A 56445-nucleotide genomic window follows, 5' to 3' on the forward strand; every position below is an offset into this window, starting at 1 on the left:
GCTGTTTTCGCAGATGCTGCCGGAAAACGGTCTGTCATCCACCGACATCCAGTATATCGGCCTCACCCGCTGGGACAAACCGCCCCAGACGCTGGACCTGCCCGGCGTGCAGGGTGGTTGGTTCGCGATGCCCGATCCGCAGAAATCGCAACGATTCGAAACCCGCTTCCACACTGCCAACGGCAAGTTTCCGCATGCCGTCGCAGGCCTGGCCTATGACGGAATCGCGGCCATCGGCGCGCTGGCCAAACGCGGCAACCGCGATGCGCTTTCGCGTAGCAGCCTGACCCAGAGCGCCGGTTTTCAGGGCACCGGCGGCGTCTTTCGCCTGCTGCCTGATGGCACCAACCAGCGCGGTCTGGCCGTCGCCACGATCCGGGACAAGAAACTCGTTATCCTGGATCCGGCACCCCAGAGCTTTGGTGGAGCCGGATTCTGACTGACGCCGCTGCCAATGAGGCCACCGCCGCTACAGACGATGGTGCGGCCAGCGCGGGCGTGCCTGATACGCCGCAGTTGATCTGCCCTGCGTCGGACATTTTCGACGAGGCCCGCGTTGCCGCGGCGCTGGCAGAGGGGCCCGACGGCGACGGCCCGGCGTTGCGCAAACACACCGTCATGGTTCTGGCCGAAGAGAAAGAGCGCGGGCGCGCGGCCATTGCCGCCGCCCTGACCGCTGAACCCTTTGCGGCCCGGCCCGCCATCCACAGCTACACCTGGCTGACCGATTGCATCGTCAAATCGGCCTTTGCACTTGCCACCGGGCGGCTGCACCCCAACCCGACCCCGACCAACGCCGAGCGGCTGTCGGTGGTCGCCGTCGGCGGCTACGGGCGCGGCGAAATGGCGCCGCGGTCAGATGTCGATCTGCTGTTTCTCACCCCCTACAAGACCACCGCATGGGCCGAGAGCGTCATCGAATCGATGCTCTACATCCTGTGGGATCTGCGCTTGGACGTGGGCCACGCCAGCCGGACGATCCCCGATTGCCTGCGCCGCGCCGAGGAAGATTTCACCATCCGCACCGGCCTGCTCGAAAACCGCTGGCTGACCGGCGACGCGCAGCTTGCAGAGGATCTGAACCAGCGGCTGTGGAACGAGGTGTTCAAGGATACCGAACGCGCCTTTACCGAGGCCAAGCTGGAAGAGCGCGACCTGCGCCACGAGAAACAGGGCGGCCAGCGTTACATGGTCGAACCCAACGTCAAGGAAGGCAAAGGCGGGCTGCGCGACCTGCAATCGCTCTTCTGGATCGCCAAATATCTCTACCATGTCTCCGACGCCGCCGATCTGGTGGCCAACGGCATGTTCACCGAAGAAGAATTCAAGACATTCAGTGAGGCCGAGAATTTCCTCTGGGCGGTGCGCTGCCAGCTGCACCTGATCACCAAGCGGCCGAATGATCAGCTCACCTTTGATCTGCAGGTCGAGGTGGCCGAGCGGATGGGCTATTCCGACCGCGCCGGGCGGCGCGGGGTCGAGCATTTCATGCAACATTATTTCCGCCACGCCACCGCGGTGGGCGATCTCACCCGCATCTTCCTGACCAAGCTGGAGGCGGCGCATGTCAAGTCAGAGCCGCTGCTGCAACGCCTGTTCCGGCGCAAACGCGCGCTGAAGGACGGCTATATCGAGGTCCACGGGCGTCTGGCGATCAAGGACGAGGCGGCGTTTCTCTCTGATCCGCTGAACCTTCTGCACGTGTTCGAAGAGGGGCTGCGCACCGGCCTGCTGATCCACCCCGACGCGATGCGCCTTGTCACCGCCAATCTGGACCGGATCGACGACAGCGTGCGGGCCGACCCGGCAGCGCAAAAGCTGTTCCTGGGCCTGCTGCTGAAACACGGCAACCCCGAACGCGCGCTGCGGCGCATGAACGAACTGGGCGTGCTCAGCGCCTTCATCCCCGAATTCGAGCCGATCGTCGCGATGATGCAGTTCAACATGTATCACAGCTATACGGTGGACGAGCATACCATCCAGTGCATCAGCCATCTCAGCCGGATCGAGCGCGGCAAGCTGATCGAGGAATTGCCGGTTGTCTCCTCTATCCTGAAAGAGGGCGTCAATCGCCGGGTGCTCTACGTGGCGCTGCTGCTGCATGACATCGGCAAGGGACGGGACGAGGACCATTCGATCCTGGGTGCGCAGATCGTGCGCCGCGTCGCCCCCCGGCTGGGCCTGAAACCCAAGGAAGTCGACACCGTCGAGTGGCTGGTGCGCTACCACCTGCTGATGTCCGACATGGCGCAGAAACGCGACATCGCCGACCCCCGCACCGTGCGCGATTTCGCAAAGGCGGTGCAGACCAAGCAGCGGCTCGACCTGCTCTGCGCCTTGACGGTCTGCGACATCCGCGGCGTGGGCCCGGGCACCTGGAACAACTGGAAGGCATCGCTGATCCGCGCGCTCTACCGCCAGACCCTGCGCGCCATGGAAGGCGGGCTGGAGGATCTCAACCGCGAACAGCGCGGCTCGGACGCCAAGCGCAACCTGCGCGCCGCGCTCAAGGGCTGGGACGCCAAGGCGCTCAAGGCCGAAACCTCGCGGCACTACCCGCCCTACTGGCAGGGCCTGCACGTCACCGCGCATGTGGTCTTTGCCACCCTGCTGCGCGATCTCGACGCCGACCAGATCGGCATCGACCTGCACCCCGACGACGACCGCGACGCCACCCGCGCCTGCTTTGCCATGGCCGACCACCCCGGCATGTTCTCGCGGCTGGCGGGGGCGCTGGCGCTGGTGGGGGCCAACGTAGTGGACGCGCGCACCTATACGTCAAAGGACGGCTTTGCCACCGCCGCCTTCTGGATACAGGACGCCGACGGCCACCCGTTCGAAACCGCCCGCCTGCCGCGCCTGCGCCAGACCATCCTCAAGACCCTCAAGGGCGAGGTCGTGGCCCGCGACGCGATCAAGTCGCGCGACAAGATCAAGAAACGCGAACGCGCCTTCCGGGTACCCACCCATATCACCTTCGACAACGAAGGGTCCGAGATCTACACGATCATCGAGGTCGATACCCGCGACCGCCCCGCGCTGCTGTTCGACCTGACGCGCACCCTGGCGGCGGCCAATGTCTATATCGCCAGCGCCGTGATCGCGACCTATGGCGAGCAGGTGGTGGACACCTTCTATGTCAAGGACATGTTCGGCCTGAAATTCTACTCCGAGGCCAAACGCGCCGCCCTCGACCGCAAACTGCGCGCCGCGATCGCCGAAGGCGCTGAACGCGCGATTACCTGAGGGGGCGGATCGCCACCACCGCCCATGCCGGGCAGCGCCCGCCCGCGGGTGGGCGCCGCCCCGCTTGAATGGGCCACTTTATCGCCCGGCCACATCCCACGACGATTGAAGGAGCCAACGCTGCCAAAGCGCCCGTCCGTCGTGCTGTAAGCACGCCTCCGGCGTGGGGGCGGTCGGGCGCTGCCCGGCGGCGCGCAAAGCGCGCCTTGATTCCGGGCTGGGGGGCTGTTGCCGGGTTTCAAATTATTTGCCAGCCACGACTGCTGTTGTGTTGTTATGAGTGAACTGAAACTTCCATGTTCACGTAGACGATCCATTCAATTTATCAGTTTTCGCGTTACTTGTAACGGTCATTGGATGGAGTTATTTATGGAAGTGGTTAGCGCTAGTGGGATATGGCATGTATAATTTTCAGTTATCAGAGGGTTATATTGGTGGGGCAATTGTTGAGATTGACACAGTGCGTTATGAGGAATTGCTGCACGCGAATGCGGTCATAAAGCCTATTTGGGATTTAGAGGATACCTTCTCGCTTCTCGCTAATTCATTTATAGAACTTGAAGAGTACTTTCTTAGCCTCGGTATATCCTATTTCTACCAGAAAGATATGCAGCGTGACATGAATCATTTCTTTGATGACGTCCGCCAAGGTGCGAACCTTAAGCTAATTTCGGCGCTTACGGCTTCAAGAGTGTACGAAGAGCAGCTACATCGGAAAACCTCTTTGTTGTCAAAATTGACAGAAACAAAAATCGACCTTTGTCCCAGCTTCTCGTCTGCATTTGATGAAAGTATTGAGTATCGCGTTATGTACGCACTTCGAAACCATGCACAACATCGTCAGTTGCCGTTAACCAATATCATCTTTAGCAGCTCAAACCTTTCTGAAACAGGTGACATGCGCGATGGGGCTGCATCCCGCCACCGTATCACGATAGATCCCAAAATTTCAGTCACTGAATTTTGTAATTCGGACAAAATAAAATCCTCGACTCGAGAGGAAGTTCGGGATTTAGGTTATCAATACCTTGACCTAAAATTTTTCATGCGAGGCTTTCTTTCATGCCTTGCTGTTTGTCATGAGGATTTTCGAAAAGCGACTGAACCTTTCGTGGAAATCTATTTAACCGCATTGAAGGAAGCGCGCGATGAACTCTGGAAATTAAAGGGTGACGAACCGAAGCACATCTGTATTTTTAAGCGATACGAAGGTAGAGTGGTTGAAAAACACTACATTGACTATACAGAAAGATCGCGTCTCCGAGACCTCCGTGGGTTCTGGACTGGGCTTCAGTCGGTTCAGCGAGGCTACGTTTCATCTGAAGTCAAGCTATCAAAAGATACATATCCCGAACAGCACGAGAAAGTCTGGATCGCAAAATGAAAATAATTATCTAATCGTGAATTCGGAACGTTTTTTTCTAAAGGCGTAGCCCTAGCAGTGATTGCCAAAAGCTGTAGAGTAACGAAGCGAGATTTGAGCCACCTAAAAGAATGTTTATCTTCCCCCCCATCACCGCCCCGCCGCAAACTCCGCGCGCCTCCTGGCTTCGGCCTCTTCCAGCAACGCCATGCGCAGGCGGCGGTCCTCGTTCAGGCGTTGCAGCATCTTCCACTCGGCATAGTCCTCTCGGGTATTGGCCACGCGCCATAGCGCGCGGGCCTCGTGGGCGGGGACCAGCCCGGCCATGGGGCGGCCCCGGCGGGTCACGATCAGCCGCGAGCCCTGCATCCGCACCTGGTCGAGGTAGTCGCGCAGGTAGCTGCGGAAATGGTCGGTGCTCACCTCGGGCACCGGGGTGGTGTCGATCTGGCTCATGGCGCGGCTCTCTGCTCTGGCCCGGTTTGCGTCTGCGCCATCCTGCGCCGCAAATCTTGTCAGCCGCTTAACCCGCCGCGCGTTGCCCCATGCGGTCTGTGCGGCGCTCTCGTACGGTTTCCCCGTCCGAACCGGACAGATCCGCGCGCCGCCCCGTCCCGATGCGGCGAAAACCTGCAAACCGCTATGCTTTTGTGGCCTCTCGTGCGGCCCACCCGTGCGGTTCGGACGGGGTTTTCGTACCGATGGGCCTTTTCGCCGGGGCTTGTGTCCTCTAATCGGGGGGGGATCGATCCCTTGGCCAGAGGTCCGCCCATGAAACCCCCACGCCTTCTTGCCGGTGTGTTGACCGTCGGCGTCTGGACCCTGCTCAGCCGCGTGCTGGGCTTTGTCCGCGACGTTCTGATCGCGGGGTTTCTTGGCCCCGGCCCATTGATGGATGCCTTTGTCGCGGCGTTCCGCCTGCCCAACCTGTTCCGCCGCTTCTTTGCCGAGGGCGCGTTCAACGCGGCCTTCGTGCCGATGTTCTCCAAACGGCTCGAAGCGGAAGAGAACGCAGACGGGTTCGCCAGCCTCGCGATGAGCGGTCTGGCCCTTGTTTTGCTGGCTCTGACGGGCTTGGCGATGGTGTTCATGCCGGCGCTGGTCTGGGCCACCGCCGAGGGGTTTTCCGGCGACGCACGCTTTGATCTGACGGTCGAGTTTGGCCGCGTCGTGTTTCCCTACATTCTGTTCATTTCGCTGGCCGCGCTGCTGTCCGGCGTGCTGAACGCGACCGGGCGTTTCACCGCCGCCGCCGCCGCTCCGGTGATGCTGAACGTGATGCTCTGCACCGCGATGGGCTACGCGGTGATGACCGGCGGGCAGGTGGTGCAGGCGCTGGTCTGGACGATCCCTTTTGCCGGAGTTGTACAACTCGCGCTGGTCTGGGTCGCCGCCCACCGCGCCGGTCGCAACATCCGCCTCGTCCGCCCGCGCTGGACGCCCGAGATGCGCCAGCTCGTGCGCATCGCCGTTCCGGCGGCTTTGGCAGGGGGCGTCATGCAGATAAATCTGCTTGTTGGTCAACAGGTTGCCAGTAATTTCGAGAACGCGGTCAGCTGGCTTTACGCCGCCGACCGGCTCTATCAACTGCCGCTGGGCGTGGTCGGAATCGCCGTCGGCATCGTCCTGCTCCCGGACCTGTCCCGCCGCCTGCGCGCCCGCGACGACCTCGGCGCCCGCGAAGCCCTGAGCCGCGCCGGAGAAATTTCACTGGCCCTGACCATCCCCGCCGCCGTGGCGTTGGTGGTCATTCCCATTCCGCTGATCACCGTCCTGTTCGAGCGCGGCGCATTCGGCACCGACGACACTGCCGCCACGGCGCTGGCGGTGGCAATATACGGGCTGGGCCTGCCCGCCTTCGTGTTGCAGAAAGTGCTGCAACCGCTTTATTTTGCACGCGAAGATACCCGGCGTCCGTTTCACTACGCGGTGGTCGCGATGGTGGTGAACGTCGTCATTGCCATCGGGCTTGCGCCGTTCATCGGCTGGATCGCCGCGGCCATCGCCACCACCGTCGCGGGCTGGGCGATGGTCTGGCTGCTGTTGCGTGGAACCAGACCTTTTGGCGATGTCGCACGGTTCGACGCGCGGTTTCGCCGCCGTCTCTGGCGGATCACCCTCGCGGCGCTGCTGATGGGGGCGGTGCTCTGGGCAGGTGTGCTGCTGATCGGGCCGTTTCTTGGCCTGAGCGGCTGGCGCTGGCTGGCGCTGTTGGTGCTGATCCTTCTCGGCGCGCTCACCTACGGGCTGTTCGGGCGGCTCTTTGGGGCCTTTGACAAACGGGCGCTGCGCAGCGCATTCCGGCGGGGCTGATCTGCGGCTCTCGGGACCTTCGCGGGCCGTCTTTCGCCTCAGCGTCCGCGCAGCCGCTGATGGATTTTGCGCCAGCCGCCGGGGCTGACGAAAAACGACAGGACAAAGCCGGCGCCAAACCCGGCCACATCGGCCAGCCACCGCATGTTCGCACCGAAGAGCAGGCTGAAGAGCAACTGCGCGCCCATCAGTAGCCCGATGAGCGCAAAGGCCCGCGTCTGCCTTGCCCCCAGTTCTCCGAGCTTGAGCCAGAGCAGATAGGTGAAGGCGCCAATCAGGCCGTAAACCCCCGGAAACGCGCCGTAAACCCAAGGCGGGTCGACCACAAACGCGGCGTAGAACGCAGCGCCCAGAATGGAAGAACTGACAAAGACCGCAAGAACCGCCCAACCGCTGAATATCTCGCCGACGAACTTGCCCATCGCCAGCAACATTACCCCGGCAAACAACGCATGAGTGAAATCACCGTGCACGAACGGATAGGTCACGAACCGCACCAGATGCTCGGGCGGATAGCGGCCATTGGTCCACATCCACTGCATCACTTGCGAATTGAACGCGTAATCCTGTATCGCCGCCTGCCGCCAACCGATGGCCCCGGGGCCGCCGATGATACCCCGTGCGCCCAGCGAAATGGCGATCTCTATTCCGATGATTGCTAGAAACAACGCCATCACCACGGGAGGCAACGGGTTGAGGGGGCTTTCGGTTTCCGGACTGCGCATGATCGGGCCTCTGCTTGACGGGGCTTTGGTGCATGGGTAAGCGAGGCAGGCATAGAAATCCAGACAGGAGAACGGCCATGTCCGGCCCGACCCACGCAACGTCCCACACCCCACGTGTTTTTTCGGGCATCCAGCCTTCCGGAAATTTGCACCTTGGCAACTATCTTGGCGCACTGAAACGCTTTGCTGACAGTCAGGGCAAGGGGACGCCGACGATTTATTGTATGGTTGATATGCATGCGATCACGGTCTGGCAAAACCCTGCTGATCTGCGCCACGCCACGCGCGAACTCTGTGCGGGCTTCATCGCGGCAGGGCTTGATCCGGAGCAATCGATTCTTTTCAACCAGAGCCAGGTCGCCGAACACGCGCAATTGGCCTGGATTTTCAACTGTGTCGCGCGCATGGGTTGGATGGGTCGCATGACCCAGTGGAAAGACAAGGCCGGCAAGAATGCCGAAAATGCCTCGCTCGGTCTTCTGGCATACCCGGCACTGATGGCTGCGGATATCCTCGTGTATCACGCAACGCATGTTCCTGTGGGCGAGGACCAGAAACAGCACCTGGAGCTGACGCGCGATGTGGCGGCCAAGTTTAACCATGACTACGGCGTTGACTTCTTCCCGATCCCCGAACCCGTGATCGAAGGTGCCGCAACGCGGGTGATGAGCTTGCGTGACGGGTCCAAGAAGATGTCGAAATCCGACGCTTCCGACATGAGCCGCATCAACATGACAGATGACGCCGACGCGATCGCCAAGAAAATTCGGAAGGCCAAGACCGATCCCGAGCCGCTGCCCTCTGATCTGGAGGGGCTGGCCGACCGCCCCGAGGCGCGCAATCTGGTAAATATCTACGCGGGCCTTGCAGACACGAACGCCGAGGCCGTCATAGCGGAGATGGGTGGCAAGGCATTTTCCGAGTTCAAACCGGCTTTGGCCGATCTGGCCGTCGCGAAACTGGCCCCGATATCCAGTGAGATGGAGCGTCTGATGCAAGACCCGGCAGAGATTGACCGGATCCTCGGCAAAGGCGCCGCAGCGGCGCGGGAAATCGCGGCACCAATCTTGCAGAAAACCTACGACATCGTCGGGATGGTTGGCGCCAAGGTCGATTGAGGCGCTCTAAGCGACTAAGGACTTTTCATCTTTCCCCAAATACCTGTTTCCGACCGGTCGCGACGCGGGTTCAGATGCGAGCCCGGAGCCGCAGGCGCCGATTACTGGGCCGCGCGCCGCAAGGCGCTCATCCGGATCAGACGTCAGCCACGGGTGGCGCGGGTCAGCGCCTGTTCAAGATCGGCGATCAGATCATCCACGTCCTCGATCCCGATGCTCAGCCGTAGCAAGTTCGGATGCACCTTGAAACCTTCACCCGAGACAGTCTTGCGGTGCTCTATCAGGCTCTCCACGCCGCCGAGCGACGTGGCGGGGTAAAACACCTCGCAGAACCGGGCGGTGTCGATAGCGGTCTGTTCGGTGCCCTTGGTCACGATCGAGAGCATGCCGCCATAAAGGCCGCCAGTCTGGCGCGTGGCAATTTCGTGCCCCGGATGCGATGGCAGGCCGGGGAAGAGCACGCGCTCGATCAGGGGATGGCCCTCGAAATGTGCGGCAAAGGCAAGGGCATTCTGCGTTGCCCTCTCGACCCGCAGCATCAGCGTCCGCATCCCGCGAATGAGCAGAAACGCGTCGAACGATTGCAGCACGGTGCCCTGCAATTTCCGGATGTGAAACACCTCGTCCCACCATGTCCCCGTTTCGCGGACCGAAAGTGCCCCGGCGGTGACGTCGGAATGACCGTTGAGGTACTTGGTTGCCGAATGAAACGAGATATCGGCGCCGAGATCCAGCGCGCGGGTGCAACAGGGCGGCGTGCCGGTGCAATCGGTGAATAGCTTGGCACCTGCGTCATGGGCAATCCGGGCGGCGGCGGCGATGTCGGTCACGTCCCAGTCGGGGTTGTTGGGGGTCTCAACCCAAACAAGTGCCGTTTCGCCGGGGCGGATCGCGGCCTGCATCGCGGCCAGATCACCGGTGCTGTAGAAACTTACATCGAGGCGGCCCAATGCGTGGTGCTTTTGGAGCTGCTGTAAGACGCCGTGATACATTACATCGGGCGCAACGACATGAGCGCGGGCGGGCAGAGCCTCCATTACCGCGCTGGCGGCCGACATGCCGGAGGCGAACAGCATCGTGTCGGCGGCATTTTCCAGATCCGCGATGACTGCCTCGGCGTGATCGGTGGTCTGGTTGCTGTCGCGGCGGTAGATATAGGATTTGCGCTCGGAATAGTCGGCAGCGCGGGCATAGGTAGCCGAAGGCTGGATCGGCGGGACAATCGCGCCGGTCTCGTTGTCGAGATAGCGCAGCGCTTGTGCGAGGCGGGTGGCGGGCGAGAGCTGGCGGTTTTTCATATGTTGATGCCTTTTCGCAAGATGCTCATCCGGCCTTGCGGATGTATTCGCGGTTTTGGCCTTCGGCGAGGGTATTTGTCGCGAGAAGAAACGGGGCGGCGCATGGAGCCGCCCCGTTTGATATCATGACAATGCCGCGTCGCAACGCGCACAGGTGCCCGGATGTTGGTGGGTGCCGACATCGGGCAGGAATTTCCAGCAACGCTGGCATTTATCGCCATCTGCCTTGGCGAAGGTCACCGCTATGCCGCCGATTTCGGGCAATGTGAACGCATCTGCGGGTGCGTCCGCATCGGTCAGGGTGATCTGCGACGTGATGCAGATATCCTCGAACGGGACGGATTGCAGCGCGGCCAATGTGTCGGGTTCAGCGATGTAAACCGTCGGGGCGGCTTCGAGCGAGGAGCCAATGACCTTGTCGGTGCGCTGGATTTCCAGCGCCGCTGTAACGACCCGGCGCGCCTTGCGCACTTCAGCCCATTTGGTGGCCAGCGCGTCGTCTCGCCATGCCTGCGGGGTGTCGGGGATATCCTGCAGATGCAGGGAGCTCCCCGCGCCGGGGAACCGCTCCAGCCAGACTTCTTCCATTGTGAAGACCAGCACCGGCGCAAGCCATGTGGTCAGCCGGTGAAAGAGCAGGTCGAGCACGGTGTGCGCTGCGCGGCGTTCGGCACTGTCGCCATCGCAATAGAGAACGTCCTTGCGAATATCGAAGTAGAAGGCGGACAGATCGAGTGTGCAGAAGTTGAACAGCGCCTGAAACACGCCCTGGAAATCATAGGCGGCATAGCCCTCGCGCACACGGGTATCGAGTTCTGCCATCCGGTGCAGCACCCAGCGTTCCAGTTCCGGCATTTCCGAAGCGTCGACGCGGTCGCTCTCCTCGAAATGCGCCAATGCGCCCAGCAGGTAGCGCATGGTGTTGCGCAGGCGACGGTAGCTGTCGGACACGCCTTTGAGGATTTCAGGACCGATGCGCAGATCGGCAGTGTAGTCCGATTGCGCCACCCACAGGCGCAGGATATCCGCGCCGTATTGCTTGGTCACATCCTCAGGCGCCACGGTGTTGCCCACCGATTTGGACATCTTGTTGCCCTTGGCATCCAGCGTGAAGCCATGGGTCAGCACGCCACGATAGGGCGCGCGACCCATCGTTCCGCAGGCCTGCAACATTGAGGAATGGAACCAGCCGCGGTGTTGGTCGGTGCCTTCGAGGTAGAGATCGGCCAACCCGTCGTCCGAGCCATCTTCACGGTCGCGCAGGACAAAGGCATGGGTGGAGCCCGAATCGAACCACACGTCGAGGATGTCTGTGACCTGATCCCAATCGTCAGGGTTCACGATGCCCTCGAGGAAGCGCGCCTTGGCGCCGTCCTTGTACCAGGCATCAGCACCTTCGGCCTCGAACGCGGCGAGGATACGCGCGTTGACCTCTTCATTGCGCAGAAGGAAATCCTCATCCGTGGGCAGCGCGCCGCGCTTTGTGAAACACGTCAGCGGCACGCCCCAGGCGCGTTGCCGCGACAGGACCCAGTCAGGCCGCGCTTCGATCATCGAATAGAGACGGTTGCGGCCCTTTTGCGGGGTCCATGTCACCAATTCATCAATCGAGGTCAGCGCCCGCTCACGGATCGTCTTGCCATAAGTGTCTTGCCCGTCGCCTACGGGGCGGTCGATGGCGGCGAACCATTGCGGCGTGTTACGGTAGATGATTGGCGCCTTGGAGCGCCATGAATGCGGATAACTGTGCTTGATCTTGCCGCGCGCCAGCAGGCCGCCGACTTCGACCAGCTTGTCGATGACCGCCTTATTGGCATCGCCCTCCTTGCCGTTCGGCTTGAGGATGGTCTTGCCGCCGAAGAAGGGCAGATCGGCGCGGAAACTGCCGTCATCCATCACGTTGTAGGTGATGACCTGCTCCAGCATCCCGAGATCACGGTAGAGTTCGTATTCTTCCATGCCGTGGGACGGCGCGCAGTGTACGAAACCGGTGCCTTCTTCGTCGGTGACGAAATCGGCGGCGCGGAAATCGCGCGGGGTGTCCCATTCGTCGTTCGAGCCTTCGGCACCGGCGAGGGGATGATTGAGCGAGAGACCCGCCAGTTCGTCAGCCGAAACACCGCGCACACGTTTCCACATGCCATCTTCCAGCCGCGCACGGCTGAACACGTCCCCCGCCAGTTTATCCGCCAGCAGGAAGCGTTCGCCGGGCGCGGCCCAGCATTCCTCGGGCGCATCCGTCACCTCGTAAAGGCCATAGTCGTAACCCGCGCCGTAGACGACCGCCTTGTTCGAAGGGATGGTCCAAGGCGTCGTGGTCCAGATGACGACATTCGCACCTTGAAGATCGCCTGTCGTGGCCACCGGGAACTTCACCCAGACGGTAAAGCTCTCCTTGTCGTGGTACTCGACCTCCGCCTCGGCCAACGCGGTTTGCTCGACGGGCGACCACATCACGGGCTTGGACCCTTGATACAGCGTGCCGTTCATCAGGAATTTCTGGAACTCCTCCGCGATGATCCGTTCGGCGCGAAAATCCATGGTCAGATAGGGCTTTTCCCATTTGCCGGTGACACCGAGGCGTTTGAACTCGCTGCGCTGAACATCGATCCAGCTATCGGCAAATTTGCGGCATTCCTGCCGGAAGGCGACGATGTCGACCTCGTCCTTGTTCTTGCCCTTGGAGCGGTACTGTTCCTCGATCTTCCACTCGATCGGCAGGCCGTGGCAATCCCAGCCGGGGATGTAACGGGCATCGCGACCCATCATCTGTTGGCTGCGCACGACCATGTCCTTGAGGATCTTGTTCAGCGCGTGGCCGATATGCAGGTGACCGTTGGCATAGGGCGGGCCGTCATGCAGCGTGAAAGGCACGCGGGTGCCGGGGGCCTCTGCCGCCTTTTCGCGCAGCCGGTCATAGATGCCGATTTCTTCCCAACGCGCCAGCCATTCCGGCTCGCGCTTGGGCAGGCCCGCGCGCATCGGAAAATCGGTGCGGGGCAGGTTCAGGGTGGATTTGTAATCAGGTGTTGCGGTCGCGTCGGCGCACATCGGGGGCGTCCTTTGTCATACGGGTCATGTCAAAATGGTGTGGGGCGGCGCGAATCGTCAAACGCCTTGTCCCGGCGGCTCATGCTGTCAGAGCGCCGGGCATGTAATTCGAATGATGATCGCCTTGGCGTATCTCATGCGTGGCCTTATAAGGCGCTGGTTTCGCGGCGTCCAGAGCCGCGCGCACCTGCGTCCATCTGACTGCTGGAACCTGAAGCGCGATTGACCGAATGTCGGGCCGGATCCGCAGGCAGGAGCGCTGGCATGGCCAATCCGCTGAGACAATTCGACATCACCGAGGACGAGATCACCAAAGTGGTCACGTTGTTCTATGCGCGAGTGCGCAAGGATCCTGATCTGGGGCCGGTCTTTGCCGCCCATATTGCCGCTGACGGCTGGCCTGCGCATGAGGCCAAGATTGTCGGGTTCTGGTCGAACGCGATCCTGCGCACGCGCAGCTATTCGGGCAATCCGATGCAGGTGCACATGGCCGCGACCGATGTGCAGGACGTGCATTTTCCGGTCTGGCTGGGCTTGTTTGACACGGTTCTGGCCGAATGCCTGCCGGATGCGACGGCACGCGCGTGGTCGGCGCTGGCGCACCGGATCAGCCGAGGGTTTCTCTACGGTCTGGAGATACGTAAACCGCCCGGCGAGGTGCCGGTGTTCCGTTAATGCGAGTCGGCATGGGGGCGTGCCGCGTCTATGGGCCAAACCCGTCAGCCGCCCGAGCGGGGCAAGAACCCGGCCAGCGCGCGACCGACCAGCCGCGAGACCGAAGGCCGCTTGCCCTTTGAGAAGGGTAGCGGGCGGCAAACTTCCATCGCCGAGACGCCTACCCTAGCTGTCAGTGCCCCGTTCACGATTCCCTCGCCAAAACGGCGCGAAAGCTTGGACAGCAGGGTGCCACCCGCAACCGATCCGATCAGGTCGTCGCCCACAGCGATCGCGCCGGTGGCCACCAGATGCGACAGCACCACCCGCGTCAGCCGCCAACTGCCCAGCGTTCCGGAGCGACCGCCATAAATCTCGGCCACGCGCCGGATCATGCGCAGGTTCGACGAAAGGGCGACGAACACATCTGCCAGCGCCAGCGGTACGATGGCGGTCACGGTGGCGACTTGGCGGGCGGCGGCCTCTACTTCTTTTTTCGCGGCGGCATCCAGCGGTGCCAGCAGTTCGGCCTCGGCCAGGGCCAGCAGCGTGGTGGCGTCGAACTGATCTGCCTGCCGCTCTTGCAGCCGTTCGCGGCCCCATGCGGTATCCTCGCGCGCGGCGTAAAGCTGGTTCAGCCCCTCAATCACCTTGCGCGCGCCTGCCAGATCGTTATCGGCCAACGCCGTGTCTGCGGCACGGTGCAGCGTGTCGATGCGGCGCAGGCGCGAAAAGGCGGAAATTTCGCGTAGTGCGATGGCGATCACGACCAGCAGAAAAATCGCGACCAGAACCGTCACTGCATATCCCACCAACGGCATGCGGGCGATCAGGTTGTTGACGAAATCCCATGCCGCGATGGAAACCACCACCCCCAGCAGCGTCAGCAGGAGCGACCAGAACAGCCGCGCCAATCGCGACGGCCGTCCAGCGGCCAGCGCCGCGATGGTTTGCATCGCGCGCCCATCGGGGGTTGCGGTGCCGGACAGATCGGCCTCGGGCACTGGTGGGGCTTCGGCAGGATTGGCCGGGGCTTTTCGTGCCTCTTCGGCTTCAATGTCGAACAGGACTGGGCCCTTGCTCATGCTTCGGCACTCCTTTGGCTGGATTCGGGGGGCCAGACCATCAAGATATCCGGTAGGTTCTCGTCATTGCCGCCGCCTCGTGCGCGGGCGACCTCGACAAAGCCATGTGCCGTGTAAAAGGCCCTGGCGGGGTGATTGGCCTCGACCACCCACAGCTCCAGCCGGGGTGATTGCGATTTGGCGTCTTGCAACAGGGCACTGCCTAACCCGCGGCGGCGTGCGCGCGGATGCACATAAAGTGCAAGAATGCGTTCGCCCTCACGCGTGATAAAGGCCGCGGGCCCGCATCGGCCCGGTACAATCCGCACCCAGCCGCGCCGCGTGAACTGCGCCATCAACCGCAGATCGGTGTGCCGGGGGCGCACTCGGGGCAGCCACGGGGTGCTGCGCGCAAATGCCCAGAGAATCGCGGTCATCTGCGGCACATGGTGCAGCCGGGCGCGGCGTGGTTCGGGACGGCGCGCCAGTTTCACAGCTTGTCTCCGATCAGGAATTGCGCGGCGCGGTCAAGCCGGATATGCGGCGGCCCGTCGCCTGCCCGAAGGGTCAGCGGTGCGGGTGCAAACTTCATGATCTGGTAATCCTGATCGAGCCACGCCTCCTGACCTTTTTGTGCGGCACTGATCAGCGCCGAGGGGTTTTCCGGCAACGTGCCGGGGTAGAAGGCCGCTTGCTTGCCGCTATCAAGCAATGTGCCGCGCACGCAATCAAGGGTATCCCCGGCATGCTCGCGTGTCTCTTCAACCGTGGCGCGCAATGCGGCAATGGCCAGCGCCTGGGTTTCGGCCCCTTCGAACCGGGCGCGATCCCGAGCGGTGCGGGTCAGGGCCTCCATGATCGCGGTCAGGCGCGCATGCTGGCTATGGTGCAGGTGGTCGGCCTTGGTCGCGGCAAAGAGGATTTTCTCGACTCGTCGCCCGCGCAGTAGGCGGGTGAGGAAAGCATTTCGGCCCGGACGAAAGGCCGACAGGATTTCGGTCATCGTCTCTTGCAGATCGGCGACCGCGCGGGGGCCGGAATGGATTGCGCCAAGCGCGTCCACCAGTACGATCTGCCGGTCGATCCGAGAGAAATGATCGCGAAAGAACGGTGTGACCACCTCGCGCCGGTAAGCGTCATAGCGCCGCTCCATCTCGCGCCAGAGGCTGTGACGGCCGGGGCGATCGGTGGCGGGCAAGGGGGCGAAGGTCAGGGCCGGAGAACCCTCCATTGCGCCCGGCAGCAGGAACCGGCCCGGTGCGATGCCGGTATAGCCCGCATCGCGCGCCGCGCCCAGATAGCCGGTGAAGGCAGCGGCGAGTGCCTTGATTTGCGGATCGTCCCAGTCAGCTGCCGGATCGGTGCTGCGGATCAGTGCCAGCGCCCCATCTGCGGCGGGGCGTGTCTGCATGGCGCCCAGTGCTTGCGCCGACCATTCAGCATAGGATTTGTCCATCAGCGCCAGATCGAGCAACCATTCGCCGGGGTAATCCACGATATCCACGTGGATCGTGCGCGGGCCCGTCAGCCCCGCCAGCATCCCGGCTGGGCGCACGCGAAGCGATAGGCGCAGTTCGGAAATCGTTCGGGTACTGTCGGGCCAGTGCGGCTGGCTGGCGGTGAGGGCCGCAAGATGCTCCTCAAAATCGAAGCGCGGCACGGTATTGTCGGGCTGGGGTTGCAGGAACGCGGCCTCGATTCGCCCCTCGGCTGCGGCGACAAGACCGGGCATGCGGCCGCGGTCCATCAAATTGGCGACGAGCGAGGTGATGAACACCGTCTTGCCCGATCGCGCAAGCCCGGTGACGCCGATACGGATCACCGGTTCGAAAAACGTTTCGGACAGGGTGTTGCTGACCGCGTCGAACCCGCGCGTCAGACCATCCGCCATTGCCCCGATCACCACTCGCTTGCCCCCTTTGCGCCTCTGCCATCCATAGATAACGGCGGGCCGTTGCGGTTGCTAGGGGCAAGCGGTTCGCGGAATTCCCCGGCCTTTGCATGTACCGAAGCGGCGGGTGCTTTCGGCGAGGATATTTTCGGCCAGAAGATGTATGCGGGCCATCTTTTCGGAAGGGTCGTTTTGGGTTAAGCGGAAGGTCATGCCCCGCTATGCACTCAAAGTTGAATATCACGGAGCGCCCTTTGCCGGGTGGCAGCGCCAGCGCGACCAGCCGTCAGTGCAGGGTGCGATCGAGGCGGCGCTGGCGCGATTGGAACCGGGGCCGCACACCATCGCGGCGGCCGGGCGGACCGATGCGGGCGTTCATGCGCTGGGGCAGGTGGCGCAGTGCGATCTGGCCAAGGATTGGGCGCCCTTTCGCCTGATGGAGGCGCTGAACCATCATCTGAAGCCCGCGCCGGTGGCCATTGTGGATTGCGCGCAGGTCAGGGATGACTGGCACGCCCGGTTCTCGGCTTTGGAGCGGCGCTATCTGTTTCGTCTGCTGATGCGGCGGGCACCCGCGACCCATCAGGCCGGGCTGGTTTGGCAAGTGCCGCACAGGCTCGATCTGGCGGCGATGCGCGCGGGGGCTGTGCATCTGGTGGGGCACCACGATTTTACCACGTTCCGGTCGTCGATCTGCCAGGCAGCCAGTCCGCTCAAGACGCTGGATGCGATCGAGATCAACGAGGTGCGGACAGATGGCGGTCCCGAGATAGAGTTTCGCCTACGTGCACGGTCTTTCCTGCACAATCAGGTGCGCAGCATCGTCGGCACGCTGGAACGGGTCGGCAGGGGTGCATGGGCCCCGGACGACGTGCGCGCTGCGTTGCAGGCGAAGGATCGCGCGGCCTGCGGGCCGGTCTGTCCGCCCGGTGGGCTCTATCTATACGGTGTCGGTTATCCCGAGGATCCGTTTGCACCCTGATTTTGCCTTTACGTGCACCGCGCGGTGACGCTAAACCGTGGCCAGCGGCTCCGTAGCTCAACTGGATAGAGCAAGGACCTTCTAAGTCCGAGGTTGAGGGTTCAAGTCCTTCCGGGGCCGCCATTGATTGATCTGTTAATCGCACGACCAACGATCCCTTTCGCCCGAGAATTCGAGCAGAGCATCATTGCGCGCGAAGTGCGTCTATCGTCGGTATGCCAAGCTGTATCATCGTGCGCAGGATCTCATCCTGGAACAGCGAGAAGATGTGCTGCGCCCCGGCTTGTGCGCCCAATCCGGCGACGGAGTAGTAGAACGGGCGGCCAGCGAAACAATAGGCTGCGCCCGCGTGCAAGGCGCACAGCACATCCGAGCCAGAGCGAATGCCTCCGTCGAGAAAGACGGGTTTGCCGTCGGCAACTTCGACGATTCGGTTCAGGCAGCCGAGACTGGCCGGTGCCGCGTCGAGCTGTCGTCCGCCGTGGTTGGACACCTGAATCGCATCAGCGCCGAGAGCGAAGAGTTCCTGTGCAAGGCCGGCGTCGAGGACGCCCTTGATGACAAGCGGGCCGTTCCATCGGGCGCGAATCTTCTCCAAGTCCGACATTCCAAAGGCCGCATCCATAAGGTCGAAGATATGTTCGTATCCTTCTGGAGATCCTTGCTTGGCTTCCGGAATATATGGTTCAAGAACGCGTAAGCGGGGGAAGCCCTTGACGACGGTTGTCAGTGACCACCACGGTTTGACTGACGCCTGCATGACCATCCGCATCGATGGCTTCAAGGACAAGGCCAGGCCATTACGCCAGTCCCGCTCTCTTTTGGAATGAACCGGAACGTCGATTGTGACAACGAGGGCCTGGGCACCTGCAGCGGCCGCACGATCAACGATATCGAGTGTTACAGCGATATCTTTGGTCGGGTAGAGTTGAAACCAGTAGTTGTCGCCAGCATTTTCGGCGATGCGCTCCATCGTCTCGGTAGAGAAAGTGCTTTGTGTAAAGACAGCGCCTGCTTGCGCCGCTGAACGTGCCAGATACCGTTCGCCGTGATGTCTGAACAGATTTGGGTAGCCTACCGGAGAGACGCCGATGGGTGAGGCAAAACGCTTGCCGAAGACCTCGACAGTCGGATCATTGGCGGTGTTGTCCTGCAGAAATCTAGGGATCAACTGATAGTTTTCGAATGCCTGACGATTTCGAGCAAGGCACGATTCTGTGCCCAGCCCGCCATTGAGATAGTCCCATGCAAACCTTGGCAGGACCCGCTTTGCCTTTGCCCCGAGGTCAGCAACCGACGGATATTTCAAGCCAGTCGGAAGGCGCGCGAAGTCATGTGATCTGTTCATAAGAGGGCATCTCGTTGCAGAGGTTTTGAAAGGATGGCTTTGGTGTTTCGGCTGCTCGTAGGGTGGCAAAAAAACGTGCCCTGCCGCTTGTTCGAGGGAGGGAGCGACGTGAACGGGCCGGTTTCACGAAAGCGGTCGGGAGAGAATAAGGCGCAATGCATAGGAAAAATAGCTGGGCTCATCAGGGATGAAGCTGGCGAGCTGAAAGCGGTTTCAGTCCTTGAAAGCCTTGCGTCGGGGCGTGTCGTTTTTTCCATCGGTCCGGCAGCCGCTACGCCGCGTAACCGAAATAGGCTTCTTCCAGGATTTTCGGATCGTCTATCTCGGAGGTCCGCTTGGAAAGAACGATTTCGCCATTCCGCAGAACGTTCACCTGATGCGCCAATTTCAGGATGCGCGCGGTGGACTGCTCGATGATGAGAAGGGTCATTCCCGTAGATTCATTGAGCGCTTTGAGGCTTGCGTAGACTTCGTCGATCATCAACGGAGCCAGACCAAGCGATGGCTCGTCGATCATGATGAGTGCGGGCTGCTGCAGGATGGCTCTTGCGATTGCGAGCTGTTGTTGTTCACCGCCAGACAGATGTCCAGCAACACCCTTGTAGCGGCTGCGCAGGATGGGAAATGTTGTCAAAACTTTTTCCAGATCGCCTTCCAGAACATCCTTGTCCTTGCGGCCCATTCCGCCAAGGGCGAGGTTTTCTTCGACGGTGAGGCTGGCAAAAATGCTCCGCCCTTCCGGCACCAGAACCAGCCCCTCGCGACACAGCTTTTCCGGCGGCTGACCATTGATCAGACTCTGCTCGAACTCGATTCGCCCACCCCAAGGTTTGATCAATCCGCAGATAACCTTAAGAAGAGTGGATTTGCCCGCTCCATTGGGGCCAACGACAAATGCGATCTCGGATTTGCCGACCGTCAGATCGATTCCTCTCAGGGCGTTCAGGCGGCCATAACCTGCCGTTAAGTCTGAAATTTTCAGCATTATCAGTCCCCTACATTCCACAAATGCGTCGGGTGCAAGCGCCTGAAAGCACCCTCTGCGCCATTCTGTGAATAGCGCTGGAATTGCGTTCTGTCCACAGTCTTCATATTTTCTGTTGACGGAACGGGGGCGTTGAAGGTTAACTGCCGCCAATCCACGGAAGATTGTGGACCGTCCACAGGAGGTGAAAATGAATTTGAATAAACTGACGAAGATCGTTGCTGTTGCTGCGCTCGGGGGTGTTCCGTTGACAGGCGCGCAGGCGCAAGAGGATCCGATAAAGATCGGATTTGCCATCGCGCAATCCGGCTGGCTTTCGAATTATGATCTGTCGCCCTATCGCGCGGCTGTTGCGAAGATCGACCAGATCAACGCGAGCGGCGGCTTGCTGGGTCGGCAGATCGAATACACGGTCGGGGATACCAAGACCGAGCAGGAACGCGCCGCCGCCGTCGGCGCGCAGATGGTGTCCACAGGGGTAGATCTTCTTGTGGTCTCATGTGACTATGACTTTGGTGCACCTGCCGCGCTTGCAGCGAATAGTGCGGGCATCATCACCATGTCCCTTTGCGCCGCAGATCCCAAGATGGGCGTTCAAGGTGTCGGTCCTTACGCATTCTCGGGCAATAGCGCCGCTCAGTCAGAAGGCATCGCCATCGCTGAATACGGTGTCAAGAAGATGGGTCTGAAGACGGCCTATGTGCTGGAAGACACGACGATCGAATACAACAAATCCAACTGCGCTGGCTTCCGTCACGCCTGGAAGGAAACGGCGGGCGAGGGCAGTATCGTTGGTGAGGATTCCTTCCGGAACGAAGATCCCTCGATCGCAGCCCAGATCACACGCATCAAATCGCTCGACGTCGCGCCTGACGCCATCCACATTTGCTCCTTCACGCCCGGCGGAGCATCGGCGGTTCGGCAACTGCGTGCGGCTGGTATCGATGCGCCGATCCTTGCCAGTACTGCCATGGTTGATAACTATTGGCTGAATGCTGTTCCGGGGCTCAAGGATTTCTATGTTCCGGGGTTCATGTCGCTTTATGGCGACGACCCGCGCCCGGAAATGGCAGAGTTTCTCGCCGCGTTCAACGAGCGCTGGGGTGAAGGTCCGGTTTCGTCCTATTCGGTCCTTGGTTACACGCTGATCGAAAGCTGGGCACATGCTGTCGAGCAGGCCGAGACAGCGGATGCCGACGAAGTACTGTCTGTGATGAACAGCTATGTAGACGAGCCGTTCACGGCAGGTCTGACATCGTTCTCGGATCAACTGCACATCCAGACAAACCGCCCTTGGCTGATCATGAAAGTCGAAGACGACACGTTCAAGGCTGTCGAGATCTTCCGAAACACGATCACCCCGGACATGCGGTTGCTGTTCCGCGTCGGTCAGTAACGAGCGGCCAGAGATAGTCACACAGGGGATGCCGCCTTTCGGGGCGGCATCCATCCCCGACGCTCTGCGAAAAAACGCCGATACGAGAACGTATCAGCCAATCCTCCACCACAGCTGGAAAAGTGATCACATGAATCAGCTCGCCGAAAACAGCCTCGAGACTCGCAATGTGCATGTAGCGTTCGGTGGCATCCATGCGTTGTCCGGCGTGGATATTACGATCAAGACCGGGATGGTTCAGGGTCTGATTGGACCGAACGGTGCCGGCAAGACGACCTTGGTAAATGTACTTTCGGGATTTCAGAAGCCGACACGCGGCCATGTTGTGCTGAACGGCAAGGATGTTTCGGGCGACGGACCGCAGAAACTGGCCCGGGCCGGGGTGGGGCGATCCTTCCAGGCAGCTCGCCTGTTTCAGGATATGAGCGTCGAACAGAACCTGATGACCGCTGCTATCGGCACCGGGCTCAACAAAGCGGATGCAATCATTCGCAGCCGTGAAATTCTGGACTGGATGGGCCTTGGCCACCACGGCGCCGTATTGGGCGGAGCTCTTAGCTATGGAGATGAACGCAGGATCTCCATTGCTCGCGCTCTGGCGCTACATCCCAAGTTTCTTTTGCTGGACGAGCCTGCTTCGGGAATGAACGCCGAAGAGAGCCAGAACCTGATGTCGATCATTCGTGCCATCCCGGCCCATTTCAACTGCGGTGTTCTGCTGATCGAGCACAACATGGAAGTGATCATGGGGGTTTGCGAGCATGTGTATGTGGTGGATGGCGGGCGCAGCCTGGCCAACGGTACGCCGCGGGAGGTGCAGGATAATCCCGACGTTCGCCGCGCCTACCTGGGCGAAGAAGACGCGGCAGCTTGAAGGAGGGATGATATGCAAAACTTGATCCAGATTATCGTGGATGCGGTCGCGTTGGGCAGCTTGTATGCGCTGGTGTCGCTTTCGATCGGGCTCGTCTTCGGCGTGATGCGGCTCATCAACTTTGCGCAGGCCGATTACATCACGATTGGCGCTTATGCCTTGGTGGTGCCGACGGCCTCGGTGTCGCCGGCCCTGCTGCTCGGGGCGCTGCCCTTTGCTTTCATGGCTGGCGGTGTGGTGGTCGTGGTGGTGGTGCTTGCCCTGCTGACCGAGCGTCTGGCATTTCGGCCGATGCGCGGATCAGACCCGGCAACGCTGTTGGTATCGTCCTTTGCCGTTAGCTACTTTCTGCAACACTTGGTGATGTTGATCCATTCCGGACGTCCAAAATCGGTGGGCATCGGCAACAGTCTGAGTGCTGCAGTCGAATTCTGGGGCATTCGGGTGCCGGGCACTCAATTGCTCACGATGGGGGTGGCGCTGGTGATGCTGGTCGCCATGGTGTTCTTCCTGAAGAAAACACCGATGGGCATCCAGATGCGCGCCGCCGCTGAAAACTTTCAAATGGCGCGTCTGATGGGCGTCAAGGCCAACCGCGTGATCGCCACTGCATTTGCAATCAGTGGAATCATGGCGGCCGCGGTGTCGCTGTTGCTGGTCGTGCAAACCGGAACGCTGGATATCCGCATGGGCCTGATGCCGGTGATCTTTGCCTTTTTCGCAACAGTCATCGGCGGGATGGGATCGCTGCCCGGCGCGGCGCTGGGAGGGTTCATCGTGGGGTTCGTGACTGTCGGGCTTCAGGCCTTCCTGCCGCCTGACCTCAGAGCATTTCGAGACGCCTTCGTGTTCATGCTGGTCATAGGGTTCCTCCTGTTCCGCCCTCAGGGCCTGATCGTAACCAGCGCGGCAAGGGAGCGTGTCTGATGTCTAACGCCACAACAACTCCGTACCAGAGCTTTCTCTCACGTCATTTTGCAGTTCTGCTGATTGCTGCGTGCCTCGTTTTCATTGTCTGTCTCGTTCACCTTTTTGGTTCCGTGATGGTGCAGCGGGTCGTGATCGAAGCATTGATCCGCATCGTGATCGTGGTGGGGATCTATATATTTACCGGCAATTCCGGGATCATATCGTTCGGCTCCGTCACATTCATGGCAATCGCCGCATATGCGACGGGCTGGCAGACCTGTTGCGAGATGCTGAAACCCATCACGATGTCAGGGTTGCCATCAATCTTGCGCGACAACAGCTATCCCGTCTACGTGTCTGCGCTGACTTCGGTGAGCCTGGCGGCGCTGGCGGCCTTCGTCGTGGGCCTGATCCTGATGCGGCTCGGCGGCCTTGCCGCGTCAATCTCGACACTGGCCATCCTGTTCATTCTCAACGTCTCCTATTCCAACTGGGAAACCGTAACGATGGGCACGGCCTCGATGGTTGGGTTGCCCACATATATCACGCCCTGGATTGCGCTGGGTGCGGCGCTGATTGCCGTGGTTTGCGCGTGGGTATTCCAGAATTCGGCGCGCGGTATCTTGCTGCGGGCCACCCGCGCAGATGAAGTGGCAGCAGCGGCGTGCGGTGTATCGCTGTACTGGTCGCGGCTGATCGCCTGGACCCTTTCCGGGGCGGTCATGGGGCTGGCCGGTGTTCTGACGGCGCATTTTCTCGGCACCGTTTCGATCAACTCGTATTTTCTGAACCTGACCTTCCTCGCGCTTGCCATGCTGGTCGTCGGCGGCATGAAAAGCCTTTCCGGCGCGGTGGTCGGCGTGGTGGTCGTATCGACTATCGTGGACATGTTCCGGCGCCTCGAAGCCGGCGTTTCACTGGGTGATACGACACTGTCATTGCCTGCCGGAACGCAGGAATTGGTTCTGGCAGGCGTCATGATCGTGATCCTCATGTTCCGGAAAGACGGCTTGATGGGCGGCAAGGAATTTTGTCTTCCTAAGCGATGGGCGGCCGTCCGCTCAGAGTCTGTCACTTCGGAAAGGAACGCCCAATGATTGCTCAAGAGCCAAACAAGCAACAAAACATCAATCAAGAGGAGCCTGATTTCAGCTTTGAAACGAAACCTCTTTCATCACAGGTGGAAACCTACCTCGTGAGAGAATTGATGCGCGGTCATTTGATCGGCGGGCAACGTATCAATGAAGCTGAAATGGCCCGCAATCTGGGCATCAGTCGTAACCCGATCCGAGAGGCGGTGCGCAGGCTCGAAGAGCGCGGCGTGCTCGTGTCCCTTCCGAGGCGGGGCACTTTCGTGCGCACGTTCTCTCGCAAGGATGTCGACGATATATTTTCCTTCCGCCTGGTGGTCGAGGATTTTTCCCTGCGCCAGGGCCTGTCGAAAATGACAGATGCGCAGCTGGAAGAGATCGTGGGAACCGTCAGGGAGATGGAGGCGGCAGCCGAGCGCGATGATGCGATCGCGTTGGTCGAGAAGGACTTCGAGTTCCATCATCTCATCTGCAAACTGCCCAACAATCATCAGTCCCTGCACGCATTCCTCACGATTCAGGCCGAACTCCAGCTCTTGATCACCATGATCGACAGGAAGTTCGAGACTTTGGAGGCGGCAGCCGTCGACCACTGGCCAGTTGTGGACGCCTTGCGCACCCGAAACCTGGCCGCGGTGCGAAAAGCTCTGCGCGAACACATCAAAGATTCCTGGAGCCGTCTCAGCGACAATTACGACGGCATGGAAGACATCGACACGAATTGACCAAGTGCCAATGGAGGACACAGTGCGAAAAATTATCGGTATCGATATTGGCGGGACGTTCACAGACTTTGTGACATATGATCCCGCAACAAATCAGATCGAAAACTGGAAGAACCTGACGACGCCCGCCGAGCCAATCAAGGGCGTCATGCAGGGGTTGGAGAAAATGGAAACATTGGCCGATGTCGACAAGGCGCGGCTGGGTACAACCATTGCAACCAACGCACTGTTGACGCGGCGCGGTGCCAATGTGGCCTATGTCACGACGACCGGTTTCCGCGACATCCCGTTCATCCAGCGCGGCAATCGCAAGGCGCACTACGATATCACCTGGATCAAGACGCGCCCCTTCGTGGAACGCGCGAATTGTTTCGAAATTGATGGGCGCATTACCGCAAAGGGCGATGAATGGGCGCCACTGGATGAAAACGCCGTTCGCGAACTGGCGGCCAAGATCAAGCAGGACGGAACCATCGAAGCGGTCGCGATCTGCACCCTGTTCTCCTATGTCGATCCCAAGCACGAGTTCCGGATCCGCGAGATCCTTGCGGAAGAACTTCCGGGGATGCCGCTCTCGATTTCTTATGACGTTCTTCCCAAGTGGAAAGAATATGACCGCGCATCGACCACGATCGCAGATGCCTATCTGAAGCCCGTGGTCGCCGAAAACTTTCGCAAAATGCAAGCGCAGTTCGACGAACTGGGGCTGGGCAAGAAGGTCGGCGTGATCAAGTCCAACGGCGGAGAGGCGACGCTGGCCAGTGCGGCGGATGCACCTGTTCAGATGGCGCTGTCCGGTCCGACCGGTGCAGTGGTGGCGACCCGTATCATGTCGGAACTGACCGGGATCAAGAACCTTGTCGTGTTCGATATGGGCGGCACGTCCACTGATTGTTCGACCGTCGTGGATGGCGCGGAACACGTCACCACGAATTTCGAGATCGAATGGGGTATTCCGATCCAGATCCCGATGATTGATATCAACACGATCGGTGCAGGCGGTGGCTCCATTGCATGGATCGACAAGGGAGGCATGTTGCGGATGGGTCCGCAATCGGCCAGCGCTGATCCCGGCCCGGCCTGTTACGGTCGTGGCGGTCAGGATGCCACTGTCACCGACGCCAACGTGGTTCTGGGCCGAATTTCCCCGGATAACTTCCTCGGCGGTGAAATGACGCTGGACAGCGAAGCGTCTCACGCCGCAGTGGGCCGGATTGCCAAAGATCTGGGTATGGAGGTTGATGAGTGCGCCTTTGCAATGGTGCAGATCGCCAACAACAACATGCTGGGTGCGCTTCGTGCGGTTCTGCTTCAGCGTGGTCTGGACCCGCGTGACTTCACCTTGGTGGCATCAGGCGGTGCGGGACCGGTGCATGTTTGCGACCTTATGGACATTTCGGGCATTCCCAAGGGGTTGGTGCCGAATTTCCCCGGTCAGTTCTCTGCGTTTGGCTTCATCATGACCGACGCGCGCGTCGACCGGCATCGGACTGTTCAGCAAAGCTCCAAGTTCTTCGATGGTGAGCGTGCGACGCAGGCCATGGCCAGCCTGGTCACCGATGCTATCAAGGAACTGCATGATCAGGGCTACACTGACCGGATCGAGATCAAACGCTCCATCGAGGCGCGTTATCTGGGCCAGAACCATGAACTGGAACTTCATTTCAACGGTGAGGAATTCAACGAGGCCACGATCGCGACCATGTGGGAGGATTTCCACAAAGAGCACAAGATCAGGCACGGCTTTGCCATTCCGGGCGAAACCATCGAGACGGTCAACTTCAAGGTCGTCGCAGTGGCGGTTTCCGAGAAACCCGTCATGCCCGATCTGGAGAAAACCGAAGGCAAGCTGACTGCCAAGAGCACGCGGAAAGTCCGCTTCAAGGATGGTTGGCATGAGGTGTCGGTCTTTGATCGCGCTGATCTGAGACAGGACGACGAGATCGCGGGTCCCGCGCTCATCGAGGAAAGCGCCTCGGTGACGATCGTACAGCCCGATCACCGTATCGTCGTCGACCGGATCGGCAACCTCATCATTTCCGCATAAAGGAGCAGAGAAATGGACTTTGTGACCATGAATATCCTCGACTCGGCGATGGTTTCCATCTGCCGGGAAATGGGGATCACCCTGATGAAGACCTCGTACTCGACGATCTTCAATGAAGCGTTGGATTTCACTTGTGGCTTGGCCGACATGAATGGCGATATGATCGCTGTTGCTGATTTCTGCCCGGCGCAGATCGGCGGTATGCCCCTCTTGGTGCAGTCGTGCCTCAAGGAAATCCCGATCAGCGATATCCACGAAGGCGATATCATCCTGCACAACGACCCCTATCGCGGTGGCCTGCATACGCCCGAGCACACGTTCTTCAAGCCGATCTTCGTCGAAGGCGAAATCATGGGGTTTGCCGTGGCCATCGGCCACATTGCCGAAGTCGGCGGCATGGCGCCCGGCGGTTTCTGCGGCGAAGCAACCGAGATTTTCCAGGAGGGTGTGCGTATCCCGCCGGTCAAGATCGTCAAGAGGGGAGAAGACAACGTCGAGGTCTGGAAGCTGCTGCTGGCCAACGTCCGGACGCCACGCGTCAACTACGGCGACCTCAAGGCGCTGATCGCGGCGGTGGATCTGGGTGAAAAGCAGATGCAGGGAATCTTTGCCAAGTATGGCAAGGCGAAGGTGAAAGAGACCGTTGCCGACCTGCTGCTCTATTCCGAAAAGCGGATGCGCGCAGAACTGGAGATGATCCCCGACGGCATCTATTCCTTCGATGATTACGTCGAGAGCGACGGCGTGGAGAGCGACAAGAACCACCTCATCCACGTTGACGTTCACAAGAACGGCGGCTCCATCGTCATGGATTATCACGGTACCTCGCCGCAGGCGATCGGCCCGATCAACGCGACGTTGGGGGTTGCCACGTCGGCGGCCTACAACGCGGTGTTGCACATGACAGACCCGACCATTCCGCGTAACTCGGGCTGTTTCCGCCCGATCGAGGTGATGGCAGAACCGGGCAGCCTGCTTAATGTGGATTTCCCGGCGCCATCGGTGGGGGGTAATACCGAAACGCACCCTCGCATCGTCGGTACGATCCTCGGGGCGATGTCCAAGGCGCTGCCTGACAGGGTCATGGCGGCCGAAGGTGGAACCCACTGCAACTTTGTCTTCGGTGGCGTTGATGCGGACACCAAAGAGTACTTCGCCTGCTACGACCTGGAGGCTGTGGGCTGGGGCGGGCGCTCTTTCGCCGATGGCAACAGCGCTGTGGACTCCATCAATGGCAACTGCCGGATCACACCGGTCGAAGTCTACGAAACACGCTTTCCCTGGTTGATCGAAAGCCTCGCACTGGACACCGACTCCGGTGGCGCCGGCAAGCATCGCGGCGGCTTGGGCTATTCCAAGCAGATGTTGTGCGTGAACGATGTCATCACCTGCTCGCAGATGACCGACCGCCATCTTCTGGCGCCTTGGGGCCTTGAGGGCGGCAAGGAAGGGGGCTGCGGCGCGACCTTGGTGATGAAGGACGGCGAAGACACGTGGAAGACCATGCGCGAAGCCTATGGCAAGGCGTCGACCAGCCGGTTCAACAACGTTGCGATCCGGCGGGGCGACCGTGTCCTGCTTCGGATGCCCGGCGGTGGCGGCTACGGCGACCCGGCCGAGCGTGATCCGGACGCGGTGCTGAGTGATCTCAAAGATGGTTACATTTCGAAAGAAGCGGCCAAGAAATACTATGGCTACAAGGAGGCCTGATAGATGAAATTCTCAGCAAACGGCTACTACATTGAAAGCTATCAGAAATGCCCCAACTGCGGTGTTTTGATGTACGCGAATTCCGAAGAAGACAGGAAAAAGCGCGTCGAGCACGAGGATAAAACCTATTGCTCTCAGCGCTGCGTGGACTGGAGCATTGCGCGCGAGAAGCGCCGTGCAAGCGCTGCGGGCTGACCTGCGGAAACAATGGCACGCGGCGGGTGTGACCCGCTGCGTGTCATGAATACCAAACAACGCTGTCGGCGGTGTGATGCTTGCCACCAGCTCAAAACCTTTTGCGTTTTTCTGACAAAGGAAGAACGCAAAAGGTTCACGCCTTTCAATGTTGAGGGCGTTTCGCATCTCTCACAGCCTCTCCGCTTCGAGCCTATAGAGTGCCCTGAGGCAGACAGTCAGAGGCATTGCTTGTGGCTGCGTCCATCAAGCTGAATACTTGCCATCACTGACCCAAAGCCCGCGCTTGGCGCGCGCAGTGGGGCGGGATCGGGGTTTGACCCGCTGTCACGAAAATTTCGCAAAACAGGTGCTATCCAGATAGTAAATCGGCTGTTAACCTCTAGTGGAAACGTTTCCACTAGGATCGAATCCCGATGAGCGACAAGGCTACCATCACCATCAAGGACGTCGCCCGCGTGGCGGGGTGCGGTGTGGCGACGGCGAGCCGCGTGCTGAATGCTTCGGGACCGGCCAGCGCGGAAATGACCGAACGGGTGCGCCGTGCCGCCGAGGATCTGGGCTTTTCCTTCAACGCGATTGGCCGCGCCTTGCAAAGCCGTCGCTCCAGGACGGTTGGCTGTCTTGTACCGTCGTTGGCCAACCCGGTCTTTGGAGAGGCCATGCAGGGCGTGCAGGACCAGTTGCGCGCCGCAGGATACCAGCCGCTGATCTGTGCGTCGAACTACGACGAAGACATCGACGAGGATATGCTGCGCACCCTTCTGGCGCAAAAGGTCGAAGGGCTGATCATCACCATGGCCGTGCCTGCCCGCAGTGCCGCGCTGAAAGTGGCGCGCGCGTCCGGCGTGCCTGTGTCGCTGATGTTTCACGATCCGATCGACGGGTTCGCCAGCGCCTATGTCGACAATGCCGCCGCAGCGCGCGAGGTCGCGCGACAGTTCATCGTGCGGGGGCATCATCGGCTGGGGTTTCTTGCGCTGCACTTTGCCTCGTCCGACCGCTCGCAGAGCCGGTATGCCGGTTTTCGGGATGAATGCCGCGTGGCTGGCCTTGCCGAGCCTGCGCTGATCGAGATCAGCGAACGCGAGGCGCGCTGCCCGGACATGATCGCCAATGTACTGCGCGCCAACCCCGAGATCACCGGCCTTTTCGCATCCAACGATTTTCTGGCCATTGCCGTGCAGAACGCGGCCGCCCGTATTGGTCGGCGTGTTCCGCAGGATCTGTCGGTCATTGGCTTTGACGGGATAGACATCGGCCACCTTCTCAGCCCGTCCCTTGCCACGATCGAGACGGATGCAGGTGCGATGGGCCGTCAGGCGGCGCATTCGCTGCTGATCGCCATGCAAAACGGGGAGATGCACCAGCGCCCCCCCTTGCCATTCGTTTTCCGCGCGGGGGCGACGCTTGCTGCCGCGCCGGAGAAAAAGGACGGCGACCGGGATGCACCCCAGTCACCGTCTGTTCACCAAGCCTCAGTTCCCACCAAAACAAGGACGAACTCATGAGATATATCTTTGCAGCGGCCCTGGCCGCAACCACCCTCGCGGCCCCCGCCATGGCCGAGCAGGGCATCTGCTACAATTGTCCGCCGCAATGGGCCGACTGGGCCTCGATGCTGGAGGCGATCGACGAGAAGCTCGACATCCAGATGCCCCATGACAACAAGAACAGCGGCCAGACCCTCAGCCAGCTTCTGGCAGAGCAGGCGAACCCTGTCGCGGATGTTGCCTATTACGGCGTGACCACCGGCATCAAGGCCGGCGACAAGGGCGTGGTCGAACCCTACAAGCCCGCGCTTTTCGACGAAATCCCCGAAGGGCTGCGTGACCCGGACGGCAAATGGTTTGCCATCCATTACGGCACACTGGGCTTTTTCGTGAATGTCGATGCGCTTGGCGGTGCCGAGGTTCCTCAGTGTTTTGCCGACCTGACCAAGCCGGAATATCGCGGCATGGTCGGCTATCTTGATCCGTCATCGGCCTTTGTCGGTTATGCGGGCGCGGTCGCGGTCAACATCGCGTTTGGCGGTGATCTGGACAATTTCGATCCGGCGATCAAGTTCTTCAACGAGTTGTCGGAAAACTCGCCCATCGTGCCAAAGCAGACGTCCTATGCGCGCGTCGTTTCAGGCGAAATTCCAATCTTGTTTGACTATGACTTCAACGCGTATCGCGGCAAATACGAAGAAGACGGCAATTTCGAATTCGTTCTGCCTTGTGAAGGATCGGTGCGCGTCCCTTACGTCATGAGCCTTGTCAAAGGCGGGCCGAACCCCGAGGTCGGCAAGCGCGTGCTGGATTTCATCCTGTCGGATGAAGGGCAAGCGATCTGGACCAACGCTTATCTTCAGCCCGCCCGCCCGGTTGAGCTGCCCGCCGAGGTTGCGGCAAAGTTCCTGCCCGCCAGCGATTACGAGCGCGCAGTGGCCGTGGACTACGCCAAGATGGAAGCCGTGCAATCCGCCTTTGGCGAGCGGTATCTGTCCGAAGTCAAGTAAGCTCAATGATCAGGGGCAGGGCGCAGGCCTTGCCCCTCTTTGCCGTCCGGAGACCTGCCCATGTCATCCCGCACCTTTGTTCCGCTCTGTTTCCTGCCACTGGCGATCTTCACGATCGCCTTTCTCGCGCTGCCATTGGTGCGACTGATCCTCGCCTCTGGCGAAGGTGAGGCAGGCTGGGCGATCTACCTCGAGATTTTGCAAAAGCCGCGCTACCTGTCGACGCTGATCCAGACGGTCGTGATTTCGGTCGCGGTGACGATCGCGGCACTGGCGATATCGACCACCGCCGGATTGTTCCTTGTGCGCAACCGCTTTCGGGGGCGCGGCACGCTGTTGTCGATCCTGACGCTCCCGCTGGCCTTTCCGGGGGTTGTCGTCGGTTTCATGATCATTTTGCTGGGGGGACGCCAGGGCCTGATCAACCAGATCACGCCCGGCCATGTTGTCTTTGCCTATTCTGCCTTTGGGCTGTTTCTGGGCTATCTCTATTTCTCGATCCCGCGCGTGTTGCTGACCGTCATGGCGGCGGCAGAGAAAATCGACCCGGCGCTGGAAGAAGCCGCGCTGACGCTTGGCGCGTCACCATATCGCATCGTACGCGACGTGTTGCTGCCCGCCCTCATGCCCGCGATGATCGCGGCGGGGGCCATCGCGTTCGCCACTGCAATGGGCGCGTTCGGCACGGCCTTCACGCTGGCCACGAATATCGATGTGCTGCCGATGGTGATCTACACCGAATTCACGCTGTCGGCGAATATCGCCATGGCCTCGGCCCTGTCGGTCATCCTTGGTCTGGTCACATGGGCGATGCTGCTGATCGCGCGCAGTTTCGCCGGTGGCGTCGTGGCGGCGGGGGGCTGAGCCATGTTGAAATCCCCTGCAAAAATCCTGCAACTGGCCGTCACGCTGCTGGCCTGCGCGTTCCTGCTGGTGCCGACGCTGCAATCGGTACTGGCGGGCGTCACGGTCAACTACTTTCAGGGCGTCAAGTCCGGCCTGACGTTGAAATGGATCGGTGAGGTCTGGACGCTTTACTCGGCGTCCATCTTCCTGTCGATCTGGCTGGCGTTATGCTGCCTCATTTCAACTCTCATCATCGGCGTGCCTGCGGCCTACGCGCTGGCGCGCAATCCCGGCCGGCTTTCACGCATCCTGGAAGAGTTCATATCGCTCCCCCTTGCCATTCCCGGCCTCGCCCTCGCGCTTGCGCTGCTTCAGGTCTACGGCTCGGTTCAGGGGTTCCGCGCGCATTGGAGCTTCATCCTCGTCGGTCACGTCCTTTACACGCTGCCCTTCATGGTGCGCTCGGTCCTGTCGGTCATGGCCGCCATCGACCTCAAGACACTTGAGGAGGGCGCGGCATCGCTCGGTGCGCCCGCCTGGCGTCGGTTTACCGATATCGCGGTACCCAATGCGATGCCCGGCGTTCTGGCCGGGTCGCTGACGGTGGTGACCCTCTCGATCGGTGAGTTCAACCTGACATGGATGTTGCACACACCGTTTCTGAAAACCCTGCCTGTGGGGCTGGCTGACAGCTATGCCTCGATGCGGCTGGAAATCGCGTCGGCCTATACGCTGGTCTTTTTCGTGATGATCGTGCCGCTGCTGATGGCGATGCAATGGGCCTCGGCCCGCGCGCAAAGGACACTGACATGACGCTGAAACTGACCAACGTTGCCAAGACATTTCCCGACGGTACGCGCGCGCTGATGCCTGTCGATCTGGATATCAAGCAGGGCGAGATCGTGTCGCTGCTGGGCCCGTCAGGCTGTGGCAAGACGACCCTTTTGCGCATCATCGCCGGGCTGGAAACCACCGACGCAGGCGGCAAGATACGCTTTGACGACGAAGACGTGACTTCCCTTTCGGTGGTCCAGCGCAAGGTCGGCATGGTGTTCCAGTCCTACGCGCTGTTTCCCAACATGTCGGTGCGTCGCAATATCGGCTACGGGCTGAAAATGCAGAAGTTACCGAAATCCGAAATCGATGCGCGCGTCGATGAGGTGATCGCGCTTTGCCGGCTTGAGCCCTACGCAGATCGCCCGATCAATGCCCTTTCGGGTGGCCAGCGCCAGCGTGTCGCGTTGGCGCGGGCCTTTGCACCACGCCCGCGTATCCTTCTTCTGGACGAGCCTTTGTCGGCGCTTGATGCCGCGTTGCGCGGGCAGTTGCGCGACGAATTGGCCGTGCTGTTGCGTACCTTCGGGATCACGGCGATTTTCGTCACGCATGACCAGACCGAGGCGATGGCAATCGCCGACCGCGTCGCTGTCATGTCGCATGGGCAGGTGGCCCAGATCGGGACACCCGAGGCGCTCTACCGTGCGCCTGCCTCGCCGTTTGTTGCGCGTTTTGTCGGGGACGCGATGCCGCTGAAGGGCCGGATGGGCAGCGGCGCGCTGCATCTGGATGGCGGCACGCTGCCACTTGAGGGCGGGGCCGAGGGTGGTTCTGCCTATGTGCGCGCCGAAGATGTTCGCCTGGACGAGGATGGCCCGCTACGGGGGCGGATCGAGGCGGTGACATTCCTTGGCACGCATTACCGCGTCGTGCTGTCAGGCGTCACGCCCGAGCCGGTCGTCGCCCTGCATGTCGGTGCCAGTGCGCCCAAGCTGGGCCAGACTGTGGGCCTGAGCATCGCGCCCGGCGCCATCCTAAGCTTTGCACACGAGACGGAGAGTGCCTGATGGCCGCGTTCATCCAGATCACCGACACACACATCGTCCCCGAGGGCGAGCTGGCTTACAACCGCTCTGACACGGCCGCCGCCCTGAACGAGGCGGTCGCCTCGATAAACGCTATCCTGCCGCGCCTTGATCCGGTGGATTGCGCAATTATCACCGGCGATCTGACCGATTACGGCACACCTGCGGAATACGCGCGGCTCAAGCGCATATTGGCGGAGCTGCAACTGCCCTACCTCGCCATTCCGGGCAATCACGATGTGCGGGATGCCATGCGGGCTGCGTTTGCCGATCAGGCGTGGATGCCGGAGGCGGGTCCGATCCAGTGGCACCGTGACTTTGGCGATTTCAGCGTAATCGGCCTCGATACCCTGGTCGAAGGGTCTCATCACGGCATGCTTTGCGACGAGGGGCTGGCGTTTCTGGACCGGGTCTTGGAGACGCTGAATGGCCAGCCGGTCGTGGTGGCGACGCATCATCCGTGGATGCATTCCGGCGTGGTGGCGATGGACAACAACAACCTGCGCAACGGCGGCGCTTTGCTGGACAGGTTAGAGGCGTATGGGGGTCCGGCGCGGATGATTTCGGGCCATGTTCATCGCACGCTGACCACCCAGATCGGCAAGGTTACCTGTCAGATCGCGCCCGCCCCGTGCCACGCGGTTCACCTGTCGCATCAGGCGGCGTCGATAAATTCTCTGATCATGGAGCCGGGCGGCGTCACGCTCTGGAACTGGCACGACGCACCCCGATCCTGCCTTGTGTCGAATGTGATTCCCGTCGGCACGTTCAAGGGGCCGTGGCCGTTTTACGGCTGACCGGTCAGCGCAGGCTCGCCACCAGCCCGCGCCGCAAAGAACTCGCCTATGGGCTTGCTGACCCAAAGGCGAGTTCCTGAACGATGGTCGGTCCGTTGCAAACGATTATTGAAAGCGCCGGCGGTTCTATCCCGGTTCAGTTGCCGGCGTTTTCCAGTTCCCGGATGCCGCGCACCGGAAGCGGGATCGGGTTCACGTAAGCGTACCCTTGGGACTCCAGCATGACGATTTCAGCAAAGCCCGCCGGAACGACTGTGACAAAGCCGTGCATGTCTTCGGGCTCATACCCTGCGGCGCGCAGCGCATTGTTGCACATGCGAAATTCCACACCCTGTTCGGCAAGCTCGGCCATCTGATCCATGAGGCCATAGTATTTGTCGTAATTTTCCTTGGCAAAGGCGCGCAGCTCGGGGCCATGGGTGACAACCACCGCCTTGCCGGGAACGACCTTGCGCGTGTTCTTGACGAAAGCGTAGAGGACGCGAAGCGAATTGGGGTCTTCGTAGTTGACGTCGTAAACCTGATTGATCTCAGGATATTCATGCATGTCCACTTTGGCCGTGCCGTACGGGGTCAGTTCGTCGTCGGCATATGCCCCGAGGGTCAGAACGGCAAGAAGCGTCGCTGCGAGCGCTGGAATGCGGAGTAAAGGCTTCATGAGAAACTTCCCTGTTTTCTGGATACTTTCCAGAGCTTAGGCAGGGCTTGATATTCGTGTCAATTCTCTGCGCGAAAGAGGGAAAAGGTTCGGATCGAAATCGCAGCATAGAGAAAAGTATCCTAGGACTAAGCGCGTTTTCAGTACCGGATAGCTGTATTGCGTGATGATGCGGGGTGTTGGAAAGGCGATTGGGGACAATAACATGATCAAGATCGACGGTGGATCGGTGCCGACCTGCGCCAATACCGAGGATCACATGCCAATGTCGCCACTGGCGGCGCGCCAGGCTGCCGATGTGGTGGACATGGCGCAGACGATTCTGGTGATCGAATGCCTACTGGCCGCTCAGGCGATGGATCTGCGCGGCATCGACCCGGCCCCGCTGTTGCTGTCGCTCTACCGGGCGATACGCGGGGCTGTTCCTGTCATGGTCGAGGACCGCGTCCTGGGTGACGATCTGGCGGCGGTCCGACAGGTGGTGACGGATTATGCACAAACCCTGCATTGACGCGGATTTTCGGGCGCAAAAATCCTCGCAGATGCATGCAAGGGCTTAACAAGTTCTTAAGAACTCAAGATACTCGCACCATAACAAAGGAGAACGCATCATGAAGAGAAGACATTTTCTGAAAGCCTCGGCGGGGGCGGCCGCTGCGGCACCCCTGGCAACTCCGGCGCTGGCGCAAGGCACCCGCCAATGGAAGATGGTCACATCCTGGCCCAAGAACCTGCCCGGACCGGGTGTTGCGGCACAGATGCTGGCCGACCGGATCACGGCGCTGTCTGGCGGGCGGATCGAGGTCAAGCTTTATGCTGCGGGCGAGTTGGTGCCGGGGCCGGGCGTGTTCGATGCGGTGTCCGAAGGCACAGCAGAACTCTATCACGCGGTGCCGGCCTATTGGGGGTCGAAATCCAAGGGCATCCTGCTCTTTGGGTCACAGCCCTTCGGCCTGCGTGGTGACGAGCAATATGGCTGGATGGTGCATGGCGGCGGGCAGGATCTCTATGACGAGATGTATGGCCGCTTCAACCTAAAGCCATTCCTTTGCGGCAATTCCGGGCCGCAATGGGCCGGCTGGTTCCGCGAAGAGATCGAGTCTGTCGAAGACCTGAAAGGCATGCGGTTCCGCACCACGGGCCTTGCCTCCGAAGTGTCGAGCAAGCTCGGCATGGCGGTGCAGGCGATGGGCGGGCGCGACATGTTCCAGGCGCTGCAATCGGGCGCTCTGGATGCGGGCGAGTTCATCGGGCCCTGGTCCGACAGCGCGCTGGGGTTCTACCAGGTGTGCAAATACTACTACTGGCCTGGCGTGAACGAGCCATCCTCGGCCGAGGAATGCGCAATCAACGCAGACGTCTACGCGGAGCTTCCCGAAGATCTGCAAATGGCCGTGCGCGTTGCGTGTTCGTCGCTCTACAGCGACGTTTGGACCGAATACACCACCAACCACGCCCGCGCCCTGCCCAAGCTGGTCGAAGAGCACGGCGTGCAGGTGCGCCAACTGCCAGAGGATGTGATGGTGGCGATGGGCAATGCCGCAGGCGAGGTGATGGCCGAAATGCGCGAGGACAGTGACGAGTTGGTGCGCCGCATCACCGAAAGCTTCATGGCCTATCGCGGGTCGGTTTCAGATTATATGGTCTACGCAGATAACGGGCAGATGAACGCCCGAGCACTGGACTATAAATACTGATTTTATTGGCGGCGCCGGTTTCGACCGGCGCCGCTTAATGACTGGGAGCCCGCTGAATGAATCGCCTCGCGGATGCGCTGGATACGATCAATCGCAATGTCGGTTATGTGGTGCGCTGGCTGGCGCTGCTGATGGTTCTGGCGCAGTTCGGGATCGTTCTGTTGCGCTATGTCTTTGGCGTCAGTTGGGTCTGGGCCAACGAAAGCGTACTCTACATGCATGCCGCGTTCTTCATGATCGCTGCGGGATACACATTGCTGGTGGATGAGCATGTGCGCGTCGATATCTGGTACGCCAAGGAAGGCCCGCGCGGGAAGGCATTGACCAACCTGCTGGGGCATCTGGTGCTGCTCATCCCGTCGATGACGGTGCTGCTGCTCTATTCCTGGCCCAGCGTGCGCAATTCCTGGAAGATTCTGGAAGGCCCCATTTCGGTGGGCGGGATTCCGGCGTCGTTCCTGCTCAAAACGCTCATCCCGATATTCTGCGTGCTGCTGATCATTCAGGCGGTCGCCAACATCCTGCGCGATCTTGCGCGCCTTGCCGGGACACGCTGATGCCTCTGGACCTTTTGATGATCGCCGCGCTGATCGTGGGCATTCTGATCGGCTACCCGGTGTCGTTCACCATTGCGGGGGTGGCGACGCTGTTCGCGGTGCTGGGCTGGGCGACGGGCAGCTTTGATTTCTCGCTGATGGGCGCTCTGGGGCAGCGGGTCTTTGGCCTTCTGACAAATCAGGTGCTGATCGCGATCCCGCTCTTTGTCTTCATGGGCGTCATCCTGGAGAAAAGCCAGATTGCCGAGGACCTGCTCAAGACCATGGCCCGCCTCTTTGGCCGGGTGCGCGGCGGACTTGGCATCTCGGTGGTGCTGGTGGGCGCGCTGCTGGCGGCCTCGACGGGGATTGTCGGTGCCACGGTGATTGCTATGGGAATGATCGCGTTGCCGACGATGCTGGCCAGCCGGTATGATCCGCGCCTTGCGTCGGGCCTTGTCTGCACTGCGGGCACGTTGGGGCAGATCATTCCGCCCTCGACGCTGCTGATCATCCTCTCGGACGTGATTTCGAATGCCTATCAGCAGGCGCAGTTCGAGCAGGGAAAATTCACCGTTGATACGATATCAGTCGGGCAGATCTTTGCCGCCGCCCTCTTTCCCGGCCTGCTGCTGGTGGCGATTTACTGCATATACATCCTGATCCGCGCATGGCTGCGGCCCGAGGATGCGCCGGCCATGGAGAAACTGGACGAGCCGCCCTCGCTGGGCACGATCCTGCGGGCGATCCTGCCACCCATTCTGCTGATCCTCGCAGTGCTGGGGTCGATCCTGGGCGGCATCGCGGCCCCCAGCGAGGCAGCGTCGGTGGGGGCCGTAGGCGCGCTCCTGATGGCGGGGGTGCGGCTTGGGGCTTCGCGGTGGATGATCATGCTGGGCACGGCTGCGCTGTTGATCCTCGGCGTCGCGGCGGGGCTGGCACCCGTGCGCCTGCAACGCACCGACACCTCGGTGCTGGATTACGGCCTTGGTGCCGCCTATGCGCTGGCGGCGCTGATCGGGTTTGTCGCCATCGTCGTCGCGCTGCGCCGCAGCCTTAAGGCTGGTGCGCTGCGCCCCACGGTGACTTCGACGATGACGGTAACGGCGATGATCTTTGCCACCATCCTGACGGCGAGCATCTTCTCGCTGGTTTTTGTCGGTCTGGGGGGCGAAGAGCGGATCGAGGCGATCATCATGGCGATGCCGGGTGGTGCGGTTGGCGCATTGGTGTTCTCGATGTTGCTGATCTTCGTGCTTGGGTTCTTCATGGATTTCGTCGAGATCACGGTGATCGTGCTGCCGCTTTTGCTGCCGATCCTGATCGTCATGGGACATGATCCGATCTGGCTGGGGGTGCTGATCGCGATCAACCTTCAGACGTCGTTCCTGACCCCGCCATTCGGTTTCTCGCTGTTCTACCTGCGCGGCGCGGCCCCAAAGGAGATCACGACCGCTCAAATCTATCGCGGCGTCGTGCCCTTTATCGGGCTGCAGTTCATTGCTGTTGCGCTGATCTGCGCGGTGCCCGCGATTGCGACCTGGCTACCGGGGGTATTGTTTTAAGTGACTTGCGGGCCTGACCCATGCTTTTGGCGTGGGTCAGATGTCGAAGAACACCGTTTCCGCGTCACCCTGAAGGCGAATATCAAAATGGTAGCGATTGCCCTCTGCCGTCGCAATCAAGGTCTTGCGGCGCGGCGGCTCCGGGATAAGACCCAAGACCGGATCGCTCGCATTGGCCGCAGCCTCATCACCGAAATACATCCGTGTGCCTAGCCCAACGTTGATGCCGCGCGCCACCAGCCAAAATGTGATGTGCGGTGCCATCATGCGCCCATCCGGCCCCGCGACCGCGCCGGGCTTTACGGTTTCGAACCGAAACACACCGCTGTCGAAATCCGGGATCACCCGCCCCCAGCCGCGAAATCCCGGCTCGACCTCGCCTGCGCCGGCAAAGACGCCCGCCGCATTGGCCTGCCAGACCTCGATCAGCACATCCGTGACCGGCGTGCCGTTACCGTCGATCACCTGACCGGTGACGGTGATGGGCGTCCCCTGCGCCTCTGGTCCGGCGATATCGCGGCCCAGTTCCGTGCGGTAGATGTCGAACCCCGCATCGCCGGGTGCCAGCCCGATATGCACGAATGGGCCAGCGGTTTGCGATGGTGTTTCCTTGAGATACTGCAGCTTCTGCACCATGCTCATCCTCCCTCCGGGCGGTTCTCGAAATAGGTCGCGCGATGCCCGCGCAGCACGATGTCGAACCTGTAGGCGATACTGTCGAGCGGCACGCTGGCGTTCATGTCCAGTGCAGCGATCAGTTGTTCTATCGCGCGGGCATCCGGCACGGCGTTCACGATCGGGCACAAGGCGATCAGCTGATCGCCTTCGAAATACATCTGCGTGATCAGCCGTTGGGCAAATGCCGTGCCGAAGACGGAAAAGTGGATATGCGCAGGCCGCCAGCTGTTTACCCCGTTGCGCCAGGGGTAGGCCCCCGGCTTGACCGTACGAAAGGCATAGCAGCCATCCGCATCCGTCAGCACCCTGCCGCAGCCGCCGAAATTGGGATCGACCGGTGCGAGATAGCTATCCTTCTTGTGCCGGTAACGCCCGCCGGCATTGGCTTGCCAGATCTCGACCAGCGTGTGCTGCACCGGGCGCGCGTTTTCGTCCAGAACTCGGCCATGCACGATGATCCGCTCGCCTATCGGATCGCCGGTATGGGCGTAATTTCGCAGCAGGTCATTGTCCAACGGGTCGATATCGCCATGCCCAAAGGTGGGGCCGGTCAGTTCGCTGGCTGTGCCGCGCAGCGATAACAGCGCCTGTCTGGGCGCGCGGGTGGTGCTGGATTTGTAGTCGGGCGCAAAGGCGGGGGGGTGCCAGCTGCGGTCACGCTGGTGCAGTTCGGGCAGGCTCATGGGGCTTCTCCTTCCATCTCGGCATAGGTCTGCTTGGCCAGTTTGATGGCTTGGTTGGCGGCGGGTACCCCGGCATAGACCGCAACATGCTGAAAGACCTCGATCACGTCCGTCTTGCTGGCGCCGGTGTTGGCGGTGGCACGGATATGCATCGGGATTTCGTCGAAATTCCGGGTCGCGGCCAGTAGGGCGAGGGTGATCATCGACCGCTCGCGCAGGCTGATCGCGTCGCTGGCCCAGACCGTGCCCCAGGCACCTTCGGTGATCAGCGATTGAAAGGCAGTGTCGAATTCGGTGCGCGCCGCCTCGGCCCGGTCCACATGCGCGTCGCCCAAAACCCTGCGGCGGATGCGCATGCCGTTTTCGTAACTGTCAGGCATGGCCGTGGTCCCCTCATGTCTGCAATCCGTCGCGGGCAGTATGGAACCCCGCGGGGTGAGAAGTAAAACGAGATATTGCCGCCACCGGGCCGGGCGGCGTTCAGACCTCCTTCAACAATCCTTTCGCGACCAGATCGGCGCGGATCGCTTCTGAATCCGCGCCGCGCTCGGGCGGTGCCGCAACCGGCCGCCGTGCGCCGTCAAAGCGTGGCGCGGGCGAGGGTTGCAGCACACCGCCGGGGGCCTGCCAGACGCCGCGCGCCTGCATGTGCGGATCCTGCGCCGCCGCATCCGGGCTCAGCACCGGCGCAACGCAGGCGTCGCTGCCGTCAAAGAGCGCGGCCCAGTGCGCCACCGGTTCGGCGGCGAAGAGCCCGGCCAGCTGCGCGGTCTGGCGCGGCCATTGTGTCGGATCATGCTGATCAGCGAATGCCGGGCTTTTATCCAGCCCCATCAGGCGCAGGAACGCGGCGTAAAATTGTGGTTCCAGACATTGCACGCTGACATGGCCGCCATCGGCGCAGACATAGCAGCGCGACCAGTGCGGCCCGTCCAGCAGGCTCTGCCCGCGTTCTGTGTTGATGTGCCCGGCCTGCCGGATTGCCATCAGCAGCGCCATCATGTGCGCCGATCCGTCGACCATTGCGGCATCCACCACCGGCCCGCGCGCCCCACCGCGCACCGCCAGCAGCCCGGCCAGAATGCCCGCCACCAGATAAAGCGCGCCACCGCCGATATCGCCCAGCATCGTGGGCGGGGTAAAGGGCGGCTGCCCTGGGTCGGACGCGTACCAGAGCGCCCCGGACGTGGCGAGGTAATTGAGGTCATGCCCGGCGCTCTGCGCGCGTGGACCGTCCTGGCCCCAGCCCGTCATCCGGCCATAGACCAGCGCGGGGTTGACGGCGTGGCAGGGCTCTGGTCCCAGGCCCAGACGTTCCATCACGCCGGGGCGCAGTCCCTCGATCAACGCGTCGGAATCTGTAACCAATGCCAGTGCAACGGCGCGATCCGCCGGTGATTTCAGGTCGAGCGTGATGGATTTCTTGCCGCGATCCAGCAGGCTTGCCGGGCCGGTCACGCTGCTGGGCTGGTGCCGGTGGATGCAGGTCACCTCGGCGCCCAGATCGGCCAGCATCATGGCGGCAAAGGGCGCGGGCCCCAGCCCTTCGAATTCGACGATACGTACCCCTGACAGCATACTGATCTCCGGTCATGTCGGCTGCAGCTTAGGTCGGGCGCAGGTTTTGGGCCAGACCGTCAGTGACGCCGTTGCAATTGCTTGGCGCTGACTAGGCGGCCTTTCTGGCGTTCGCGCAGGAATACGAACAGGCCCGAGCCAAGGATCAGAGCGATGCCGACCATCACCAGCGGCGCAGGCCATTCGCCCCAGATCATCCACCCCCAGAAGATCGCCAGCGGCAGCCCGGTATATTCGAACGGCGCGATCGTGCCCGCATCGGCCAGCCGGTAGGCCTGTGCCAGCGCATAGCCGATCACCGCCGAATTCAGCCCCAGCCCGAGGAACAGCCAGACATCGCGCCCTTGCGGCCAAACCCAGGCCCGCAGGAGGAAAATCAGGCTTTCGTTCTCGATCCCGACCGCATAGCGCCCGTCGCCGGCAATGGCCCAGAAAACAAGCGTGACAATGATGAAATTTACCTGGACATAGGCGGTCATAGCAGAGGCTTTTGACGTTGCCCCAAGTTTGCGCGTCAGCAACTGGTTGATCGCGTATGTCAGTGCCGCGAGCAACGGCAGCAGATAGATATACCATGCCGCCGGGCGCGTCTCGCCGCTCTCCCACGGGCGGACCATGATCACCACGCCGACAAAGCCGACAATCACCGCGCCGATGCGCAGCGGGCCGACCTTCTCGCCCAGAAACGGGATGCTGAGCAACGTGATCAGCAGCGGCGCGATAAAGAATATCGCCGTAGTTTCCGCCAATGGCAGCGAAGCCAACGCCGAAAAGAATGTCAGGTTCGCCAGCACCAACATCATGGCGCGCAGCAGGTGCAGGCCGGGTGCGCGGGTTCTCAAAATGTGCCATCCGCCCTCGATCTGCATCAGCATAAGGGTGAACACGATGCCGATGACCGACCGCGTGAACACCATCTGATGCAGCGGATAACCACCGGACAGAAGCTTGATCAGCATATCGTTGATGGAGATCGCCACGATGCCGACGAGGATAAAGCCGATGCCTGCGGCGGGTTTCTGAAGCGCGCCAGAAGGAGGAGAGATCATTCGGTAATCCTTTTCCCGCAGCGCTATCATGGCGCCTCTGGCGGGGGCATGTCCGGTTGCGACATTCTGCCGAGTGGCGATTGGGCTCGCAGTTCGCGCGCCTAGCCGAGTTGCGCCGCGATACGCGTGGCCACGTCCTGCCCGCTTTGCCATGCACCATGCGCTGTGGCCTGCCATTGCGCAGAGAGCGCCTCGCCCGCAAAGGCGACATTGCCAGTATCGGCGGCGATCAGATCGCGTCGCAACTGCGCCGCACCGGGAAGGGCGTGGGAGTAGGAGCCGCCGATAAGCGGGTTGTTCACCCAGTTGGTGCACTGCGCTGCCACGATCAGCTTCGCCACGTCCGGCCCCATCACCGAAATCAGGCGGTCACGGGCAAACACGATCCGGTCGGCGGCGGGCAGTTTCATCAGATCGAAGGCAGGCGTACCCGCGATATGTGCGATCATCGTCGGGATCGGGCCATCTGCGATCTTGAAATCAATAGCGGGCGCGCCGCCGTCGGGATAGATCATCAGGTGGCGAATTTCGCGAAACTCGGCAGGCAGGTTGCTGAGCGCGAAAGCCACTTTCTCGAACGCGCCGCAGGGGAATTGTCGGGCTTTCTCGACAAATTCCGCCGCCGGGCCGGGTGAAAACGCGATCGCGCTACCAGCGAGCACGTTGGTCGACACGGTCACGATGGCCGCCTTCGCGTCGATTGTGCCCGCGCCGGTTTCAACGCGCACACCTCCCGCGCGGTCAGTCACGCCGCTAACCGGCGTGTTAAGGCGGATCGGCAAGCCGTCGGCCATCGCGGCGATCAGCGCGCCATAGCCCGATACCACGGGCCAATCGTGATCGGTGTCGTCATAGTCTGCATACGCAGCAGCGGAATCGGTTTCCGGGTCGTCGCCGATCATCAGTTGCAGGACATGCCGCGCGCCACGCGCCCAGCGTCCGGCATCGGGCAACACGTCGGATATGGCGACGTCGCGACCACGCTCGCCTTCGGTATAGACTGTATCGAAGGCCTGTTGCACAGCCGCGTTGGACGCTGCGACTTCATCCTTCGACGCCAGCGCACCGTCGATCCAGAGCGCACCCGCTTCCCAGCCTGGGTCAGTCAGATATTGCGACCCGAGCCTTTGGGCATGGGCGACCAGTGGGTTCACGTCCGCGCAGTGCAACCAGTGACAGCCATGGTCCCAAGGTGTGCCAAGTGAAGCAGTGTCCGTAAACGCACGCCCGCCAATCCGGTCGGCGCCCTCGACGATCAGAAATGGAATGCCGCGCTGTTGCAGCGCCATGCCCGCGCCGATACCGGCCGCACCGGCCCCGACAATTACAACGTCTGGCGTGCTCATGGTTCGGTTCTCTCCGGGAGGGATGGCTGGGGGGCAGCCTAGTGGAGCACCGCGCCGGGGCGCAAGCTGATTGCGGTTGTGCATTCCCGCAGGGGCAACCCGCACTTGCACGGGACGGTGAATGGGCTAGGGTCCGGCGATGTTTTGAAAGGCCCGGATAGCATGCCCCCGATCGTCAAAGTCGAAAACCTGCAAAAAACCTATGATGGTGGCTTCGAGGCGCTCAAGGGCGTTTCGCTTGAGATTGAGGAAGGCGAGATCATCGCGCTTCTGGGGCCGAACGGCGCGGGCAAGACGACCTTGATTTCCGCGCTGTGCGGCATCACCGGACCGACCGGCGGGCGCGCCGAGGTGGGCGGGCATGACATCATCACCAGCTACCGAAAGGCGCGCGAGATGATCGGCCTTGTGCCGCAGGAGGTGGCGCTGGAACCGTTCGAGAAGGTGATCAACACGGTCAAATTCTCGCGCGGCCTGTTTGGCAAGCAGCGCGACGATGCGCTGATCGAACGGGTGCTGCGTCAACTCAGCCTGTGGGACAAGCGCAACAGCCGCATTCGCGAGCTGTCGGGCGGGATGAAGCGCCGGGTGCTGATTGCCAAGGCGCTCTGCCACGAGCCGCGCGTACTGTTTCTGGATGAACCGACGGCAGGCGTCGATGTGGAACTGCGCCGCGACATGTGGCAGATCGTCGATGGGTTGCGCCGCGAAGGTGTGACGATCATCCTGACGACGCATTACATCGAAGAGGCCGAAGCCATCGCCGACCGTATCGCCGTAATCAACAAGGGCGAGATCCTGCTGGTCGAGGATAAGGCAGCGTTGATGACCCGCATGGGCCGCAAGACATTGCGCATCGACCTGCGCGACCCTGTCGATAAGGTGCCGGATGCGCTGGCAGAATATGACCTCGACCTGTCCGACGACGGGCACAGCCTGAGCTATCATTACGACACGCGCGGCGAAGGCACCGGCATCACGCGGCTTTTGCAAGCGCTGTCTGCCGAGGGGCTGAGCCTGCGCGACATCCAGACTACCCAGAGCAGTCTGGAAGAAATCTTTGTCAGTATGATTCAGGAGAGCGCAGCATGAACTTTCCGGCGATCAGGGCTATCTATAAATATGAAATGGCACGGTTTTTCCGAACATTGATGGAAAGCCTGCTGTCGCCGGTGATTTCCACATCACTCTATTTTGTCGTGTTCGGCGCCGCCATCGGCAGCCGCATCAGCGAGGTCGAGGGCGTCGCCTACGGTGCCTTCATCGTGCCGGGTCTGATCATGCTCAGCGTGATGACACAGGCGATCAGCAACGCATCCTTCGGAATATATTTCCCAAAATTCATCGACACGATATTCGAGATCCTGTCGGCCCCGATCAACTTTTTCGAGATCGTGATCGGCTATGTCGGCGCCGCGGCAACCAAGGCGCTGTTGATCGGCCTCGTCATTCTGGCAACCGCGCATTTCTTTGTGGATATCGAGATACAGCACCCTGTTGCGATGCTGACCTTTCTCGTCCTGACCTGCCTGTCGTTCAGCCTTTTCGGCTTTATCATCGGCATCTGGGCGGAGAACTTTCAGCAGCTCCAGCTGATTCCGCTACTGGTGATCACGCCACTGGTGTTTCTGGGCGGCTCATTCTACTCGATCTCGATGTTGCCACCGGTCTGGCAGACGATTTCGCTGTTCAACCCCATCGTCTATCTGATGTCGGGGTTCCGCTGGTCCTTCTTCGGGCAGGCCGATGTTTCCGTGGGGCTGAGCCTGCTGGCCATCGCGCTCTTCACCGCGATCTGCCTTGGTGTCATCTGGTGGATTTTCAAAACCGGCTATCGAATCAAGTCGTGATATCCTGCGCGATTTCAGCGGCATCGGGCATTTTTTTTCCACAAGAGTGGGTTTGCCACACCCATCGCCTTGTTTGTGGGAGGCTGGCCATCTACATCGTAAAACATGATTGACCGGCCGCTGCTCAAACGCATCTCACCATTTTCAAAGTCGCCGCCACTTGTGGCGTTACTGAGACTGTCAGGAACCATCGGGTCCGGCCCGCGATCCGCGCTGAGCGATGAAGCCATGGGGCCGGTGATCGAAAAGGCATTCCGCAAAGGCAAACCTGCGGCAGTCGCCCTCGTGATCAACTCGCCCGGCGGCTCGCCGGTGCAGTCGTCGTTGATTGCCGGACGCATCCGTCGGCTGGCCGAGGAAAAGGAAATTCCGGTGCACGCCTTTGTCGAGGATGTCGCGGCGTCGGGTGGCTACTGGCTGGCCTGTGCTGCTGATGACATCTGGACCGACCCTGCGTCGATCGTCGGTTCTATCGGGGTCATCTCTGCGGGCTTTGGCCTGCCGGTCTTTCTTGCACGGCAGGGCGTGGAGCGGCGGGTCTACACCTCGGGCAAATCCAAGTCACAGCTCGACCCGTTCCAACCCGAAAAGAAAGAGGACGTGGAGCGGCTCAAGGGCCTGCTGGAAGATATGCACACGGTCTTCATCGACTATGTAAAGGCCCGTCGGGGTGCCAAGCTGAGCAATGATGGCTCGCTGTTTTCAGGCGAATTCTGGCTGGGCGGGCGCGCGACAGAACTGGGTCTTGTCGACGGGCAGGCCGATGTCATGACCAAGCTGCGCGCGCTTTATGGCAGGGATGTCCGCATCGCGCGCTATGGCCGCAAGCGGGGCCTGTTTTCGCGGTTTGGTGCCAATATCGCACAGGACGCCATCGCGGCCGTCGAGGACCGCGCCAGTTTTGCGCGATATGGGCTCTGAATCAGCATGATCATCAAGATCGTTACACTCTTTCTGGTCGGCATGGGCGTTCTGGCCATGTTCGGGCGGTTGCGGTTTCCGGGTCAGAAACGTCTGGCGGCCGCCAAGTGCCCGGACTGTGGCAAGTTTCGTATCGGCAAGGGTCCATGCGGTTGCCGGAAAGGGCTGAAATAGGATGACGGATGCGCTCGCATCGACATTGTCGGTCTGGCTCTTTGTCGGGTTGGGTTTGGTAATTCTGCTGCTGGCGGGCGATGCGCTGGTCAAGGGAGCGGTGAACCTCAGCCTGCGCGTGGGTATCCCCGCGCTGATTGTCAGCCTGACGATCGTGGCGTTCGGAACCTCCGCACCAGAGCTGCTGGTTTCGGTCAATGCAGTGATTATGGGCAAGCCGGGGCTGGCGCTGGGCAATGTTGTCGGTTCGAATACTGCCAACATCCTGCTGGTGCTCGGCGTGCCCGCGATACTCACGGCGCTGCACACCAGTGGATGCGACACCCGCAAGACCTTTGTCTTCATGCTGGGCTCCACGGCGCTGTTCATCGGCCTGGCCTTTTTCGGGACCTTCACGGCAATCTCGGGCGCGGTGCTGCTGGCGGGGCTGGCCTACATGCTGGGCGGCGCGTTTCTTGATGCCCGGAGCCATCGCCGCGCTGCCTGTGCCGCAGATCTGGAAAACGTCGAGGGTGCGGACCCCAACATGCCCTGGTGGCAGATCGTGGTGTTCCTGATCCTCGGGTTGGTTGGTCTGCCCTTGGGGGCCGACCTGCTGGTGGACAACGCATCGATCATCGCTGCCAGCTACGGGGTTAGCGACGGTGTCATCGGCCTGACACTGGTTGCGTTGGGCACATCGCTGCCGGAACTGGCGACCACGGTTATGGCGGCACTACGTAGACAGGCGGATGTGGCCCTAGGCAATGTGATCGGGTCGAACATCTTCAACCTGCTGGGGATCATCGGGATTGCCTCCTTGGTCGGCCCGATCCCCGTCGACCCCGAATTCCTGCAATTCGATCTCTGGGTGATGCTTGGTGCATCGCTGCTGCTGGTGCCATTCGTATTCTGGGGGCGTGATATCACCCGTCCCTGGGGCGTTGGCTTGACGGTGGCCTATCTGGGCTACATCACCATTATATTGGTCTGAGACGTCACAGCGGCAAAGGAGGTCACATGAAACGTGCGCTCGTTACAGGCGGGGGCAGGCGGTTGGGTCGTGCCATAGCGCTGGAGCTGGCAGGAGAGGGTTGCGACGTGGCCGTGCATTACGCCACGTCCCGCACCGAAGCCGAGGCGGTCGCGGAAGAGATTCGCACTCTTGGGCGTCTTGCCATCACATTGCAGGCCGATCTTCTGGACGAGTCGCAGGTCACGCCGCTGGTCGGACGCGCTGCCGCCGCGCTGGGTGGGCCGCTGACGGTGCTGATCAACAATGCCTCGATATTCGAGAACGACACGCTCGCGGACGCAACGCGCCTCAGCTGGGACCGGCACATGGAAAGCAATCTGCGCGCGCCCGTTGTCCTGACGCAGATGTTCGCGGCCCAGGTGCCCGACCCGGCGATGGATGCGCGCGGCGAGCCGGTGGCACAGGGGCTGGTTGTCAATATGATCGACCAGCGCGTGCTCAAGCTGACACCGCAATTCATGAGCTACACGATAGCCAAGATGGGCCTCTGGGCCTTTACCCGAACGGCAGCACAGGCGCTGGCGCCCCGGGTGCGCGTCAACGGAATCGGGCCGGGTCCGACCTTGCAGGCCAAGCATCAGTCCGAGCCCGAGTTTTCGGCGCAGCGGGCGGCCACTTTGCTGCGGCGCGGCGCTGATCCTGAGGATATCACGGGCGCACTGCGTTACCTGTTGGGCGCGCGGGCCGTCACAGGGCAGATTCTGGCTGTGGATGGTGGCCAGCACCTGGTCTGGCAGACGGCGGATGTGGTGGCGGGCGGGTGACGCAGGGTTAATCGAGAAAAGTTTTGCACCGGCCCGAGGAACGCAGGAAAGGTGTTAAGAAAATCTCTAATGTTATCAATAATTTGCGATGCTGTGTTTAAAATATAATGTAAAAACAACATGTTGTGCCGCTGCCTAAAAATTAGGCAAAGTAACGAAGCCAGCCATATACAACGAAAATATCAGCTTGGAACAAACTTACCCGCAGAGTTATCCACAGAAACCGTGGACAGGATTACCCTTGTGCCGGTCTCAGGAAGGTTGCAGCGCCCGAAGAGAATCATGAAGCGGTTTGCATGAGATCCCAGGCGCAGATCAGCCGCGAAACGCCCACGACATTGAAAGGGGAGGCTTTTGAACTTTCCCTGATTCAAGAACAGGGCAAAAGGCTTTACAATTGTTGTCATGACCGAAGAAACCCCGACCGAGCCCACCCTTACGGGTCACGAACTGATCCAGTCCTACCTGCGCACGCTGGGCACAGGGCCGGGTGTCTATCGCATGCTCGATGCCCAGGCGCGGGTGCTTTATGTCGGCAAAGCCCGCAACCTCAGGGCGCGGGTCAGCAGCTATTCGCGACCCACCGGGCATACCGGACGGATCGCGCGGATGATCGACGCGACTGCGGCGATGATGTTCCTGACCACTGCCACCGAGACCGAGGCGCTGCTGCTGGAGCAGAACCTGATCAAGCAGCTCAAGCCGAAATACAACGTATTGCTGCGCGACGATAAAAGCTTTCCCAACATCCTGGTGACCAAGGATCACGATTTCCCGATGATCAAGAAGCATCGCGGGGCCAAGCGGGAGAAGGGCACCTATTACGGCCCCTTCGCAAGTGCGGGGGCGGTCAACCGAACTCTGGCGCAGCTACTGCGCGTGTTCCAGTTGCGCAATTGCACCGATGCCGTGTTTGCAAGCCGCACGCGCCCCTGCCTGCAATACCAGATCAAACGCTGCACCGCGCCCTGCGTCGGATACATCTCCAAGGCGGAATACGCCGCGCAGGTCGGAGATGCCGAGCGGTACCTCAGCGGACGCTCGACCGAGATACAAGAGAAGCTGGCAGCCCAGATGCAGGAAGCGTCGGCCGAAATGGAGTTTGAGCGCGCTGCAGCCCTGCGCGACCGGATCAAGGCGCTGACCCAAGTACAGACAGCGCAGGGGATCAACCCGCGTACCGTGGACGAGGCGGACGTGATCGCGCTCCATCTGGAAAATGGTCAGGCCTGCGTGCAGGTGTTTTTCATCCGTGCGGGGCAGAACTGGGGCAACCGCGATTTCTATCCACGGGTGGGGCCGGATGTCGAAGAGGCCGAGGCGCTGGAGGCGTTTATCGGCCAGTTCTACGACACCAAGGAGCCGCCCAGACAGTTGATCCTGTCACATCCGATCGAAAACCCCGATCTGATGGCCGAGGCGCTGACCGGCAAACTGGGCCGCAAGGTCGAATTGCTGGTGCCTAAGCGGGGCGAAAAGGCCGAACTGGTGGATGGGGCGATGCGCAACGCCCGCGAAAGCCTGGCGCGCAAGATGGCCGAGAGCGCGACCCAGGCCAAGCTGCTGCGTGGCGTCGCCGACGCTTTTGGGTTGGACTCGCCGCCGCAGCGGATCGAAGTCTACGACAACTCTCATATCCAGGGCGCCTTTGCCGTGGGGGCGATGATCGTGGCGGGCCCCGAGGGGCTGATGAAAAACCAGTATCGTAAGTATAATATCCGTGGTGACGATCTGACCCCCGGCGATGATTTCGGCATGATGAAAGAAGTGCTGACTCGCCGGTTCAAGCGCCTGCTGAAAGACGACCCCGCGCGCGACAAGGGGCTGTGGCCCGACCTGCTGCTGATCGATGGCGGTGCGGGACAGGTCAGCGCGGTACAGCAGATCATGGACGAGATGGGCGTGGCAGACGTGCCGATGGTGGGCGTCGCCAAGGGTATCGACCGCGATCAGGGCAAGGAAGAATTCTACCGAACCGGCCAGCGCGTGATGGCGTTGCAACGCAATGATCCGGTGCTCTATTTTATCCAGCGCCTGCGCGACGAGGCGCACCGCTTTGCCATTGGCACGCACCGCGCGAAACGGGCCAAGGCCGTGGGCGCGACACCGCTTGACGACGTGCCCGGCGTGGGGGCCGCCCGCAAGCGCGCCCTGCTGGCGCATTTCGGATCGGCCAAGGCCGTGAGTCGCGCCAACCTTGCCGATCTCAAAGCGGTTGACGGTGTTTCGGCGGCTCTGGCGCAGCGGCTCTACGACTTTTTTCACGAGAAAGGCTGAGTGCCGGAATAAAGGTGCTTTCCTCTCTGTTTTCCAAATAAAAAACAGGCACGCGGTTGCAACGTTCCGGGCTTTAATCGCGTCAGCAACAAGGATAGACATAACACCATGAAATGGACCGTCCCGAATATGCTCACTTTGCTCCGCCTTCTGGCGGCGCCAGGGGTTGCGGTCATGTTCCTCTATTTTCAGCGCCCCTATGCCGACTGGTACGCGCTGCTGCTTTTCGTCACCGCGGCGGTCACCGACTGGTTCGATGGCTATCTCGCGCGCACATGGCGGCAGGAAACACGTCTTGGCGCGATGCTCGATCCGATCGCGGACAAGGCGATGGTGGTGATTGCGCTGATGGTGATAACGGGCTTTTCCGGAATGAATCCTTGGTTCCTGCTGCCGGCCACCGTCATCATGTTCCGCGAAGTTTTTGTATCGGGGCTGCGTGAATTCCTGGGTGACACGGCGGGCACGCTCAAGGTCACGAAGCTTGCCAAGTGGAAGACCACCTTGCAGATGGTCGCCATCGCCGTGTTGTTTACCACCGGCGTGTTCGAGCATAACATGCTCGACAGGACGCTTGGCATGGATACGGGGATGGTCGACGATATCATGGCCGGCCGAAGGGCCGATTATGTCGGGCTGATGTGGAATTACTACGCGGCGATGGTTGCGTGGTGGAGTGGGGTGCTGCTCCTGTGGCTGGCCGCTGCGCTGACGCTTGTCACCGGCTGGGACTACCTGATGAAGTCCTTGCCGTATCTCAAGGATGAAACCTGATGGACGTTCTCTATTTTGCATGGGTGCGCGAGAGGATCGGCCTGCCGCGCGAAACTGTAGAAACCGAGGCCGAAACCGTACAGGATCTGGTGAATGAATTGCGCCGCCGCGAGAGGCGCTATGATCTTGCGTTCTCCGACACCAGCGCGCTGCGCGTGGCGGTGGATCAGGAGTTGTGCGATTTCGACATGCCGCTCAAGGGCGCGCGCGAGGTGGCGTTCTTTCCGCCGATGACCGGGGGCTGAGCCTTGGATATCCGCGTGCAGGAAGCCGCTTTTGATCTCGGGGCAGAGGCGAATGCCTTTGTCGCGCGGCAACGCGGTGTGGGCGCGATCGTCACCTTTACTGGCATTGTTCGCGATCTTGACGATGCGCCGTTGCACCACATGCAGATCGAGCATTATCCCGGCATGACCGAAAAGGCGCTGAGCAAGATTGCCGAGGACGCCGCCGGGCGCTGGGCGCTGGGCGATATCCTGATCCTGCACCGCTATGGCCGGTTGGCCCCGGATGATGCGATCATGATGGTTGCGACCGCGTCCCGCCATCGCCGGGATGCTTTCGAGGCGGCGATGTTTCTGATGGATTTCCTCAAATCCCGCGCACCTTTCTGGAAGAAGGAAGAGACGGCGGAGGGGGCGGATTGGGTTGCGGCCAAGGCCGACGATGAGGCTGCGCTTAAGGACTGGACGTAAGGACTGAGCCCGTCCCACAGGTCTCTATTCTAGGCGCGCGTCGGACATGAGCGCGGGCTTGTGACGCTGGGTTACAACCGCGACGACTTGCCGCCGGGAGGGAACGCTGCAAAGCTTCGCGTTCGACCTAGTGCTGAGCAAGGCGGAGTGAGCCGATGAATGACATCATTTCAGAGTACGTGGCGCAGCTGACGCCAAAGGCGGCGGGCGCGATCCGGGGGACCGCCAAACTGGTCATCACAGGCGAAGGTGCCGTGATGCTGGACGAGACCGGCGCGCGCGCCGGGGACGAAGCGGCAGATGTCACGTTGCATGCCAGCGATGCGGTTTTCCGCGCGATCCTCTCTGGGGATCAAAACCCGGTGATGGCCTTCATGTCGGGCAAGCTGAAGGTCGATGGCAACACGCAGCGTGCGCTCAAGGTCAGCGCAATCCTGACCTCCTGACAGGTTTCTCGCCTCAAATGGGGTGCGGGCGAACCACTATCCACCTCAACTCTTTTCGCCTGACCCGTCCTTCATGGCCGACAGCATCAGCATCAGCGCATCGGACTGGTTGCGCGTCATGTATGTGCCCATGATCAGATCGAGCAGCACCTCGGGCTCACCGCGCAGACGCAGCACGTCCTCTGCGTTCATGCCGTGGGACAATTTGCAGCTGACCTCGGTATAAAAGGTTTCGTTGAGATACCTGGCCCAGCCCGAAATGCGGGGGGTTTCGGCGCTGACCAGCACCTCCTGCACGGCTTCACGCAGGCTGAGGTCGATCCCGTCGCACGGCATCGCCTGGGCCGCGCCCGCCAGCAGGAATGGTGCCGCGATGAGGGCCCTGATTGCATGTTTCATGTCTGAACCTCCGGTTTGGGGGTGCCGCCTTGCGGCACGTCGTTGCGTACCTGCGCCAGATACTCGGCAAAGAATTTTTCGATCGTGCCATGCGACTGAACGATCTTCGAATAATATGGGGTCGCCACGCGGGTAAGAAAACCGGCGGCCTCCAGGCATTCGATCACGCGCCGCCCTGTTTCCGGCGAGAATAACATGATCGTGAGCCGCTGGATGTCGGCCTGATCGAGGCCGGGCGTGGCCGAGAGCAGGTTTGCCTTCGCCTTGTGCACCTGGATCATGCTGAAAACCCCGCGTTTGAGGCGCGGCACCTCCAGCCCCATCAGTTTGCGCCGCTCGTCACTAGCGATCAGGTCGTTCAGCTGACGGTTGTGGCTCAGGATATAGGCCTCCAGCTTGTTGGGGTGGGCAATCAGGTCGAATGCGCTCAGCAAAAAGAAGAACTCGCTGAGTACAAACACATTCTCACTGCGCAGCTTTTGCAGCAGCAACGGATCACTATCGATGGAAGCGCGGCAAAGTTTGTTGTGGAAATCTGTTTTTGCCCGGCGCAAACTCTCAAGTGTGCATATGTCAGTTTGGTCCATCATCCTGCTACTCAGATAAGGGAAGGCGTCACGGAATGGAAATGCCAACTAGAAATTAGTCGACTTACTTAAAATCAGTTTAGCCCACCCACATTGAGTAGCAAGCGCGCATGGCCTATCTTTGGCTCACACGACACGCAACCCGAGCCAAAACGTAGAAGGGGACCAATACCATGTTCAAAGCCATTAAGTTTACCGCCGCCGCCGCTCTGATCGGGGTTGCAGGCGTTGCATTCGCCGACACGGCCAATCTTGACAGTTTTCGCGCGCTGAGCGCGGTCGAAGTGGCCGAAACCGAGATGATCGCCACGCTGAAACCGATCGCCGTGGCGGACGAGGCCAGCGCGGCCAAGGGCGTGCTGACCGCAGGCGACCGCATCGCGTTCGAGCTGAGCGGCGTTGAGGGGGCCAAGATCTACATCCTGAACATGGACAGCACCGGGACGATTCAGATGATCTATCCCAACAAATTCGTCGAAGGCGGCGAGGCGCAGACCGCAGATACGATGATGGTGCCCGCAGAAGGCGCGAATTATGAATTCGAAGTCAGCGGCGCAGGCGGGGCGGAAGTGGTCAAGGTGATCGCGATCGACGGCGAAAGCAGCGCGTTCGAGGCACTTGTCGCTTCGCTCTTCGACACTGAAAAGGCCTTTCCGCGTGCGATCCAACCCGCCGAGACGACCACCGATGCCCTGAGCGCATTCTTTGAATCCGCAGGCGACACGAAAATCCGGAACGCGACGTTGGAATATGTCATCGCCAAGTAACCGGGACCGGGCCACAGGAGGTATCGAAATGCCCAGCATTTCCAAAAACCGATACGCCGGGCGCGTCATGCAGGCGGCGACCCTCACGGTGCTGATGGTCGCAGGCCATGCGGCTAGCGCGGATGCGGGTTGCGACGATGTGCCGACTCTCATGACCGAAGCGGCGAACAAGGCGCAGATACATTGCGCGCTCAGCCGCGCGCGGGCCAGCTCATCGGCGCGGGCGATTTCGATCGTCGAGACCGAGCCAGAGTTGGACGCGGTAAGCTTTGCCATCAATTTCGAGTTTGGCAGCGCCGTTCTGACGCCCGCGTCGCAGGCGTTGCTAAGCAAGGTGGCCGAAGTGATCGCCGAGGATGAGGCGCTGCGCGAGTCCGCGTTTTTCATTGACGGGCATACCGATGCCGTGGGCGCGTCCCAGGACAATCAGGTTCTTGGGCAGGAGCGCGCAGCGGCAGCAGCGAGCTATTTGCTGTCCGATGTGGATTTTGCGCTCTCGCTCCGGGTTCGCAGCTTTGGTGAAGACCGATTGCTGGATCCCGCTGACCCCAATTCGGCTCGCAACCGGCGGGTCGAAATCACCCCTGTAGCAGTGGAGTAACCAACATGTCTGAGGTTCGGGAAAATCGGTGGCCCATGTGGCGAGATGGCAGGCTGGCGCTGTTGCTGGGAGCGGCGTTCCTGGTGCAGGGCTGCACGAATGCCATGCCGCAATACAGCGGGCCCAAGCCGCAGCCCGCCGATCAGGTGGTCGCCCCTGCGCCCACCCCCGGCCCGACGAAAAAAGCGGTTGCTACCACAACCAGAAAGGCGACGCCGAAAGTGACCAAGAGTGCCTCAGCCGTCCCGGCGCGTCAGGATCTGGCGCTGAATGTTCTCTACTACGTTCGCATCATGGTCCCCGCGGGCAGCGACTTGACCGTGCGCGCCGACGGTGCAGGGGGGGTGGCCCCTTCTGTCACATCGATCAAGACGAAAGGTGGACCGCCCTAC

General features: G+C 61.0%; 57 protein-coding genes and 1 tRNA gene (2 of these 58 running past the window's edge). 40 read left to right on the plus strand and 18 right to left on the minus strand.

Annotation, left to right across the window (positions count from 1 at the left end):
* From O3306_RS14915 to O3306_RS14925, 3 genes are all read left to right on the plus strand, one after another.
* Positions 1-439: the 3' end of a penicillin-binding protein activator gene (locus O3306_RS14915; protein ID WP_272008739.1), read on the plus strand. It extends 746 nt beyond the left edge of the window; 439 of the gene's 1185 nt are visible here — the last part of the coding sequence; its start codon lies off the left edge, out of view; its stop codon occupies positions 437-439.
* Positions 440-498: 59 nt separating this feature from the next.
* Positions 499-3246 carry a [protein-PII] uridylyltransferase gene (locus tag O3306_RS14920; RefSeq protein WP_272008741.1) on the plus strand — a complete coding sequence of 916 codons (2748 nt, stop codon included), beginning with the start codon at positions 499-501 and terminating at the stop codon, positions 3244-3246.
* 400 nt (positions 3247-3646) lie between these two features.
* Positions 3647-4630, plus strand: a complete 984-nt coding sequence (locus O3306_RS14925; RefSeq protein WP_272008742.1) for a hypothetical protein — start codon at positions 3647-3649, stop codon at positions 4628-4630.
* A gap of 129 nt (positions 4631-4759) precedes the next feature.
* On the opposite strand, the gene O3306_RS14930 is transcribed toward O3306_RS14925, so the two are convergent.
* Entirely contained in the window at positions 4760-5065 is a 306-nt protein-coding gene (locus tag O3306_RS14930) for a type II toxin-antitoxin system Phd/YefM family antitoxin (RefSeq protein WP_272008744.1), read from the minus strand.
* 315 nt (positions 5066-5380) lie between these two features.
* Between O3306_RS14930 and murJ the strand changes: the two genes are divergently transcribed.
* Positions 5381-6922 carry a murein biosynthesis integral membrane protein MurJ gene (gene murJ / locus O3306_RS14935; protein ID WP_272008746.1) on the plus strand — a complete coding sequence of 514 codons (1542 nt, stop codon included), beginning with the start codon at positions 5381-5383 and terminating at the stop codon, positions 6920-6922.
* Positions 6923-6960: 38 nt separating this feature from the next.
* On the opposite strand, the gene O3306_RS14940 is transcribed toward murJ, so the two are convergent.
* Complete coding sequence (locus O3306_RS14940) at positions 6961-7647, minus strand: rhomboid family intramembrane serine protease (protein ID WP_272008748.1); 687 nt, start codon at positions 7645-7647, stop codon at positions 6961-6963.
* Positions 7648-7724: 77 nt separating this feature from the next.
* Between O3306_RS14940 and trpS the strand changes: the two genes are divergently transcribed.
* On the plus strand, positions 7725-8765 hold the full coding sequence (gene trpS / locus O3306_RS14945) for a tryptophan--tRNA ligase (protein WP_272008750.1): 1041 nt from the start codon (positions 7725-7727) through the stop codon (positions 8763-8765).
* A 143-nt stretch (positions 8766-8908) separates the two neighbouring features.
* Here the strand turns inward: trpS and O3306_RS14950 are convergent, their stop codons facing one another.
* Both O3306_RS14950 and ileS read right to left on the minus strand, forming a co-directional pair.
* Positions 8909-10063, minus strand: a complete 1155-nt coding sequence (locus tag O3306_RS14950; RefSeq protein ID WP_272008752.1) for a trans-sulfuration enzyme family protein — start codon at positions 10061-10063, stop codon at positions 8909-8911.
* Between the two features lie 123 nt (positions 10064-10186).
* A complete protein-coding gene (gene ileS, locus O3306_RS14955) occupies positions 10187-13114 on the minus strand; it encodes an isoleucine--tRNA ligase (RefSeq protein ID WP_272008753.1) in 2928 nt (975 codons plus the stop codon).
* 264 nt (positions 13115-13378) lie between these two features.
* On the opposite strand from ileS, the gene O3306_RS14960 reads away from it, so the two are divergent.
* Positions 13379-13789, plus strand: a complete 411-nt coding sequence (locus O3306_RS14960) for a group III truncated hemoglobin (protein WP_272008755.1) — start codon at positions 13379-13381, stop codon at positions 13787-13789.
* Between the two features lie 44 nt (positions 13790-13833).
* On the opposite strand, the gene O3306_RS14965 is transcribed toward O3306_RS14960, so the two are convergent.
* From O3306_RS14965 to O3306_RS14975, 3 genes are read right to left on the minus strand one after another with little or no spacing between them, the layout of a single operon-like run.
* A complete protein-coding gene (locus O3306_RS14965; RefSeq protein WP_272008758.1) occupies positions 13834-14853 on the minus strand; it encodes a YcjF family protein in 1020 nt (339 codons plus the stop codon).
* Positions 14850-15326 carry a GNAT family N-acetyltransferase gene (locus tag O3306_RS14970; protein ID WP_272008760.1) on the minus strand — a complete coding sequence of 159 codons (477 nt, stop codon included), beginning with the start codon at positions 15324-15326 and terminating at the stop codon, positions 14850-14852. The genes O3306_RS14965 and O3306_RS14970 overlap by 4 nt, the downstream gene beginning before the upstream one ends.
* Positions 15323-16738 carry a YcjX family protein gene (locus O3306_RS14975; RefSeq protein ID WP_272008761.1) on the minus strand — a complete coding sequence of 472 codons (1416 nt, stop codon included), beginning with the start codon at positions 16736-16738 and terminating at the stop codon, positions 15323-15325. The genes O3306_RS14970 and O3306_RS14975 overlap by 4 nt, the downstream gene beginning before the upstream one ends.
* Before the next feature lie 196 nt (positions 16739-16934).
* Between O3306_RS14975 and truA the strand changes: the two genes are divergently transcribed.
* A complete protein-coding gene (truA, locus tag O3306_RS14980; RefSeq protein WP_272008763.1) occupies positions 16935-17705 on the plus strand; it encodes a tRNA pseudouridine(38-40) synthase TruA in 771 nt (256 codons plus the stop codon).
* A gap of 46 nt (positions 17706-17751) precedes the next feature.
* Positions 17752-17828, plus strand: a tRNA-Arg gene (locus tag O3306_RS14985).
* 61 nt (positions 17829-17889) lie between these two features.
* Here the strand turns inward: O3306_RS14985 and O3306_RS14990 are convergent.
* Together O3306_RS14990 and O3306_RS14995 are read right to left on the minus strand one after the other, a co-directional pair.
* A complete protein-coding gene (locus tag O3306_RS14990) occupies positions 17890-19053 on the minus strand; it encodes an alpha-hydroxy acid oxidase (RefSeq protein WP_272008765.1) in 1164 nt (387 codons plus the stop codon).
* A 271-nt stretch (positions 19054-19324) separates the two neighbouring features.
* Positions 19325-20038 carry an ABC transporter ATP-binding protein gene (locus O3306_RS14995; protein ID WP_272008767.1) on the minus strand — a complete coding sequence of 238 codons (714 nt, stop codon included), beginning with the start codon at positions 20036-20038 and terminating at the stop codon, positions 19325-19327.
* A gap of 190 nt (positions 20039-20228) precedes the next feature.
* Between O3306_RS14995 and O3306_RS15000 the strand changes: the two genes are divergently transcribed.
* The 14 genes from O3306_RS15000 to O3306_RS15065 all read left to right on the plus strand — a co-directional run bounded on the left by O3306_RS15000 (position 20229) and on the right by O3306_RS15065 (position 34993).
* Positions 20229-21434 (plus strand): ABC transporter substrate-binding protein, encoded by a 1206-nt coding sequence (locus O3306_RS15000; protein ID WP_272008770.1) that lies wholly within the window; start codon positions 20229-20231, stop codon positions 21432-21434.
* A 28-nt stretch (positions 21435-21462) separates the two neighbouring features.
* Positions 21463-22308, plus strand: a complete 846-nt coding sequence (locus O3306_RS15005; RefSeq protein WP_272008771.1) for an ABC transporter ATP-binding protein — start codon at positions 21463-21465, stop codon at positions 22306-22308.
* A 12-nt stretch (positions 22309-22320) separates the two neighbouring features.
* A complete protein-coding gene (locus O3306_RS15010; RefSeq protein WP_272008773.1) occupies positions 22321-23235 on the plus strand; it encodes a branched-chain amino acid ABC transporter permease in 915 nt (304 codons plus the stop codon).
* A complete protein-coding gene (locus O3306_RS15015) occupies positions 23235-24314 on the plus strand; it encodes a branched-chain amino acid ABC transporter permease (RefSeq protein ID WP_272008775.1) in 1080 nt (359 codons plus the stop codon). The genes O3306_RS15010 and O3306_RS15015 overlap by 1 nt, the downstream gene beginning before the upstream one ends.
* Positions 24311-25033, plus strand: coding sequence for a GntR family transcriptional regulator (locus tag O3306_RS15020; RefSeq protein ID WP_272008777.1), 723 nt, complete (start codon positions 24311-24313; stop codon positions 25031-25033). The genes O3306_RS15015 and O3306_RS15020 overlap by 4 nt, the downstream gene beginning before the upstream one ends.
* 10 nt (positions 25034-25043) lie before the next feature.
* Complete coding sequence (locus O3306_RS15025) at positions 25044-27080, plus strand: hydantoinase/oxoprolinase family protein (RefSeq protein ID WP_272008778.1); 2037 nt, start codon at positions 25044-25046, stop codon at positions 27078-27080.
* Between the two features lie 12 nt (positions 27081-27092).
* Positions 27093-28790, plus strand: coding sequence for a hydantoinase B/oxoprolinase family protein (locus O3306_RS15030; RefSeq protein WP_272008780.1), 1698 nt, complete (start codon positions 27093-27095; stop codon positions 28788-28790).
* 3 nt (positions 28791-28793) lie between these two features.
* Complete coding sequence (locus tag O3306_RS15035; RefSeq protein WP_272008782.1) at positions 28794-28985, plus strand: hypothetical protein; 192 nt, start codon at positions 28794-28796, stop codon at positions 28983-28985.
* Between the two features lie 416 nt (positions 28986-29401).
* A complete protein-coding gene (locus tag O3306_RS15040; protein ID WP_272008784.1) occupies positions 29402-30496 on the plus strand; it encodes a LacI family DNA-binding transcriptional regulator in 1095 nt (364 codons plus the stop codon).
* A complete protein-coding gene (locus O3306_RS15045) occupies positions 30493-31488 on the plus strand; it encodes an ABC transporter substrate-binding protein (protein ID WP_272008786.1) in 996 nt (331 codons plus the stop codon). The genes O3306_RS15040 and O3306_RS15045 overlap by 4 nt, the downstream gene beginning before the upstream one ends.
* 60 nt (positions 31489-31548) lie before the next feature.
* The gene (locus O3306_RS15050; RefSeq protein ID WP_272008788.1) at positions 31549-32352 is read left to right on the plus strand and encodes an ABC transporter permease; all 804 of its coding nucleotides are present in this window, start codon (positions 31549-31551) and stop codon (positions 32350-32352) included.
* A gap of 3 nt (positions 32353-32355) precedes the next feature.
* A complete protein-coding gene (locus tag O3306_RS15055) occupies positions 32356-33147 on the plus strand; it encodes an ABC transporter permease (protein WP_272008790.1) in 792 nt (263 codons plus the stop codon).
* Entirely contained in the window at positions 33144-34178 is a 1035-nt protein-coding gene (locus O3306_RS15060) for an ABC transporter ATP-binding protein (protein ID WP_272008791.1), read from the plus strand. The genes O3306_RS15055 and O3306_RS15060 overlap by 4 nt, the downstream gene beginning before the upstream one ends.
* Positions 34178-34993 carry a phosphodiesterase gene (locus O3306_RS15065; RefSeq protein ID WP_272008793.1) on the plus strand — a complete coding sequence of 272 codons (816 nt, stop codon included), beginning with the start codon at positions 34178-34180 and terminating at the stop codon, positions 34991-34993. The genes O3306_RS15060 and O3306_RS15065 overlap by 1 nt, the downstream gene beginning before the upstream one ends.
* A gap of 136 nt (positions 34994-35129) precedes the next feature.
* Here the strand turns inward: O3306_RS15065 and O3306_RS15070 are convergent, their stop codons facing one another.
* On the minus strand, positions 35130-35651 hold the full coding sequence (locus O3306_RS15070) for a DsrE family protein (protein WP_272008795.1): 522 nt from the start codon (positions 35649-35651) through the stop codon (positions 35130-35132).
* Positions 35652-35856: 205 nt separating this feature from the next.
* Here O3306_RS15070 and O3306_RS15075 point away from each other — a divergent pair, with 205 nt between their 5' ends.
* From O3306_RS15075 to O3306_RS15090, 4 genes are all read left to right on the plus strand, one after another.
* Positions 35857-36162: an aromatic amino acid lyase gene (locus O3306_RS15075; RefSeq protein WP_272008797.1), complete on the plus strand. Its 306-nt coding sequence runs from the start codon at positions 35857-35859 to the stop codon at positions 36160-36162.
* 100 nt (positions 36163-36262) lie between these two features.
* Positions 36263-37348 carry a TRAP transporter substrate-binding protein gene (locus O3306_RS15080; protein ID WP_272008799.1) on the plus strand — a complete coding sequence of 362 codons (1086 nt, stop codon included), beginning with the start codon at positions 36263-36265 and terminating at the stop codon, positions 37346-37348.
* Positions 37349-37404: 56 nt separating this feature from the next.
* The gene (locus tag O3306_RS15085; protein WP_272008801.1) at positions 37405-37905 is read left to right on the plus strand and encodes a TRAP transporter small permease subunit; all 501 of its coding nucleotides are present in this window, start codon (positions 37405-37407) and stop codon (positions 37903-37905) included.
* A complete protein-coding gene (locus O3306_RS15090) occupies positions 37905-39449 on the plus strand; it encodes a TRAP transporter large permease (protein ID WP_272008803.1) in 1545 nt (514 codons plus the stop codon). Before O3306_RS15085 ends, O3306_RS15090 begins: the two co-directional genes overlap by 1 nt.
* A 36-nt stretch (positions 39450-39485) precedes the next feature.
* Here the strand turns inward: O3306_RS15090 and pcaG are convergent, their stop codons facing one another.
* From pcaG to O3306_RS15120, 6 genes are all read right to left on the minus strand, one after another.
* Positions 39486-40085, minus strand: coding sequence for a protocatechuate 3,4-dioxygenase subunit alpha (pcaG, locus tag O3306_RS15095; protein ID WP_272008805.1), 600 nt, complete (start codon positions 40083-40085; stop codon positions 39486-39488).
* 2 nt (positions 40086-40087) lie between these two features.
* Positions 40088-40810 carry a protocatechuate 3,4-dioxygenase subunit beta gene (gene pcaH, locus O3306_RS15100; protein ID WP_272008807.1) on the minus strand — a complete coding sequence of 241 codons (723 nt, stop codon included), beginning with the start codon at positions 40808-40810 and terminating at the stop codon, positions 40088-40090.
* Positions 40807-41190, minus strand: coding sequence for a 4-carboxymuconolactone decarboxylase (pcaC, locus tag O3306_RS15105; protein WP_272008809.1), 384 nt, complete (start codon positions 41188-41190; stop codon positions 40807-40809). Before pcaC ends, pcaH begins: the two co-directional genes overlap by 4 nt.
* 100 nt (positions 41191-41290) lie before the next feature.
* A complete protein-coding gene (locus tag O3306_RS15110; protein WP_272008811.1) occupies positions 41291-42388 on the minus strand; it encodes a CaiB/BaiF CoA transferase family protein in 1098 nt (365 codons plus the stop codon).
* A gap of 59 nt (positions 42389-42447) precedes the next feature.
* Entirely contained in the window at positions 42448-43437 is a 990-nt protein-coding gene (locus tag O3306_RS15115) for a DMT family transporter (RefSeq protein ID WP_272008813.1), read from the minus strand.
* Between the two features lie 101 nt (positions 43438-43538).
* Positions 43539-44783, minus strand: coding sequence for a flavin monoamine oxidase family protein (locus O3306_RS15120; RefSeq protein WP_272008815.1), 1245 nt, complete (start codon positions 44781-44783; stop codon positions 43539-43541).
* 162 nt (positions 44784-44945) lie between these two features.
* On the opposite strand from O3306_RS15120, the gene O3306_RS15125 reads away from it, so the two are divergent.
* From O3306_RS15125 to O3306_RS15175, 11 genes are all read left to right on the plus strand, one after another.
* Entirely contained in the window at positions 44946-45875 is a 930-nt protein-coding gene (locus tag O3306_RS15125) for an ABC transporter ATP-binding protein (RefSeq protein ID WP_272008816.1), read from the plus strand.
* Positions 45872-46633, plus strand: coding sequence for an ABC transporter permease (locus O3306_RS15130; RefSeq protein WP_272008818.1), 762 nt, complete (start codon positions 45872-45874; stop codon positions 46631-46633). The genes O3306_RS15125 and O3306_RS15130 overlap by 4 nt, the downstream gene beginning before the upstream one ends.
* A 105-nt stretch (positions 46634-46738) precedes the next feature.
* Positions 46739-47554: a S49 family peptidase gene (locus O3306_RS15135; protein ID WP_272008820.1), complete on the plus strand. Its 816-nt coding sequence runs from the start codon at positions 46739-46741 to the stop codon at positions 47552-47554.
* 6 nt (positions 47555-47560) lie between these two features.
* Positions 47561-47728, plus strand: a complete 168-nt coding sequence (locus O3306_RS15140) for a hypothetical protein (RefSeq protein WP_272008821.1) — start codon at positions 47561-47563, stop codon at positions 47726-47728.
* A gap of 1 nt (position 47729) precedes the next feature.
* Positions 47730-48701: a calcium/sodium antiporter gene (locus O3306_RS15145; protein WP_272008823.1), complete on the plus strand. Its 972-nt coding sequence runs from the start codon at positions 47730-47732 to the stop codon at positions 48699-48701.
* 26 nt (positions 48702-48727) lie between these two features.
* Positions 48728-49507: an SDR family oxidoreductase gene (locus O3306_RS15150; RefSeq protein ID WP_272008824.1), complete on the plus strand. Its 780-nt coding sequence runs from the start codon at positions 48728-48730 to the stop codon at positions 49505-49507.
* Positions 49508-49912: 405 nt separating this feature from the next.
* Positions 49913-51784: an excinuclease ABC subunit UvrC gene (gene uvrC, locus O3306_RS15155; protein WP_272008827.1), complete on the plus strand. Its 1872-nt coding sequence runs from the start codon at positions 49913-49915 to the stop codon at positions 51782-51784.
* A 108-nt stretch (positions 51785-51892) separates the two neighbouring features.
* The gene (pgsA, locus tag O3306_RS15160; RefSeq protein ID WP_272008829.1) at positions 51893-52558 is read left to right on the plus strand and encodes a CDP-diacylglycerol--glycerol-3-phosphate 3-phosphatidyltransferase; all 666 of its coding nucleotides are present in this window, start codon (positions 51893-51895) and stop codon (positions 52556-52558) included.
* Entirely contained in the window at positions 52555-52803 is a 249-nt protein-coding gene (moaD, locus tag O3306_RS15165; RefSeq protein WP_272008873.1) for a molybdopterin converting factor subunit 1, read from the plus strand. The genes pgsA and moaD overlap by 4 nt, the downstream gene beginning before the upstream one ends.
* Positions 52804-52806: 3 nt before the next feature.
* Complete coding sequence (locus O3306_RS15170; RefSeq protein ID WP_272008831.1) at positions 52807-53253, plus strand: molybdenum cofactor biosynthesis protein MoaE; 447 nt, start codon at positions 52807-52809, stop codon at positions 53251-53253.
* A gap of 155 nt (positions 53254-53408) precedes the next feature.
* Positions 53409-53699 (plus strand): SCP2 sterol-binding domain-containing protein, encoded by a 291-nt coding sequence (locus tag O3306_RS15175; RefSeq protein ID WP_272008833.1) that lies wholly within the window; start codon positions 53409-53411, stop codon positions 53697-53699.
* A 45-nt stretch (positions 53700-53744) separates the two neighbouring features.
* On the opposite strand, the gene O3306_RS15180 is transcribed toward O3306_RS15175, so the two are convergent.
* Together O3306_RS15180 and O3306_RS15185 are read right to left on the minus strand one after the other, a co-directional pair.
* Complete coding sequence (locus O3306_RS15180) at positions 53745-54098, minus strand: hypothetical protein (protein ID WP_272008835.1); 354 nt, start codon at positions 54096-54098, stop codon at positions 53745-53747.
* On the minus strand, positions 54095-54733 hold the full coding sequence (locus O3306_RS15185) for a hypothetical protein (protein WP_272008837.1): 639 nt from the start codon (positions 54731-54733) through the stop codon (positions 54095-54097). The genes O3306_RS15180 and O3306_RS15185 overlap by 4 nt, the downstream gene beginning before the upstream one ends.
* 125 nt (positions 54734-54858) lie before the next feature.
* On the opposite strand from O3306_RS15185, the gene O3306_RS15190 reads away from it, so the two are divergent.
* The 3 genes in view from O3306_RS15190 to O3306_RS15200 are tightly spaced (at most 28 nt apart) and all read left to right on the plus strand, a layout consistent with a single transcriptional unit that may run on beyond the window.
* Complete coding sequence (locus O3306_RS15190; protein WP_272008839.1) at positions 54859-55452, plus strand: DUF4384 domain-containing protein; 594 nt, start codon at positions 54859-54861, stop codon at positions 55450-55452.
* Between the two features lie 28 nt (positions 55453-55480).
* The gene (locus O3306_RS15195) at positions 55481-56053 is read left to right on the plus strand and encodes an OmpA family protein (protein WP_272008841.1); all 573 of its coding nucleotides are present in this window, start codon (positions 55481-55483) and stop codon (positions 56051-56053) included.
* A 5-nt stretch (positions 56054-56058) separates the two neighbouring features.
* Positions 56059-56445 carry the 5' portion of a hypothetical protein gene (locus O3306_RS15200; RefSeq protein ID WP_272008843.1) on the plus strand. Its footprint extends 159 nt past the window's final position, so only the first 387 of its 546 coding nucleotides appear in the window; its start codon is at positions 56059-56061; the stop codon falls past the right edge of the window.

The sequence above is a fragment of the Roseovarius sp. ZX-A-9 genome (assembly GCF_028369135.1).
Classification (GTDB): Bacteria; Pseudomonadota; Alphaproteobacteria; order Rhodobacterales; family Rhodobacteraceae; genus Roseovarius.

Coding starts and splice junctions, on each gene's coding strand:
- pcaH (WP_272008807.1), bottom strand. CDS start 40,810: ATGAGCCTGCCCGAACTGCACCAGCGTGACCGCAGCTGGCACCCCCCC.
- O3306_RS15115 (WP_272008813.1), bottom strand. CDS start 43,437: ATGATCTCTCCTCCTTCTGGCGCGCTTCAGAAACCCGCCGCAGGCATC.
- O3306_RS15060 (WP_272008791.1), top strand. CDS start 33,144: ATGACGCTGAAACTGACCAACGTTGCCAAGACATTTCCCGACGGTACG.
- O3306_RS15035 (WP_272008782.1), top strand. CDS start 28,794: ATGAAATTCTCAGCAAACGGCTACTACATTGAAAGCTATCAGAAATGC.
- O3306_RS15140 (WP_272008821.1), top strand. CDS start 47,561: ATGATCATCAAGATCGTTACACTCTTTCTGGTCGGCATGGGCGTTCTG.
- pcaC (WP_272008809.1), bottom strand. CDS start 41,190: ATGCCTGACAGTTACGAAAACGGCATGCGCATCCGCCGCAGGGTTTTG.
- O3306_RS15190 (WP_272008839.1), top strand. CDS start 54,859: ATGTTCAAAGCCATTAAGTTTACCGCCGCCGCCGCTCTGATCGGGGTT.
- O3306_RS15045 (WP_272008786.1), top strand. CDS start 30,493: ATGAGATATATCTTTGCAGCGGCCCTGGCCGCAACCACCCTCGCGGCC.
- O3306_RS15010 (WP_272008773.1), top strand. CDS start 22,321: ATGCAAAACTTGATCCAGATTATCGTGGATGCGGTCGCGTTGGGCAGC.
- O3306_RS15005 (WP_272008771.1), top strand. CDS start 21,463: ATGCCGCCTTTCGGGGCGGCATCCATCCCCGACGCTCTGCGAAAAAAC.
- O3306_RS15015 (WP_272008775.1), top strand. CDS start 23,235: ATGTCTAACGCCACAACAACTCCGTACCAGAGCTTTCTCTCACGTCAT.
- O3306_RS15090 (WP_272008803.1), top strand. CDS start 37,905: ATGCCTCTGGACCTTTTGATGATCGCCGCGCTGATCGTGGGCATTCTG.
- O3306_RS15070 (WP_272008795.1), bottom strand. CDS start 35,651: ATGAAGCCTTTACTCCGCATTCCAGCGCTCGCAGCGACGCTTCTTGCC.
- O3306_RS15000 (WP_272008770.1), top strand. CDS start 20,229: ATGAATTTGAATAAACTGACGAAGATCGTTGCTGTTGCTGCGCTCGGG.
- ileS (WP_272008753.1), bottom strand. CDS start 13,114: ATGTGCGCCGACGCGACCGCAACACCTGATTACAAATCCACCCTGAAC.
- O3306_RS15020 (WP_272008777.1), top strand. CDS start 24,311: ATGATTGCTCAAGAGCCAAACAAGCAACAAAACATCAATCAAGAGGAG.
- O3306_RS15050 (WP_272008788.1), top strand. CDS start 31,549: ATGTCATCCCGCACCTTTGTTCCGCTCTGTTTCCTGCCACTGGCGATC.
- O3306_RS15085 (WP_272008801.1), top strand. CDS start 37,405: ATGAATCGCCTCGCGGATGCGCTGGATACGATCAATCGCAATGTCGGT.
- O3306_RS14925 (WP_272008742.1), top strand. CDS start 3,647: ATGTATAATTTTCAGTTATCAGAGGGTTATATTGGTGGGGCAATTGTT.
- O3306_RS15145 (WP_272008823.1), top strand. CDS start 47,730: ATGACGGATGCGCTCGCATCGACATTGTCGGTCTGGCTCTTTGTCGGG.
- O3306_RS15130 (WP_272008818.1), top strand. CDS start 45,872: ATGAACTTTCCGGCGATCAGGGCTATCTATAAATATGAAATGGCACGG.
- O3306_RS15040 (WP_272008784.1), top strand. CDS start 29,402: ATGAGCGACAAGGCTACCATCACCATCAAGGACGTCGCCCGCGTGGCG.
- O3306_RS15180 (WP_272008835.1), bottom strand. CDS start 54,098: ATGAAACATGCAATCAGGGCCCTCATCGCGGCACCATTCCTGCTGGCG.
- uvrC (WP_272008827.1), top strand. CDS start 49,913: ATGACCGAAGAAACCCCGACCGAGCCCACCCTTACGGGTCACGAACTG.
- trpS (WP_272008750.1), top strand. CDS start 7,725: ATGTCCGGCCCGACCCACGCAACGTCCCACACCCCACGTGTTTTTTCG.
- O3306_RS14960 (WP_272008755.1), top strand. CDS start 13,379: ATGGCCAATCCGCTGAGACAATTCGACATCACCGAGGACGAGATCACC.
- O3306_RS15110 (WP_272008811.1), bottom strand. CDS start 42,388: ATGCTGTCAGGGGTACGTATCGTCGAATTCGAAGGGCTGGGGCCCGCG.
- O3306_RS14995 (WP_272008767.1), bottom strand. CDS start 20,038: ATGCTGAAAATTTCAGACTTAACGGCAGGTTATGGCCGCCTGAACGCC.
- O3306_RS15120 (WP_272008815.1), bottom strand. CDS start 44,783: ATGAGCACGCCAGACGTTGTAATTGTCGGGGCCGGTGCGGCCGGTATC.
- O3306_RS15065 (WP_272008793.1), top strand. CDS start 34,178: ATGGCCGCGTTCATCCAGATCACCGACACACACATCGTCCCCGAGGGC.
- O3306_RS15025 (WP_272008778.1), top strand. CDS start 25,044: ATGGAGGACACAGTGCGAAAAATTATCGGTATCGATATTGGCGGGACG.
- O3306_RS14940 (WP_272008748.1), bottom strand. CDS start 7,647: ATGCGCAGTCCGGAAACCGAAAGCCCCCTCAACCCGTTGCCTCCCGTG.
- O3306_RS14930 (WP_272008744.1), bottom strand. CDS start 5,065: ATGAGCCAGATCGACACCACCCCGGTGCCCGAGGTGAGCACCGACCAT.
- O3306_RS15055 (WP_272008790.1), top strand. CDS start 32,356: ATGTTGAAATCCCCTGCAAAAATCCTGCAACTGGCCGTCACGCTGCTG.
- O3306_RS15080 (WP_272008799.1), top strand. CDS start 36,263: ATGAAGAGAAGACATTTTCTGAAAGCCTCGGCGGGGGCGGCCGCTGCG.
- O3306_RS15125 (WP_272008816.1), top strand. CDS start 44,946: ATGCCCCCGATCGTCAAAGTCGAAAACCTGCAAAAAACCTATGATGGT.
- O3306_RS14950 (WP_272008752.1), bottom strand. CDS start 10,063: ATGAAAAACCGCCAGCTCTCGCCCGCCACCCGCCTCGCACAAGCGCTG.
- O3306_RS14965 (WP_272008758.1), bottom strand. CDS start 14,853: ATGAGCAAGGGCCCAGTCCTGTTCGACATTGAAGCCGAAGAGGCACGA.
- pgsA (WP_272008829.1), top strand. CDS start 51,893: ATGAAATGGACCGTCCCGAATATGCTCACTTTGCTCCGCCTTCTGGCG.
- O3306_RS15030 (WP_272008780.1), top strand. CDS start 27,093: ATGGACTTTGTGACCATGAATATCCTCGACTCGGCGATGGTTTCCATC.
- pcaG (WP_272008805.1), bottom strand. CDS start 40,085: ATGGTGCAGAAGCTGCAGTATCTCAAGGAAACACCATCGCAAACCGCT.
- O3306_RS15135 (WP_272008820.1), top strand. CDS start 46,739: ATGATTGACCGGCCGCTGCTCAAACGCATCTCACCATTTTCAAAGTCG.
- murJ (WP_272008746.1), top strand. CDS start 5,381: ATGAAACCCCCACGCCTTCTTGCCGGTGTGTTGACCGTCGGCGTCTGG.
- O3306_RS14990 (WP_272008765.1), bottom strand. CDS start 19,053: ATGAACAGATCACATGACTTCGCGCGCCTTCCGACTGGCTTGAAATAT.
- O3306_RS15150 (WP_272008824.1), top strand. CDS start 48,728: ATGAAACGTGCGCTCGTTACAGGCGGGGGCAGGCGGTTGGGTCGTGCC.
- O3306_RS15195 (WP_272008841.1), top strand. CDS start 55,481: ATGCCCAGCATTTCCAAAAACCGATACGCCGGGCGCGTCATGCAGGCG.
- O3306_RS15175 (WP_272008833.1), top strand. CDS start 53,409: ATGAATGACATCATTTCAGAGTACGTGGCGCAGCTGACGCCAAAGGCG.
- O3306_RS15075 (WP_272008797.1), top strand. CDS start 35,857: ATGATCAAGATCGACGGTGGATCGGTGCCGACCTGCGCCAATACCGAG.
- truA (WP_272008763.1), top strand. CDS start 16,935: ATGCCCCGCTATGCACTCAAAGTTGAATATCACGGAGCGCCCTTTGCC.